Below are 56396 nucleotides of genomic sequence, written 5' to 3'. Positions count from 1 at the left end.
GTTGATCGCCGACAGCGTATCGCTGACCGTTCCGTCGATCTGGCGGTTCAGATCGAACTGCAGCGTGATCTGGGTGAAGCCGAGTGCGCTCGCCGACGTCATCTGGAGGAGACCCGGAATCTGCCCGAACTGGAGTTCGAGCGGTGTCGCTACCGACGCCGCCATGGTCTGCGGGTCCGCGCCCGGCAACTGCGCCGTCACCTGCAGCGTCGGGTAGTTGACATTCGGCAACGCCGCGACCGGCAGCAACGGGTAGGCAATGAGGCCGCCGACCAGAAGGCCGACCATGAGGAGCGCCGTTGCGATCGGCCGGTGGATGAAGGGCGCGGATATGTTCATGGGATCGTCGCCTGTTGCGCTTGCTGTGCCGCTGCTTCCTCGGCCGCTTCGCCGTGCAGCAGCGTGACATGTGTGCCCGGCTGCAGCCGGTATTGTCCGTCGACGACGACCTGTTCGCCGGCCTTCAAGCCGGAATCGATCAGCGCCTCGCCATCGGTGATCTGTGCGACCTTGACGGGGCGCATCGCGACCGTGCTGTCGGGCTTGATGACATAGGCATAGGCGCCGTTCGGACCCTGCTGTACGACCGAAGCAGGGACGGTCAGCCCGTTATGTCGGGTCGTGACAAGCAGCCGCGCATTCACCAGTTCACCCGGCCACAGCTCGCGAGACTTGTTGGGGAAGGTTGCCTTGAGCTGGATCGAGCCGGTCGTCTGCAGGATCTCGTTGTTGACCAGCGCGAGCTCGCCCCGGCCTAGCTGCAGGGTGTCATCCTGATTGTAGGCGAGGACTGGAAGCGGTGTCCTGGTCGCTTGCTGTTCTTTGAGGATCTGCGGCAGCACGCCTTCCGGCAGCGTGAAGATCAGCGAGATGGGATCGAGCTGCGTCACGACGACGAGCCCGTTGGCCGTGGTCGGGCTGATGATGTTGCCGACGTCGATCTGGCGAATGCCGACCACGCCGTCGATCGGCGAAGTCAGACGCGTGTAGCTGAGTTGCACCTTGGCCGCCTCGATCAGCGCCTGGTCGGTCTTGATCGCGGCCTCGAGCTGGCCGACCTGCGCCTTCTGGGTTTCGATCAGTTGCGGCGTGGCCCAGCCCTTGTCACCGAGTTGGTTGTAACGGGTGAGATTGGCGCGGGCATTGGTGAGCTGGGCCTGATCGCGCTCCAGGTTGCCCTCGAACTGGTCGATCTGAGCCTGATAGGGGCGCGGATCGATTTGCGCGAGCAAGTCGCCGGCATGGACGGTCTGCCCTTCGGTGAAATTGATGCTGATGAGCTGACCCTGGATCTGGGCTCGCACGACATCGGTGTTGTACGCGATCACGGTACCGACGCCGTTCTGGTAGATCGGCACGTCATGCTGCGCGACCACGCCGGCCACGACCGGAACCGGAGGTGGCGGCGCGGCCGCGACAGCGGCTTTGAACACGTCGGCGTGCGTGAAGTAGAGAAGGCCGCCGGCAGCGACGGCGCAGAACAGGACTGCGGGTATTGCGACTTTCTTTTTCATGGCTGCTTCTCGCGCGTGGGTTTCCGCTCAACGGAACATCGTGGCGGCGGTTGATAGGCCTGGTATTGTGCTCGGCGCCCCTGTGATGTTCGGTATCCCCGTGATGGCGTCGGTGGACGCGGCGACGGCCGTCGTGTTCGGTGCAGGCAGCGTGACGGCGGGCACCGTCGGGATTGTCGGCGCGATGGTGCTGATGGTGGGCGCGACGCCGATGGTCGGCACTGCCGCAGCGGAGCTGACGCCGAGATTGGCGATCTCCGTCGAACCCATTGGAATTCCGGTTCGCGCCACGCCGCCCGGCGCCACCGGAGACATCGGCGTCGATGACGCTGCAAGATTGCCCGAGCCTGCGCCGCACATGCTCGATGTCCCCGAGGTATCGATCAGCGCCGATGTCGGCGGAATGCCCGATGACGACATTCCCGATGAATTTGCCGCTCCCGCCATCGGCATCGCGGACATCGTGCTCTGCGGTGTGACCGTCCCGACCGCCACGCCGCCGCCGTCGAAGGTCGCAGCCGATCCAAACATCGTCGACGGTGCCGTGCCGATCGTCGAGCATACGGAGCTGCCGATTGTGCCGGTCTGGTCGGCCGGTGCCGGACTCACGCCGGGTGAGGCGATTTCCGTTGCGCCGAGCGGGATGCCAGTGCCGCCGACCGGCGCGCTTGGCACCATGCCCAGCGGCGAAGTCGCCGCCAGCAAAGGCGTCGGCATCACCTGAGCCTGCTGCGCAAAGGCCGGGCCGCACAGCAAGGCAGAGGCTGCCGTGATCATCAGGAAGCGTTTCATGTTGCTCTCCAGTACCGTTCGACCGGCACGACAACGCGTGGCGCGAGGTCCACGCGATATCCTCAGGGCTATTGGGGGATCGGTCCGGAGGACGTTTGAAGAAAGCAGGAAAACGTCCTCCGAACTCACAGCCTGCGCGCAGGTCCTGCGCGGCGGGTTCAGCTACAGCTCAAGGGCAAGGGGCTGTAGGGGTGCAGGTAGTACCAGTCATAGCAATCGGGATAACCGTAGTACCCGTAGCCGTATCCCGGCCCGTACCTGTCGAAACGATGCACGGCGTGCTGGTGGAGTCCGAAACCATGCGCGCCGATGTGGCCAACGCCGATGTGGCCACCGCCGAGACCTCCCAGATGTTCGCCGACGCCTATGCCGCCGATATGGGCGCCGCCACCAAAGCCTCCGATGTGGCCTCCGCCGCCAAAGCCTCCGATGTGGCCTCCGCCGCCAAAGCCGCCCATGTGGCCACCGCCACCGAAGCCACCGCCCATATGGCCGCCGCCACCGAAGCCGCCGCCAAAACCTCCGCCGTGGCCACCACCACCACCGCGGGCCTCGGCCGCGCCCGCCACCAGACTCGAAGCGAGAAGAGCCGTTGCCAGTATCGTGAACATTCGTTTCATCGTGACACTCCTTTCAGTCAGATTGCTCGGCGCCGTGGCGCCCGAGCTTCAACGGGTCGCGCGAACAAAACGTCGGATGAGTGACAGGTAGGTGCGATGCACAAGGCATCCATTAAATTCGGCGTTAGTCTTCGCCGCCTTGGCATTCACGAACAGGAGCAGCCGCAGCAGATATGCGTCAAAGGAGAACACGTTGGCGCGGGCAAAAGAAGACGGGCCGGCGGGATATCCGCCAGCCCGACATGTTCATTGTTGGGTCGTAACGAGAGCGGATCAGTAACCGGTGTTGGGTTCGCAAGGCGGGTTGGTCCACGGCGCCGTGGCATAGGCGCCGACGCGCGGAGCGCGGACGCAGCTACCGCTTTCGTCGCGATGCATCGTCGACATCACGCGGCCATTGGCATCGGTTACGACATGCCGCGTGTTGGCGGCCAGTACCGGAGTGGCGAAGGTGGCTGCGGTGAGCAACACAGCCGATAGAAGTTTGACTTTGCGCATGGGTGTTCTCCATAGGTGAGGGAAGCCAGGCCGGCTTCTTCCTGTGACGTGCGGCTGGCCCGCCGTCGTCCAAAGCGAATATCGCTTCACGCGCTCTCAACTCGGCGTGAAGGTCATGCGGGTCCCGATCTGTCCGACATCGCGCCGGCTGATCGGACAATGCAGGCCCGCCGATTCATTAAATTGCTATTTATTGGCGCAACGGGCCGCCGACGGCTAACTGTTTCGAGCGGGCCCTGCCGTGCTCGTCCCGAGGCGGCGGAATGGCCGCCTGGCGGATGGCGCCTGCGGGATCTGGTAGGGATCGCGGCGCTGTCTGGCTCCCCTGAACCGTGAGACTTGTGCGCGTCGCCATGGCATTATCGGTTGCCCAGCGTATCATTGCCGCCTGGCGTCGAGAGGGTATCTTGATAGCAATCGGATCGATCGGATGACGAAGGTTCTCCTCATAGAAGATGACGGCGAGACGGCAGGGGAAATCACGGCCGAACTGGCCGATCGTGGCTTCGAGGTAGCATGGTCGGCCGACGGCCTGGATGGTCTTGCCAAGGCGCGCGACCTGCGGCCGGACGCCATGATCGTCGACCGCCTGCTGCCGGGAATGGATGGCCTCACCGTCATCGAGTCCTTGCGGAAAGATCAGGTGCGCACGCCGGTGCTGGTGCTGAGCGCGCTTGGCGCGGTCGATGACCGCGTGCGCGGATTGCGGATGGGGGGCGACGACTACCTCACCAAGCCGTTTGCGATCGTCGAACTCGTTGCGCGCATCGAGGCGCTGCTGCGCCGCCCGCCGGAAACGCGGGAAACCAACCTGCGGGTAGGGCAACTCGAGCTCGACCTGATCGAGCGGACGGCAAAACGCGGCGAGCGCAGGATCGATCTCTTGCCGCGCGAGTTTCGCCTGCTCGAATACATGATGCGGCGGAGCGACCAGCTCTTGACGCGCGCGATGCTGCTCGAAGAGGTCTGGAATTACAAGTTCGTGCCCGCCACCAACCTGGTCGACGTTCATATGGGCCGCGTGCGGCACAAGGTCGACGGTCCGGGCGACGCCCCGATGATTCAAAATGTCCGCGGCGCAGGGTTCATTCTTCGTGCCGTGCCCTGACTGATTTTTAGCGATCGTACCGGGCGCTCGCGCCGTCGGGCAAGGCAACCGGACGGCAGGATTGGGAAGCTTCAGTTGCAGTTCATACGCTCGAAGACGTTCCACTGGACCACGGTGCTGGCGGGCCTGTTCGCGATCTTCGTCACGATTTTGTTCGGTTTCATCTACTTCAGAATCGACGATTACCTGATCGCGCGATCCGATAGCATGATCACGACGCAGATCGGCTTCTTTGCCGGATTGCCGCGCGAGCGTCTGATCGGTGCGCTCAATGATCATCTCGGGCAGGATTCCCGCGGCGTTCAGTTCTCCGGCGTGTTCGACGCGCAGGGGAATCGGCTGGCCGGCAACGTCGCAGCCCTGCCGGACGGGCTCGACATCGGGGCACCGGCGCGGAGCATGCCGCTGGTGCGCCTTGATGACAAGGAAGCCGGTGTGACAGACGTCAGAACCGTCGCGCGGCGCCTCGAGAACGGCGACATATTGGTGGTCGGACGGAACGTCGACGAAACGGCGGAAGTCTTCAGGGTCGTCGGCGCGGCGCTGGCGCTTGGCCTGTTGCCTGCGTTCTGTCTCTGGTTGCTGGCCGGCGCCTGGTTGAGCGCGCGCGCCCACAGGCGGGTCGAGGAGGTCAACCTGCGCGTCCAGCGCATCATCGCCGGAGATCTACGCGAGCGGCTGCCGCACAAGAACGTCGATGAACCGTTCTCGCGGCTCGCCGCCATCGTCAACCGCATGCTCGATGAGCTGGAGACCATGATCAACGCGCTGGCCGGCGTCGGCAACGACATCGCCCACGATCTGCGAACGCCGCTGACGCGCGCTCGTCTGACGCTCGAGCGCGGCCGTACCAACGCGACGACCCTGGAGCAACTCCAGGAAGTTGTCGACAAGGCTATCGCCGGCATCGACCAGTCGCTGTCGATCGTCACGGCGCTGTTGCGGCTTGCCGAGATCGAGAACAGCCGCCGCTCGTCCGCGTTTGGCGACGTTGCGCTCGGCGACATGCTGCGCGAGGTCTGCGACATGTACGAGCCGATAGCCGAAGACAAGCAGATCGCGCTGAGCGTGAACATAGCCGACAAGTTTTCCGTGCGCGGCGATCGCGACCTGCTGCTGGAGGCGGTGGCCAACCTCGTCGACAATGCCATCAAGTTCACGCCCTGGAGCGGCAGGGTCGAGCTCGCGCTGCTGCGCGGTGAGAGCGAGACCATCTTGCGCGTGACCGATACGGGTCCAGGGATCAGCGCGCACGAACATGACGCCGTCTTGCGCCGGTTCTATCGCTCGGACAAGATTCGCAACACGCCGGGCATCGGCCTCGGGCTCAACCTGGTCTCTGCAATCGTGAAGCTGCACGGCTTTCGCCTGATCATCCACGCCGGCCCGGGAGGCCGGGTGGAGATCGTTTGCCCCGATGAGCAAGGTGGCCGGACATAGGTCGCTATCCGCCAACGTCACCCGTGCCGGCGGTCATCATGCTCGGCGCGGGATGCGTGGTGGACACGCCGACGCTGCCAGACGCTGGGGCCGGCCATGCCGCTTTCCCTTTCGTTGTAGGCCTGCATCACCGAGGGCGGCAGCCCTTCCATCCTGTAAGCCGGCGTCGGCGCACCGCCATTCAGCACGTCCAGATTCGGATAGAAAAATGCAAAACTGCCTGGCTCCTGGATGGCTTCTTGCGCGAAGGCAGGCGCTGCCGCCATCATGGACAGCAATCCTGCGACAGCGATGGTCTTGATCGAGCTCATTGTCTTTCTCCATATCATCTACGCGGCAGTTCGCTGGACGCGCACGCGCAGTCACATGCCGCAACGGGCGCGTGTTCTTTTCGAATGCGAACTGCTCGCTTGAGGCTGCATCCAGGCAGCGGATGCATGACGGAGATGTAGGGCGGGCGCGACCGCGTCCCACTAAATTGCCTTTTACAAATCTCGACTGATCTTGAGCCGTCTTGCAAAGCGTTTGCAGAGGGAGCGGTCGTTTCGAATTCGCTTGAGCTGCAGAAGCTCGCGCTCGACGCTTCGCGATCTCGTTCTGGAAGGAAAGCGTGCGATTTTGAATCGAGATAAGAGCTGCACGAACGCTAACAGCGAATTTAGATTCCTCAATTCCAATTTAATGGCTGCATCGCGGCGTCTTTCCTAGGGTCGCTCTGCCGGACCCGATGGATTGGAGCCACCCATGAACGCCCACAGCACGACCATACTGTCAGACAGGCGCGAGCCGCTGACTGGAGACAGATCGCGAGATATCGTCGATGAATATGCCACGCTCATCAAGCGATACGCTCTGCTTGAACAGACGCGCGAGCAGCAGCTTGCCCGGCGCTGGCAGCAGCACCGAGACCGAAGCGCTACCGATGCGCTCGTCACCAGCCATCTCCGGCTCGCGGCCAAGGTGGCGCGCCGCTATCAGCGATACGACCTGCCGCTTGCCGATCTGATCGGGGAAGCCAATCTCGGCCTTGTCATCGCGGCCTCGCATTTCGAGCCGGGCCGTGGCGCCAGATTCTCCACCTACGCATTGTGGTGGATCAAGGCCGCGATCCACGATTACATTCTGCGGTCGCGCTCGCTGGTCAAGATCGGGACGACGGCCGCTCAGCGGAAGCTGTTCTTCGGGCTCAGGCGCGCCGTGCGCAAGTTCGGCGGCGACAGGACGGGCCTTACGCCGGAGGTGGCCGAGGCTGTCGCGCGGGAGCTCGCGGTCCCCGTTCGCGATGTGATCGAGATGAGCAGCCGTCTGACAGGCGACCTTTCCCTGAATGCATCCGTCGATGATGACGGGCCTACGGAATGGGAAGCGAGGCTGGTCGACCCTTCGCCGAACGCGGAGGCTATGATCGCCGAACAGGATGAAGGCGGGCAACGGGCGAGGGCGCTCCATTCGGCCCTTGATGTGCTGACGGCGCGGGAGCGCCGCGTGTTCGAGGCCCGGCGGCTTCGCGAGGATCCGCCGAGTCTGGAAGAGCTCGGGCGTGAACTGTCGATTTCCGGCGAGCGCGTGCGGCAGATCGAAGCTTTGGCCTTCGAAAAGGTGAGGCGTGCGGCGACAAGGCGCTTGAGACATGCCGCCCTGGCAGCTTGAGGCGTGGCCCGAAAACGGCGAGCGACACCTTTGGCGCCGCTCGCGATCTTTCCGATCGTCCGATCAGCGAACGGCGCGCTCGACGGCGATCGCGGTCGCTTCTCCGCCGCCGATGCAGAGCGCAGCGATACCGCGCTTTAAGTTCCGCGCTTCCAGCGCATGCAGTAGCGTCACGATCAGTCGCGCGCCAGTGGCGCCGATCGGGTGGCCGAGCGCGCAGGCGCCGCCATTGACGTTCAGTTTTTCTCCGGGAATGCCGAGATCCTTCTGCGCCGCCATCGCCACCACCGCGAACGCTTCGTTGATCTCGAACAGGTCGACGTCGGAAACAGCCCAGCCGACCTTGTCGAGCAGCTTGCGGATCGCCGGGATCGGCGCGGTGGTGAACCATTGCGGCTCCTGGCTGTGGGTGGCGTGGCCCTTGATCTCGGCGAGCACCGGCAGCCCGTCGCGATCGGCGAGCGAGCGCTTGGCCAGGATCAGTGCGGCGGCGCCGTCGGCATTCGCGGAAGAGGCGGCCGGCGTGATGGTGCCGCCCGCGCGGAACGCGGGCTTCAATCCGGGAATCTTGGCGGGGTCGACCTTGAGCGGATGCTCGTCATTGGCGATGACGCGCGAACCCGCTTTCTCGGCCAATGTAATCGCCGCGATCTCGGCCCTGAAAGTGCCGCCCTCGACCGCCTTGCGGGCGCGGGTCAAGGTCTCCATCGCGTAGGCGTCCTGGTCCTTGCGGGTGAACTGATAGGCCTCCGCGGTGGCCTCGCCGAAGTCGCCCATCGAGCGGCCGGTCTCGTAGGCGTCTTCCAGCCCGTCCATCATCATGTGATCGATGATCCGGCCATGCCCGGCGCGATAGCCGCCGCGCGCCTTGGCCAGGAGATAGGGCGCGTTCGACATGCTTTCCATGCCGCCGGATAGCACAATCGAGGCTGAACCGGCATTGATGATATCGTGCGCCAGCATCGTCGCCTTCATGCCGGAACCGCACACCTTGTTGACCGTGGTGGCGCCGGTGGCGTCAGGCAGTCCGGCGCCGCGCGCAGCCTGGCGTGCCGGCGCCTGGCCCTGTCCGGCCGGCAGCACGTTGCCCATGAACACCTCCTCAATCCGCTCCGGCGCGAGTTTCGCCCGTTCCAGCGCCGCTCCGATCACGTGAGCGCCGAGCCTGTGCGCGCTGAAGGGGGACAACTCACCCATGAACCGGCCAAGCGGCGTGCGGGCGGCGGAAAGGATGACGACGGGATCGGGGCTTGCGGCCATTGCGGGTTCTCCTGTTCGATCGCTGTTATATGACGATAGTCATATATTGCGGCATTGCAATAGAATACCGCCGCTTTCCGCAACCAGGCGCTAGATGCGTTTTCCAGCGAAAGCCTGCCCGGACTTGATCCGAGGTGGACCGGTTCGCGTCAAGAAAACGCGTCAAAACAAGATCTAGAGCCCGGTTTTGGTTCAATCAGGAAAAGGCTCTAGCTGACAGATCGCCGGAGGAATTGCCGCGAGTTCCGGCAGGAGCGATGACAGGGAAATGAGGGGTGACCTCCCCAGCGCCCTATCTTTCGTTTCCCTATATCGTAAGGATTATCACCAATGATCCGTTATCTACTCCAACGCGCTCGTTGTGACAGCGACCGGTTCCCTGTTTCATTTCCGCGGGGGACGATGCAATCCACTTCGAAAACGGAACTTGGATGACGCCCATGATGCGCCCATGGCTCCACATCCGAAGTCAGCCAGGCGCAGATTCTCTTCTACTGATGATTTCTTGTGTGCGGATCGCAGAAGCGCCGATCCAGGATGGCTCGATGGCAACCGGCGCAATGCCGAAAATCAACTGCTAGTGAGATAAGGATGACCTGATCGTCATGGGTGAATCCGGAGTAATGAGTTCGACGGGACTGTCGAAGGAGACGCGCGCCGCGGCGATCGCGACCTGGGTCCGGTTGCTCACGCCCAGCTTGCGCATGATTTCGCGGACATGGACTTTCACCGTCGTTTCGGTCATGCCGAGCTTGCGACCGATCACCTTGTTGGGATCGCCTTGGCAGAGGCAAGCCAGCACCGCGCACTGCCGCTCGGTAAACTCGGGCGCGTGCCGCGTGCCGTTTGGGCCATGGTCGCGCTGCACGCTTACCGCCTTGCCGTAGAAGAGGGACCCTGGCTGGTCGTAAGGACCGTCCTCCGGCCCGAGAGGGGGCGCCCGCGTCTGTTGTTCAGGCTCCGGAAGCGCTTGCTCCTGGGACAGGTCCGGTTGTCTGTATTCGAGAGGCGCCGGCGGGCTGAAGGTCTGGCTGGCCAGGATGGCGGTGGCCGGAAAGTAGGTGCCGCCATGGAGGACGAATGAAAGGGCGTGCAACGCAAGCTCGGGCGCCATGGAATTGCTGAAGTAGCCCCGGGCTCCGCAACGGATCGCGGCGAGAACGGTGGCGGGGTGTTCATCGTCGGAGATGATGGCAAGTGCCGCCTCCCGGCGAAGGGTATGCAGCACCTGTATCTCGGTGAAGACCTCGTGGGGAGAGGGGGCGCCGACGCTGTAAATCAGCATCTCGCAGGCGCTCCGCTCGATAAGCCTCGTGTGCGCCTCATCGGGATCGAGCGAAATCAGCTCGACCTGTTCGTTGCTGGCCCAGGGACTTAAGAAACTCTCCGCTCGAGCTCGTCGAAAGGCCATTGCGTCTACAATAAATACAGTCTTCTTGCGTGGGACTGACATAACGCGCCCCCGGATTTAATACCGATGATATCGATAGATTCCTTCAGAACCGCACAGAGTCGCTGTGAATTAGTTCACTCTGTATCTTAATTGTTCAAAAAAGACTTTACCCTCGTTAACGGGGGATGCCAAGAAGACCGAATGTCACCGGATGTCGTCAAAAACTGGTCATTAAAGCGTGTTTTCTCATTCCTCGACTGCAAGCGGGTACGATAGTATTGTTGTCGACCTCGCACGGCGCGGATGTTTGTCAGCAAGCTGCCCCCAAAACGGATTTCGATGCTGGCCGCCGCTGCTCCGGCTTCCGCAGATCGCCGCACATTCGTTCTCGCCCTGATGGGCAACCTGATCTGTAGCTGGTCGAATAACGAAGGTCTCTTCATCTACGTTCTGATGATCCTGTTGCGGACCGACGAAGCGTCAGCCGCCGTCGTGTTCGCCACGCTGAATACCACCCGCGCGAGACTCGATCTGATCCAGCAGTTGGTCAAGATCAGAGTGACCGACAAGGCTCTCGCTAGGAGTCTGACCGCACTTGTCGAGCGCTTTTCGGAATCCACCAAGGTTCGAAATGAATTGAAATCACTGCATGCTCATCTTCGACTCTTCGGGCGCCATCACCCATACCCAATCGATGCGATTGGCGGAAACAAAGTCCGGCCTCAGATTCGGAGAGATAAGGCGCTGGATGAAAGCCGGCTGCAGGAGATGCTGCGGACCACCAACGAGATGACGAAGATCAACCGCGATATCTGGGATTTCCTGCCGCGCCTCGAAGCGCATGTCTGCGGCGGTGCGCAGCCGCAAGGCCTTCCTACCAACGTCGCCTAGCTCGACCCGGTGACGGAGGTTCATGCCGTCGTCCCGGCCTCATCTGCATTTTCGAACCTCCAAAGCACAGCCTGCGTCGATGGTTGAATATCGCAAGATACCGCGACTGATCGCATGCGTGCATGTTGTTGGCGAACGTGTGGCGTCATTCTGACCAAGCCGCTTGGCCAAGGATGCGATTGCCCAAACAGCCACCCGATCACCGGACTTCGTTGCCTGAACGGACACGCGTCAGGATGAGCGCACTCGGAGTGGCGCGATGCCCAAAGTTCGCCGGCCGGGAAGGGGTGATCATCGGCTCCGGCCGCTATCGCAGCACCGTCCGCATCATGTTCGACGGTTACAAGTCGCCGATCTCGCTGCACAGCACCTACGTCGAACCGGTGGTTGAGGAAGAAAGTGCCTCCCGCCCGGGCCGGAACGCTACGCCCCCCGGATCTCGCCGATAGGAGCAACCGGCGCTAGCGTGCGTGTCCGGTGATTCAACCGCGCCGAAGGCGGATGGAAGGCCGCAGGTTCCGGCTGGCTGGAACTGTCGCGGCTGCAGATCGTTGGATTGGCATCGGGCGAACATTCGTTCGTGATCCCGAACGGGTTTTCTCATCTATTGCCGAGGTGCCGTCTGCTGCAAAGCTCATCCATCCTCATTCCTGGCGAAACCGTCTGGAGAAGGTGCAAGGCAGGGCGGTTGACAATCCTCAATGATGCCGCCGCATATTTCGCCGCTTTGCGGGAAGCGCTACTGCTCGCAACCCGGCAGGTGTACATCATCGGCTGGGACATCCATAGCCAGACCCGGTTTGTCGGGCCCTCCGGGTACGCCGACGACGGCTATCCGCAAGAGCTCGGTGCGTTTCTGAAAGCGCTGCTAAAGGCGAAGCCCGATCTGCGGATCAACATCCTGATCTGGAATTTCCCGCCCCTCTACGCCGCGGAGCGGGAATGGAATTCGGCCGCCAAGTTCACCGCGCACGCGTCGGACCGGCTGCGCTTTTGTTTCGACTCCAGCCTTCCCTGGGGCTCAGCGCAGCATCAGAAGATCGTTGTCATTGACGGTGCGCTTGGCTTCGTCGGCGGCCTCGACCTGACGATCCGGCGCTGGGACACCAGCGCGCACGAAGCCCATCATCCGCTTCGTACCGATCCCGACGGTAAACCCTATCCGCCGTTTCACGACGTGCAGTGCATGGTGGATGGCGAAGCTGCGGCCAGTCTGACGGAAGTGGCGGAGAACAGGTGGCGCGCCGCCGGCTGCACGGTCGAAAAAACCGCCGCGATCAAGGGCGAGCGCTGGCCGGCCTCGGTCCCGGTGCAGTGCCGGGGAATGACGGTGGGCATCGCCCGGACCGAGATAGCCACCGCAGGCAGTGGCGGCGTGAACGAAGTCGCGCGGCTGTTCGAAGCGTCCATCAATGCGGCCGACCGCTTCATCTATATCGAAAACCAGTTCACCAGCGCCACCGACATCGCGCGCCTCCTGGCGCAGCGGTTGCTGGACGTGCCGCAGCTCCGCGTCCTGATCGTCATGCCGAAGATGCATTCGTCCTGGTTCGAATCGCAGGCCATGCAGAGCGGGCGCGGCGGATTTATCGCCCGGTTCGTATCGGCAGGCGTCATGGACCGGGTCCGCTTTGTCTATCCATCGACGCGCGATGCCGAACAGACGGCCGCGGTCATGGTGCACAGCAAGGTGATGATCGTCGACGATCGCATCCTGCGCGTGGGATCGGCCAACCTCAACAATCGCTCGATGGGGGCGGACACCGAATGCGATCTGGCCTTCGAGGCGACCTCCGAGGCGCATTGTGAATATCTCGCCTGGCTTCGCCGTAGTCTGATCGGACATTTCTGCGGCGTCGATGAACGCGAAATCGAACGCCACGAAGCCGACCTGTTCGGATTTGTCGACCGCCTGGCGGAGGATGATGGCCCGAAATCGTTGCAGCCGATCGATCCGGCCGCGTCGGTCGGCGGCGTGGCGGTCATGGTGCAGCCCGTGGCCGATCCCAGGGAACCGCTTCACCTCGACCGCGCCGCCAATCGCATGTGGACGGCAAAAACCATTTTGGCGGTATCCGGCCTCGCTGCGGCGCTCGCCGGCCTGGCGCTGGCCTGGCAGTACACATCGCTGCGCGATTTCGCCGATGTCGGCTTCGTCTCCTCGATCATCTCGCAACCCGCGCGGTCGCAATTCGCGCCGCTGTTTGCGATTGCCGCCTTCGTCGTCGGCGGGCTGGTGGTTTTTCCGGTGCTGGTACTGATCGCCGCGACCTCTGCGGCGCTCGGGCCGTGGATGGGTTTCATGAGCGCGAGCGTCGGCGTGCTACTCAGTGCGCTCACGCTGTTCTCGATCGGCCGCGTGCTGGGCCAGGCGCGCTTGCAGCGGCTGCTCGGGCGACGGGCCGCCCGGGTTCAGAGCAGCATTGTCGGCAGGGGGATTGTGGCAGTCGCCATGATCCGGATGGTGCCGATCGCTCCGTTCTCGATCGTAAACGTGGTGGCGGGCGCCAGCAAATTGAGCCTGCGCGATTTTATGCTCGGCACCGTGCTCGGCATGGCGCCGGGAATCGCAGTCATGGCCGCGCTCGGCGCGCAGATCGCGGATCTGGCGCGAAACGCCTCTTGGATCAATGTGCTGCTGCTGGCGCTGGCGATCCTCGCCTGGATCGCACTGTGCCTTGGCGTGCAGTTCCTGGTGACCTGGCTGGCGGAGCGTAGAACGTGATGACTACGATTCGCATCATGACATGGAACGTTCACGGCATCTTCCACCTCAATCCCGGGTTTGATTTGGATGGCGTCTGTTCCGTCATTCGCCACTGGTCGCCTGACATCGTGGCGCTGCAGGAGGTCGACTCGCGCGGGAGAACCAACGATCCCTTTGCGCTTCTGGCGAAAGCCGTCGGCGACCACAGCGTCGATGCGCGATCGATCGTCACCGAGGACGGCGACTACGGGCAGGTGCTGCTGAGCCGCTGGCCGTTCGCCGAGCCCCCGAAAATCTCCGACGTCTCGTATCAGGAGCGGGAGCCCCGCAGAGCCATTGCCGCGCGCATTTTGTCTGATCATGGCGAGGTGAGGGTTATTGCCACGCATCTCGGCCTCAGCATCCATGAAAGGCACGCCCAGGCGCATGCCCTGGCCGAGCTGGTGCAGCCGACGCGGACGCTCGTGCTCGGCGATTTCAATGACTGGTTCTGGGTGAAATCGGTGCGGGGCGTGCTGGCGCGGATTTGCCCGGTCCGAACGCGGTTACGGACATTTCCGGCGCGCTTGCCGATGATGCGGCTCGACCGAATCTACGCGTCGCCCGATCTCGTGATCCGTTCGGCCTGGACCGATCGCAAGGCGCGCTCCTATTCGGACCATCTTCCCGTCATCGCGGATGTTGCGTTTCCGGAATAGAGGTTAGGCGTCAGGTGGGTTTGCTCAGTCGGGTTTGGCCGGGTGCTGCGTTCTCGGGTGGCGCTCATGCAGCAGCACGGCCAGATCGTGACGCAACTCGGAGCGGTTGCGCATCGCGGTTTCGAACAGCGCCTCCTGAATGTCCCGGGGCATGTCGCCCCAAACCGCAATCGCGGCCTTGCCGAGCAATGATGCAAAGGTCTGTTCGTCGGTCATGTCGATCCTCCCGATTTTCGACGTTTGACCGAAACGAAGGTTCCCCAAGGACTGGAATCAATCCGATTTCGTCGGTCGTCGATACCGAGATCACGAGCCAAGCGGCAGCCCGAGCCGGCCGACACCCGGCAGTTTCAGTGCGGGGCGGCGGATGTCGAAGCCGAGAACGCCTCCGAAAAAATTGAGTTCGATGCCTTCGATCCATCCGATCGTCAGCCCAAGATAACCTCCGAGCGAAGCAAACACGCCGGTCCGCGACGGCGTGAAGCCAGCCCAATTGCCATGGTAAGGATAATCCTTGCCGATCGCCGTCGGCGGCAACACCGCTTCAAGTTCCGGAACTGCATCCAGTATCGCCTGGATGAACGTGTTGGAGTTCGGACCCGGCCAGGCGCTGTAATCTCCATTGGCGCGAAACCTGTAAGTCTCGATGACCGAGCGGATTTTGGGAATCAGCGCTTCCGCTTTCGGACCATCGACGCGGACGACAGTTTCGGGAATCTCGCCAAACCAGCGCCCGTCGGCCTGGAATCCGTCGATCCGGATCGGTTCACCCCAGGCCGTGTAATCGTAGCGGCTGTAACGGCTGGCCCCGCGCTCCTTCACGACGATCCAGGTGTGGACTGCGAATATCCCGCGCCAGCGTACCGTCCTTGCCGCGAACACCCTGATCACGGCATCGGTGTGTTCGGAAGCTTTGGCAAGAAGTCCGGCGCTTGAACGGTCCGCCGTTTGCCAGTTCATGCGCCTGTCGCCGAGCAGGTATTTCACGGCGGAAACAGCCATGGGAACGAGCATGAGCAGAAGGAAAATGACGAGGTATTTCTTCACGGCGGGAAGTCAATGTGCGCGGGCCACTTGATGTAATGGCTTCAACTCTGATTTCCAGTTCAGCGCTGCGCAATTCCGCGATCAAAAACGGAGAACGCCGAGCGCAAAAAGCAGGCCGATGGTCACGGCCGCCGAAATCAACAGCGAGCCAAGACATCCCAGCCTGTTCGAGAAAAACAGGAACACTACGCTTCTGCGTCTATGATTTCGCTTCTCCGACCGTGTCGGCCATCTTCGCCCCACGCTGGCCCAACGGCTTGTTTCCGCCCTCCATGCTGTCGGCTGCAGTTTGATGCTCGATCTCCGCATTGAGTTCGGCACCGAGCAACACGACGATCGTGGATATCCACATCCACATCATCAAGCCGATCGCGGCACCGAGCGAGCCGTACGTCGCGTCGTAGTTTGCATAATTGGAAAGGTAGAACGACAGCAAGGCCGATCCCGCAAGCCACGTCAGCGTTGCAACCACGCTGCCGACGCTCAGCCAGCGCCATTGCGGCGAGCGGCGGCTTGGTCCGAACCGATAGAGCACCGCGAGGCCAAACAGCATCGTCAGGACCAGGATAGGCCAGCGTCCGAATCGAAACAGCGCATCGGTGACGGCCCCGAGCCCGAGTGTGGACAGAACGATCGGAAGTGCCACGACCGAGCCGATGGCGAGAAGCACGGCGACCAGCCCGCCAAAGGTGAGTGCGAGGGAAACCGCATTGAGCTTGAAGAAGCCGCGCTTTTCGTCCTCGTCATAAACCACATTGAGCGCATCGATGATGGCCTTGATGCCACCATTGGCGCTCCACAGGGCAAACAGGAAGGAGAACAGAAAAGCCAACCCCAGCTTGACGTCGCCCTTGGCGAGCACCCGGTCGACCTGGTCTCTGACGATGCCGAGCGCGCCCTCCGGCAGGATGCCCGCAAGCATTGTCATGTGATCGTTGATCGTACTTGCCTTGGCGAACAGCGCGTAGGACGAGACGAGGGCGGTGATCGCCGGGAAAAGGGCAAGCAGGCCATAGAAGACGACGCCTGCAGCGACAGCGAGCAGCCGGTCTTCGCCGACCTGCTGGTAGGTCCTGATCAGGATATCCTTCCATCCCCTCCAGGGAATTTGCCATGGAGATACCGCGCGGCGGCCGCGGCCCTGATCGCCTGGAGCTCCTGAAGTATCCGGCTCGCCCTCGGCTGGCTCTGGCTTCGTTTCGTGCAGGTAACTCACATGGCTCATGACGAACCGTCCCGCGTCTCTACGCTTTTAATGCGCAGAGAGCGGCGACGTTCCTGATTCAAGTCGCGAGGAGCAGGTGCCGAAGGCGGTGCTGGTCGATGGCGGCTATCGATTACCGCCCCCAGCGCAACACCACGGGATCGAGCTGGCGGGCGATTTCGATGAGACCGGCGCGCGCCGCCGGGTGAACCCTTTGCAGGGGATGACGAACCGCGTCCGAACCGATCACGCCGCCTTCCTTCATCAGTATCTTGGCGGCCTGCAAGCCGCACTGGCGGTTCTCGTAATTGATCAGCGGCAGCCAGCGCGCATAGGCTGCCATCGCTTCCTCGCGTCGGCCTGCGAGATAGGGATCGATGATCTGCCGGATGCCGTCAGGGTAGCCGCCCCCCGTCATGGCGCCGGTTGCGCCGGCGTCGAGATCGGCCATCAGCGTGATCGCTTCCTCGCCGTCCCAGGGACCTTCGATGTGGTCGCCGCCGGCCGCGATCAGATCGCGAAGCTTCGCCGCCGCCATCGGCACCTCGATCTTGAAATAGCGGATATTCGGAGTTTCCCGCGCCATGCGCGCCAGCAGGTCGACCGAAAGCGGCGTCCCGGCAACGGGCGCATCCTGGATCATGATGGGAATGTCGATGGCGTCGGAGACGGTGCGATAGAACTCGAAAATGGCCTTTTCTGGCACGCGGAACGTGGCGCCGTGGTACGGCGGCATGATCATTACCATCGCCGCGCCCGCGTCCTGGGCCTGGCGGCTGCGCTCGGCGCAGATGCGCGAACCGAAATGCGTCGTCGTCACGATCACCGGCACGCGGCCGGCGACGTGCTCCAGCACCGCGACCATCACCTTTTCGCGCTCGGCATCGGTGAGGACGAACTGCTCGGAGAAATTGGCCAGAATGCACAGGCCGTTCGAGCCGGCGTCGATCATGAAATCGATGCAGCGCCGCTGGCCTTCGAGATCGAGCTCTCCCTGATCGTCGAAGATGGTCGGAGCGACGGGGAAGACGCCGCGATAGGGCCGTTGTGCAGTCGGGGTCATTTAGGGATGTTCCGTTCGAAAGGGATCAGTGATTGTATGGCCGTCCCATTCATTCATCAACATGATAGAAGGCTCGACACAATCGGGCAGCCGGACAAGGAAAAAGACCGATGGGGGGAGTTCTGGAGGGCATTCGTGTCCTCGATTTCGGGCGTTATATCGCAGGACCGTATTGCGCGACATTGCTGGCGGAGTTCGGTGCGGAAGTCATCCGGGTGGAAAAGCGCGACGGCAGCGAGGACCGTTTCGTGGCGCCGGTCGGCGAAGGCGGCGAGGGCGCGCTGTTCCTGCAGGTCAACCGCAACAAGAAATGCATCACGCTCGATCCAATGAAGCCACAGGGTCAGGAGGTGATGCGCCGGCTGGTTGCCACCGCCGACGTCGTGGTCGCCAACTTGCCGCCGCAGACGCTGCGCGCGATGAAGCTCGACTATGACTCGCTGAAGGCGATCAAGCCGGACATCATCCTGACGACTGCGACCGCTTTCGGTGGGCCGGGGCCATGGTCGGACCGCGTCGGCTTCGACGGCGTTGGCCAGGTGATGTCGGGCGCGGTCTACATGACGGGCAAGGGCGATCCGCCGTACCGTGCCGCAGTGAACTGGGTCGATTTCGGCACCGCGCTGCATTGCGCCTTCGGCACGCTCGCCGCGCTGATCGAGCGGGCTAAGTCCGGGCGCGGGCAGATCGTCGAGGGCGCGCTGCTCGCGACCGCGCTGTCCTTCACCAACGCAACGCTGATCGAGCAGGCGGTGATATCAGCCAACCGCGTGCCCACGGGCAATCTCGGCCAGACCGCGGCGCCCGCCGACATCTACCGCACCAGGGACGGCTGGGTGCTGTGCCAGGTCACCGGCCATCCGCTGTTCATCCGCTGGGCCAGATTGATGCGAGAGGATCACTGGCTCAGCGATCCGCGTTTTGCCGACGACATCAAGCGCGGTGACCACGGCCCCATCATCAGTGAGCGAATGGCGCGCTGGTGTGCCGAGCGAACCACGCAGGAAGCCGTCGATACGCTTGGCCAAGCGATGATCCCGGCCGGTCCGGTCTTGAGCCCGCAACAGGCGCTGGAGCATCCGCACATCCGCGCCGCCGGTTTCATGCAGGATGTCGATTATCCCGGCTTGCCGAACCCCGCGCCAGTGGCGCGCGCCGCAGTGCGGCTGTCGGAGACATCAGGCGAAATCGTCACGCGCCCGCCGACGCTCGGCGAGCACACCGATCGCGTGCTGGCCGATATCGGTTACGACGCGGACGCGATCGCAGCGCTGCGAAGAGACGGGATCATTTAACATGTAGGGTGGGCAAAGGAGCGTAGCGACGTGCCCACCATCTATCGTAGAGCGGCGCCTGTCGATGGTGGGCACGCTTTCCGGCCCTATGTCCGGCCGGTCCGGGGCACACCACTTGACCAACTCTCGGCTCGTATCTACATTGTATCATCAATGTCGGAGCCCGAACATGAAGGTAGCATTTCAGAAGTGGGGCAACAGCCTGGCACTGCGGGTGCCAAAAGCATTCGCTGACGAAATCGGTGCCAGCGATGGCAAGGCCGCCGAAATGACCGTGAGCGAGGGTAAACTGGTGATCGAGATCGCCCGGTCGCCACGGCGCAAGCGTCGCTACACACTCGACAAGCTGGTTGCCGGTATAACGCCGGACAATCGTCATGAAGAGATTGATTGGGGGCCGCCCGTTGGCAACGAAGTCTGGTAATTACTGTCCGGAGGCCGGCGATTTCATCTGGATCGATCTTGATCCTACTGTCGGCCACGAACAAAGCGGCCGACGACCGGCCATCGTATTATCACCGCACAACTACAATGCGGCGGCCGGCCTTTGCGTGATCTGCCCAATCACCAGCCGTGTACGAGACTATCCTTTCGAGGCCAAGCTGCCTGAAGGCGCCAGCTTCCGTGGCGTTGTGCTGGCCGACCAACCCCGCAGCATCTCTTGGGAAAAACGACCGATCCAACATGCCGGACGAGCACCAGACATCGTGCTAACCGAAGTGCGCGAACGCTTGGCAGCGTTGCTCGGCATCGACTGAACTCCCCGTTCATCTGCGACGCGCCCTCTGAATGAGAGGGCGGGAAGTTGAGAGCAAACCTCGGGCGCCGAGAACGCTCACGCATACTCACTTGTCGTCACCCGCGAAGGCGAAGGCGGGTGAATTCCAGAGACAGCAGTGATCGAACGGATAAGCCGCGGCGTACTGGATCCCCGCCGGAGCCTGTCATCGGGCGCGCATTCGCGCGACCCGTTGGCGGGGATGACAGTCGTTGTGGCGTTCCGGTATTTCCCCGTTATTGCGAGGAGCGGAGCGACGAAGCAATCCATTCCCCTTCCTTGCAAAAGCTTGAAGTTTAAAATATATGCTGAACCCTGATCCTGGAGGCTTGACCGATGTCCCAATTGTCGCGTTCCTCCCATGCGCTCGTTACCGGCGGCGGGCGGGGTATCGGCCTTGCGATATCGGCGGCGTTGTCGAAAGCTGGTGCAACGGTAACTGTGCTCGGGCGCAATCGCGCGACATTGGATGAAGCGGTTGCGTCCGGCGCAGCGCAGTTTGCAGCCGTCGCCGATGTCGCCGACCAGGCTTCAGTCAAGTCGGCAGTTGCGGAAGCCGCCGCGCGGCAGCCGATCGACATCCTCGTCGCCAATGCCGGCGCGGCGGAGTCCGCGCCGTTTGGCCGCTCCGACGCGGCGCTGTTCCAGCGGATGATGGACGTCAATTTCATGGGCGTGGTTCATGCCACGCAAGCCGTGCTGCCCGGAATGCTGGAGCGCCGCCGCGGCCGGATCGTCGCCGTCGCGTCGACCGCCGGCCTCAAGGGCTACGCTTATGTCTCGGCCTACAGCGCGGCGAAACACGCGGTGATCGGCCTTGTCCGTTCGCTGGCGCTGGAAACGGCCAAGAGCGGCGTTACCGTGAATGCCGTGTGTCCCGGCTTCACCGAGACCGATCTGCTGGAAGGCTCGATCGACAACATCATCAAGAAGACCGGCCGCAGCCGCGAGCAGGCGATTGCGGAGCTGTCAAAGCACAATCCGCAGGGACGTCTCGTGGCGCCGTCGGAAGTAGCTGATACCGTGCTCTGGCTCTGCGGCGAGGGCGCAGGCGCCATCACCGGACAGGCCATCGCGGTTGCCGGTGGCGAGGTCTGAGCGGTCAACGACAATGCAATTCAGGGAGATCCCATGAGCAAGCCTGCCAACCCCGTCACGCTGCCGCTGGCCGACTATTCGCCCAAGCATTTTGTGCTGGCGGTCGTGGATCGCGTCGCCACGGTGACGCTCAATCGTCCTGAGCGAAAGAATCCGCTGACGTTCGAAAGCTATCGCGAACTCACGGATTTTTTCCGCGCCTGCGCGATGGACGATGAGGTCAAGACCATCGTCGTGACCGGTGCCGGCGGCAATTTCTCGTCCGGCGGCGACGTGTTCGAGATCATCGGCCCCTTGATCCAGATGGACACCAAGGGCCTCACCGGCTTTACCCGCATGACCGGCGACCTGGTGAAAGCGATGCGCGCGTGTCCGCAGCCGATCGTGGCCGCCGTCGAAGGCATCTGCGCCGGCGCGGGGGCTATCATCGCCATGGCGTCAGATCTGCGCCTGGCCGCCACCGGCGCCAAGGTCGCGTTCCTGTTCAACAAGGTCGGTCTCGCCGGCTGCGACATGGGCGCCTGCGCAATCCTGCCTCGCATCATCGGGCAGTCGCGGGCGTCGGAACTGCTCTACACCGGCCGCTTCATGACCGCAGAGGAGGGCGAGAAATGGGGCTTCTTCTCCAGGATCGTCACCCCGGAACAGGTGCTGCCGCAGGCGCAACTATTGGCCAAGCAGATTTCGGAAGGACCCACCTTCGCCAACACCATGACCAAGCGTATGCTGGCGATGGAATGGGCAATGTCGGTGGAAGAAGCGATCGAGGCCGAGGCGGTGGCGCAAGCGCTCTGCATGACCACGGAAGATTTCGCAAGGGCGTTCGAGGCGTTCTCGAACAAGCGAACCCCGGTGTTCCAGGGGAATTGAGGCCATTTATCCCCTCATGGTGAGGAGGCGCGTTAGCGCCGTCTCGAACCATGCAGGCCCGTGGCCCATCCTTCGAGACGCGGCCCAAAGGCCGCTCCTCAGGATGAGGGCGGAGAGGTGGCAACAGGGCTTGCCCCCAAATTATTTTAGGCTTAAAGTAATTTGGAACTAGCCCGACAGCCTGTTTCGGAGGCGGTAGATGAAGATCGCGATTATCGGCGGCGGACCGGCCGGTCTCTATGCCGCGATCCTCTTGAAGAAACAGCGGCCGCAGGCCGAGATCACCGTCTATGAGCGCAACCGCGCCGACGACACCTTCGGCTTCGGCGTCGTGTTCTCCGATGCCACGCTGGACAATTTCGAAAAATACGATCCGCCGAGCTACCGGCGCATCACCCAGGAATTCGCCTATTGGGACGACATCGCCGTGCATTTCCGCGGCACCGTCCACCGCGTCGGCGGCAACGGCTTTTGCGGATGCTCTCGTCGCACGTTGCTGTTGATCCTGCAGGAGCGCGCCCGCGAACTCGGGGTCACGTTGCTGTTCGAAATCGATATCGACGACGAAGCCCGTTTCGCCGACACCGATCTCATTGTGCTCGCCGACGGCATCAACAGCCGCTTCCGCGACAAGCACATCGAGCATTTCCAGCCGCAGATCGACCTGCGCTCCAACAAATTCGCCTGGATGGGCTCGACCCGGCCGCTCGACGCCTTCACCTTCATCTTCCAGGAGACCGAGTGGGGGCCGTTCATCGCGCATGCCTATCAATATGAGGCGGGGCGCTCGACGTGGATCTTCGAGACCGACGCCGAGACCTTCCACCGCGCCGGCCTCGAAGGCCTTAGCGAACGTGAGTCCGCCGATCGCATGGCCGAAATCTTCGGCTGGTTCCTCGATGGCCATCCGTTGCTGATCAACCGCTCGATGTGGCGCAATTTTCCGATGATCCGCAGCCAGCGCTGGATCAAGGACAACATGGTGCTGCTCGGCGACGCCAAGGCGACTGCGCATTTCTCAATCGGCTCGGGCACCAAGCTCGCGATGGAAGACGCGATTGCGCTCGCCGACGCCATGGCGCAGGCGCCGACCGTCGACGCCGCGTTGCAGACCTATGAGCAGGGGCGGCGCGAGGAGGTCGAGAAGATCCAGCACGCCGCCGACGTGTCGCTGGTCTGGTTCGAGCACGTCGACCGCTTCTGGGATTTCGATCCCGTGCAGTTTGCGTTCGGCGTTATGACCCGCGCCAAGGCGATCACTTACGATAATTTGACGCTGCGCGCGCCGGAGTTCGTCCGCGAGGTCGACAAGGCGTTTGCGAAGCAGGTTCGCGCCAAAGGATTCGATGTCGACCTCGACAAACCGGCGGCGCCGATGTTCCAGCCGCTCAGGTTGCGCGAGATGGAGGTGAAGAACCGCGCGGTGGTGTCGCCGATGTGCATGTATTCGGCGAAAGACGGTGTGCCCGGCGACTTCCACCTGGTGCATTACGGCTCGCGCGCGATCGGCGGTGCGGGGCTGATCTTCACCGAGATGACCTGCGTCGGCCGCGACGCCCGCATCACGCCCGGCTGCACCGGTCTATGGAACGACGAGCAGCAGGCCGCCTGGACGCGAATCGTCGATTTCGTCCACGCCAATTCGGCCGCCAAGATCTGCCTGCAGCTCGGTCATGCCGGCCGCAAGGGCGCAACCAAATTGATGTGGGAGGGCATGGACCGGCCGCTGGAAGAGGGCGGTTGGGACACGATCTCGGCGTCACCATTGCCTTACTTCCCGGACAGCCAGGTGCCGCGTGAAATGGATCGCGCCGCCATGGACCTCGTCAAGGAAGAGTTCGTGGCGGCCACGTTGCGCGGGGTGGCTTGCGGCTTCGACATGCTGGAACTGCACTGCGCCCATGGCTATCTGCTGGCGAGTTTTATCTCGCCGCTGACCAACCAACGTACCGACGAATATGGTGGCCTGCTCGCCAACCGGCTGCGCTATCCGCTGGAGGTGTTCGAGGCGATGCGCGCGGCGTGGCCGGCGCATAAGCCGATGTCGGTTCGCATCTCCGCCACCGACTGGGCGGCGGGCGGCATCACCGGCGACGATGCGGTCGCAATCGCGCGCGCGTTCGCCGAAGCCGGCGTCGATCTCGTCGATGTCTCCACGGGCCAGACTGTGCGCGACGCGCAGCCTATCTATGGCCGGATGTTCCAGACGCCGTTTTCCGATCAGGTCCGGAACGAGGCCCGCGTCGCGACCATGTGCGTCGGGAACATCACGACCGCGGACCAGGTCAACACGATTCTGGCCGCCGGTCGCGCCGATCTCGTCGCGCTCGCCCGGCCGCATCTGGTTGATCCGTCCTTCACGATGCGGGCGGCGGCCTGGTATGGCGCCGACATTGCCTGTCCGCCGCAATATCTGCCCGGCAAGGAACAAATTTTCCGCAACAGCGTACGCGACCGGCAGGATTTCGAGGACCTCAAGGTTAAGGCTAAACCGAAAACCCGCGCCGAGCTGAAGGCCGAGGCGACAAAGCCGCTTGCAGCCGAATAGGCCGGATGGCAGGCTCTATCGTTCCCTCGCCCCGCGCCAGCGGAGAGAGGTCGAAAGAGTGGAGTAGCGCATGAAGGCGATCATCGTCGGAGGCGGCATCGGAGGCCTTACCACCGCGCTGATGCTGCGCGCCCGCGGCATCGATTGCGAAGTGTTCGAGCAGTCCGACACCATCCGCGAACTCGGCGTCGGCATCAACACGCTGCCGCATGCGATCAGAGAATTGACGCGCCTTGGCCTGTTGGACCGGCTCGATGCTGCCGCTGTTCGTACCGATCAACTGTACTATCTCAGCCGCCACGGCCAGGAAGTCTGGCGCGAACCGCGCGGCCTCGATGCCGGGCACGACGTGCCGCAATTCTCGGTCCACCGCGGCCGCCTGCAAAGCGTGATTCATCGCGCTGTCGAGGAACGGCTCGGCCACGAGGCGATCCACACCGGTTGCCGTCTCGGCGCGTTTACGCAGCATGAGGGCGGCGTGGTCGCTCACTTCTTTGACCGCACCGGCGCCCATGTCAAAACCGCGCGCGGCGATGTCTTGATCGGCGCCGACGGCATTCATTCGCGCGTGCGCGAGATGCTGTTTCCGGACGAGGGACCGCCGTGCTGGAACGGACATATGCTGTGGCGCGGCGCGCGCGACTGGCCTGCCTTCCTGACCGGCCGCTCGATGATCGTGGCCGGCGGGCTGAATGCCAAGGTCGTGGTGTATCCGATTGCGGAAGGCTCGAGTCCATCGAGCCGGCTGACCAATTGGGCTGTCATGGTGAAGATCGGCGATGGCAATTCGCCGCCGCCGCGCCGCGAGGATTGGTCGCGGCCCGGCAAGCGCGAGGAGTTGATGCCCCATGTCGAGCGCTTCAAGGTGCCTTATGTCGACGTGCGCAGCCTGATCTCGGCGACACCGGAATTTTACGAATATCCGTGCTGCGACCGCGATCCTCTGCCGTACTGGACCTGGGGACGCGTCACGCTGCTCGGCGACGCCGCGCACCCGATGTATCCGGTCGGATCGAATGGCGCCTCGCAGGCGATCCTTGATGCGCGGGCGCTGGCCGATGAACTGGCGCGTGCCGAACATCCGCGCCAGGCGCTGGTCGCCTATGAGAAGAAGCGCCTGCCGATGACGGCGGAGATCGTGCGCGCGAACCGCCGCGGCGGCCCCGAAGGCGTGATCGACGCTGTCGAGCAACTGGCGCCGGACGGCTTTACCGATATCGAAAAGGTGCTGAGCCACGCCCAGCGCGAGGCGATCGTGCGCGGCTACGCGTCGAAGGCCGGCTTCGCCCCGCCGCAGGTCGGGCTCGCGGCGGTGCGGGCGTAATTAGTCTTGTAGCCCGGGTGAGCGCAGCGATACCCGGGAACAGTCGCGCAAAACCAGGCAGAGGTCCCCGGGTGTCGCTGACGCTCACCCGGGCTACGGGATAACCCTCACGCCCCCGGAGGCGGCGGCAGGAAGTGGATGTTGTGCTCGGCCGCCAGCGCCACCACCGCGTCCGGCGTCTGCTCCTTCATGTTGTGGATCGCCCAGAACAGGTCGTAGAGACGCTGCGTCGGCGAGACCCAGAACAGCGTCTTCGCGGTCCGTCCCGACTTGTTGAAGATGCCGTGCGGCTTGCCCATCGGCAGCCGCACCAGATCGCCGGGAGTCGCCTGCGTATCGGCGCCGTCGAGGAAGAAGTCGAGCTGCCCTTCCAGGATGTAGAGATACTCGTCCTGATCGGGATGGATGTGCGGCGGCACAAAAGTCTCGGGCGGCAACGTCGCATGCCAGGAGAAGGAATGCTCGGTGACGCTCTTCGGCACATAGGTCTGACCGAGAATGCTCCAGGAAATTCCCTGGATTCCCTCGTTGGCGCGGGTAATGCCGGCGATTTCAGTCTTCATGGTATCGCTCCCTCTCGATTGTTATTTCGCGGGCGTGCAGTCCTTGGCATAGCGATCGCCGTAGTTGGAAAAAACCTTCTCGACGATCTCGGTCTGGAATTTGCCGTCCGGGCGCTTGGCGACCTTGGTCAGATAGAAATTCTGGATCGGATAGCCGTTGACGTTGAACTTGAAGTCGCCGCGCAGCGAAGTGAACTCGGCCTTCCTAAGCGCGGTCGAGACCGCGTCCTTGTTCTTCAGATCGCCCTTCACCGCCTTCACCGCACTGTCGATCAGCATGGCCGTGTCGTAGCCCTGCATGGCGTAGGTGCCGGGCACGCTGTTATAGGCGGCCTCGTACGCAGCAACGAATTTTTTGCTGTGGGGATTGTCCATGTTCGGCGCCCAGTTGGCGCCGCCGAACATGCCGACGGCGGCATCCTGCTGCGCGGGCAGGGTCGATTCGTCGACCGTGAACGCCGACAGCACCGGGATCTTGTCGGCGAGGCCGGCCTGCCGGTACTGCTTCACAAGCCCGACGCCCATGCCGCCCGGCATGAAGGTGAACAGCGCATCGACCTTGGAGGAGGCGATCTTGGTCAGCTCGACCTGGAAATCCAGCGTGCCGAGTGGCGTATAGCTTTCCTCGACGATCTCGCCCTTGTAGTCGAGCTTGAATCCGGCCGCCGAATCCTTGCCAGCCTGATAGTTCGGCACCAGCACGTAGAGGCGCTTGTAGCCACGGTCCTGCGCGACCTTGCCGAGAACTTCGAAAACCTGGTCGTTCTGGTACGAGGTCACGTAAAAGAACGGGCTGCACTCCTTGCCGGCATAGCTCGAAGGCCCTGCGTTCGGGCTGATCAGGAAGGTCTTGTTCCCGGTGACCGGCCGGTGAATGGCTTGCAGGATGTTGGAAAAGATCGGTCCGACCACGAAATCGACCTTCTCGCGCTCGAGCAGGCCCTTGGCCTTGGTCACGGCGCCATCGGGCTTGAGTTCGTCGTCGACGACGATCACCTCGACGTCCTTGCCGGCTATCTTGCCGCCGAGATCCTTGACTGCGAGCTGGAAGCCGTCGCGGGATTGCTGGCCGAGTACGGCTGCCGGGCCGGACAGGGTGGTGATCACGCCGATCTTGATCTTCTCCTGCGCTGCGGCTGGAGCGGCGGCAAACCCCAGCAAAACGGCAAGCCCTGTCAGTTTCAACGACTGCTTCATGATTGTTCCTCCGTTCGGCGGCCCGGCAGCCAAAACCTACGCTACGTCAAATGCTCGGGGTGCAGCTTATTCTGACGGCGACGGCACCTGCAAGCACAACGCCTCCATGCAAGCCATGCGCCATTGCTTGAAACTTAAAGAAATCTGGATAATGATCCCGAGCTGCGCTCTGTTCGGGCTCGCCGAACGTTAAAACGCAGACAAGATAGGATCATGACTCTCGATTCAGAGACCAAGGCCGTCGAGCTCCCGGAGCATCATGGCGACGAACTCAGGCTGTGGCTTCGCCTCCTGACCTGCACGACCCTGATCGAGGGCGAGGTACGCAGCCGCTTGCGCGAGCGCTTCGACGTCACGCTGCCGCGGTTCGATCTGATGGCCCAGCTCGACAAGGTCCCGGAGGGCATGACGCTGTCCGATGTCTCGAAGCGGATGATGGTCTCGAACGGCAACGTCACTGGGCTGGTCGAGCGCCTGGTCGAATCCGGGCATCTCGACCGCCGCACCTCGGAGGTCGACCGCCGCGTGCAGGTGATCCGCCTGACCAAGGCCGGTCGTGCCGAATTCCGCAAAATGGCGGCGGAACACGAACTGTGGATCGCCGATATTTTTGGAGACCTGACGCCGAAGGATGTCCGGGAGCTGATGCGCCTCTTGGCCAAGACCAAAACTTCGGCGCAGAAGTCCGCGAGGGCGCGGGGCGACTGAGGCTGACACGGGAAGGGTGATCCGTTGAGCGCCGATGTGGACTACGAGGCCGAATACAACAATCGCGCAGGAGTCGCCGGGCGCTAGTTGATCCCGCGCATGGTCGCCGACGGCGTTTCGCCGAACTTGGCGCGATAGGCGCTTGCCATCCGGCTGAGGTGTGTAAAGCCGAGCTCGAATGCGATATCGGTGATGCTGTCGTTAGGGGAGGCGACGGCCAACCTGACGTTGAGGTGCGCGAGGCGGATGTCACGCAGCATCTCCGAGATCGACGTTCCGAAATGCCGCCGGAAGCCGAGCTGTAGCGCGCGGATGCCCGTGCCAGCGGCTGCAGCAAGCTGCGCGAGATCGAGCGGCTCGTCCGCGTGCGCGTATAAGAACTCGCGCGCCCGTCGCAACGATTGCGGCAGCGTTTCGGCCCGGCCGCCAAACCGGTCGATCGCGTCGCTGGCGCTGTGATGCTGGCCGTGGAGCAAAGCACCCAACAACGTCTCGCGTATATTGGCTGCTGTTATCGGCGAAAGTGGCCTTCGCGGTCCGAGGTGCTCGGCAAGATCGACGAACTCCAAAATCTGCGACTGAAGCGCGCGGCTGGCTGCGGAGGAGAGGTCGACCGCGGGCTCGAACTCGACCGCGCCCGCCGGTCGCCCCGATAACGCTGCGGCCCGTTGCTCTATCAGGCGGCGGTCGACCAGCAGAATGATCTGAGCGCAATTGCTCTGCCAAGTCATTCGCGTCGGGATCGTCGGCGACAACAGCGAGGCGCTGGCGCCGGGAGCGGTTGCGATGTCGCGCGAGGCGGTTCGGATCCGCGCTGAACCGTGCGCGGGGATTTGCAACAGAAAGAAGCGCTCGAGGCAGCCGGGGTCGATCGACACCGATCCGCCATAGGCGACGTAGTTGATGGAAAATCCGCGGGAGATCGCACAGTTATGCAGCGCGAAAAATTCGGATGAGGCGCGGGCGGGCTTTAGCTCATGCGGGCAGAATATGCGTCCAATCGCGTCGGCGGCAGCATCGACGCTGTCGGTCGAAACGCGGTTGAACGCCGCCAGCCGGACGGTCGGGTCATGCCTGACAATGCTGGTGCCCGTCTCCACGGCCCGGCCCTCCGCATTACTTTAAGCCTATAATATCTGTGGGGGCCGTGCTTGGAAAGGCGATTTCCTTGGCCGTGATGCCGATCTGCAGGCAGCCGCGGCAGTCACGCTCGCTCCGTTATTCCGGGGCGAGGCGAAGCATCGAGCCCGGAATCCATTTCACGGCGCGTGGGAGGGATCGCGGTGCGACACCCGGACAGCCGACCGTATCGCGTCGCAGCAATGCGAAAATCTCGCGCGAAGCTGGCCGGATTCGTTTTCCGGCTAGACGGCCGTTTCGACTCGATCCAGCCTGCACGGACTATTTTCGGACATCGCAACCACACCAACCGCGACAGAGGAGGGCGACATGGCCGCACTCGAAAAAGGTATCACCAAGAATGGCACCGGTTACGGCGGCAAGACCTGGAATATTCTCGGTCAGGTCTACTTCCCCAAGGCCGTGACCGATTCAACCTTTGCCTTCGAGACTAACAGCGAGCCCGGGCAATTCGTGCCGGTGCACGTTCATCCCACACAGGATGAATTCATCCTGGTGCAGGAGGGCGTTCTCGATCTCAAGCTCGACGGCGTCTGGGTGCAGGCCAAGGCCGGCGACCTGGTTCGGATGCCACGCGGCATCCCGCATGGCTACTTCAACAAATCGGACAAGCCGGCCCGCGCACTGTTCTGGGTGTCGCCGATGCAGAAGCTCGAAGCGCTGTTCGACCAGCTCCACAATCTGACCGACCCCGAAGAGGTGGTCCGGATCTCGGCGCAGCATGAGGTGAACTTTTTGCCGCCCGAGGCCAACGAATAGCTCCCTGAACTCATCCTTGTTGGAGACGTCGTCATGGTCAGCCGAAAGAAAGTCTGCGTCATTGGCGCAGGCGTATCCGGACTTGCAGCCGCAAAGGCCTTCGCCGCGCGCGGTCATCAGATCACGATCGTCGAGCGCAGTGGCGATCTTGGCGGCGTCTGGGAACCGGCGCGGTCCTATCCCGAGGTGCAAACGCAGAGCCCGAAGGATTTGTACCGCTACACCGACAAGGCGATGCCGGATTCCTATCCGGAATGGCCGAAAGGTCCGCAGGTCCACGCCTATCTGACTGAGTACGCAAAGGACAACGATCTCCTCGGCGCGATCCGCTTCAACACGACCGTGGTGCAAATGGATCGTCGGCCCGACTCTGCGCCGGGCTGGCGGCTCGATCTGCGTGGGCCGGATGGCGGCGTCAGTCATGAGGACTTCGATTTCGTCGCGGTATGCACCGGGCAGTTCAACGAGCCGCAGACGCTCAGCCTGCCCGGCGAAGACGCCTTCAAGGCGCAGGGCGGGCACATCCTGCACTCCTCGCAATACAACGACCCGGCGATTGCCAAAGGCCGCAGGATCGTCGTGCTCGGCGGCTCGAAGTCGGCGACCGATATCGCCGTCAACGCGGTCAATTCCGGGGCGGCGGAAGTGACGCTGGTGTACCGCGAGCCGGTGTGGCGGATTCCCTATTTCATCGGCGGCCTGGTCAATTTCAAACGCATTCTCTACATCCGCGCGCAGGAGGAGATGTTCCGGAGCTGGAGCATCGGCGCGATGTCGCGGTTCGCGCATGTGGTGGCAAAGCCGCTCATCTGGGCCAACTGGCGCGGGCTGGAGAGCCTTCTGAAAATTCAACTCAAGCTCGGCAAATGCGACATGGTGCCGAAGGAAAGGATCGAGGATGGCGTCAACTGCTCGGTGCCGATCGCGACGCCGGGATTCTTTCCGATGGTCGCGGACAAGCGCATCAAGGCCATCAGAGGCAGTTTTGAGCGCTATGATGGCAATACGATCGTGATGACCGGCGGGCAGCGCGTCCAGGCCAACGTGGCTGTGCTCGCGATCGGCTACAAACTGGGCGTGCCGTTCCTGCCGCAGGCTTACCGAGACAGACTGGTCGATCCCGACGGGCAGTATCGGCTCTATCGGCTGATCGCCAACCCGGACCTGCCCGAAATGGGATTCGTCGGCTTCAACTCCAGCTTCTGCACGGTGCTATGCGCAGATCTCGCCGCGAACTGGCTGGTGCGCTATGCCGATGGCCAGCTCGTCCGTCAGCCGACGCCCAAGGAGATGCGGGACAACATCGAGATGATGCTGCATTTCAAGCGCGTCGAGCGCCCGGCGGCCGGCATCTATGGCGGGCTGTGCGTCGCGCCCTATCACTTCAAGCATTTTGACGAATTGCTGGCCGACATCGGCGTGCCCGGACGCCGGCGCAATCCGCTGGTGGAGAAATTCACCCCGCCCGATGCCGCCGCTTACGGCCGCTTCCTCGCCGCGGCGCGGGAATACCGGGCCGCCTGAGGGGGCGAGTTCCCGGCCGGGGCGCGGCCGTTAATCTCTGAAGGAGGGAATACGCGATTCCACCCTTGCGAAAAATTGTTTTAAGCCTAAAATGATTTGCAAGACGGCGTTGCCGGGCGTCCTCGATATTGATCTCGAGCCTTTGATGGATGGAAGCGAGGGGAGATTGAAAATGTCAGGTAGCACTCCCAGCCGGACCCTTGGCCGGTCTCTCGGCCCGTCGGCCCACGTCGACGATTTTGCGCGGCGAAATCTGCCGCCGTCAGAGCAATGGCCGGATCTGCTGCTCGATCGGCCGGAATTTCAGTATCCCGAATATCTCAACGCCGCAGTCGAACTGACCGATCGGATCGTCGAAGAGGGCTGGGGCGATCGGATCGCACTGATCGGCAACGGCCGCCAGCGCACCTACAAGGAGCTGGCTGACTGGTCCAACCGCCTCGCGCATGCGCTGGTGGAGAACTACGGCGTCAAGCCCGGCAACCGCATCCTGATCCGCTCCGGCAACAACCCGGCGCTGGTCGCGGCGTGGCTCGCGGCCACAAAAGCAGGTGCTGTCGTCGTCAACACCATGCCGATGCTGCGCGCCGGTGAGCTGAGCAAGATCGTCGACAAGGCGGAGATTGCGCTGGCGCTGACCGATAGCCGCATCGCCGATGAACTGGTCGCGTGCGCGAAGACCAGCCGCTTCCTGAAGCAGGTGGTGAATTTCGACGGCACGTCCAACCATGATGCCGAGCTCGACAGGGTGGCGCTGAACAAGCCGGTCCGGTTCGACGCGGTGAAGACAGGGCGCGACGACGTCGCCCTGCTGGGATTTACCTCGGGCACGACGGGCGAGCCGAAGGCGACGATGCATTTCCATCGCGATCTCATGATCATTGCGGACGGCTATGCCAGGGAAGTGCTCAACGTTACAGAGAACGATGTTTTCGTCGGCTCGCCGCCGCTGGCCTTCACCTTCGGGCTCGGAGGGCTCGCAATCTTCCCCCTGCGCTTCGGCGCAACGGCGACGCTATTGGAAAACGCGTCGCCGCCCGAAATGGTCAAGATCATCGAGGCCTACAAGGCGACGATCTGCTTTACCTCGCCGACCGCGTATCGCGCGATGATGGCGGCGATGGATAATGGCGCCGACCTGTCGTCGCTGCGGCTGGCGGTTTCCGCCGGCGAGACATTGCCGGCGCCGGTGTTCGAAGGCTGGACCCGCAAGACCGGCAAGACCATTCTCGACGGCATCGGCTCCACGGAACTGTTGCACATTTTCATTACCAACCGGATCGGCGATGCGGTGGCAGGGACGACGGGACATCCCGTGACGGGCTACGAGGCAAGAATCGTCGACGACGACATGAACGAATTGCCGCCTGGCACCATCGGCAAGCTCGCGGTGCGCGGGCCGACCGGCTGCCGCTATCTCGCCGATGCGAGGCAGTCGAACTATGTGCGCGACGGCTGGAATCTGACGGGCGATACCTTTGTCCGCGACGCGAATGGCCGACTGTCCTTTGTCGCCCGCTCGGACGACATGATCGTCTCCTCCGGCTACAACATCGCAGGCCCCGAGGTCGAAGCGGCGCTGCTGTCGCATCCGGCCGTCGCCGAATGCGGCGTGGTCGGCGCGCCGGACGAGGCGCGGGGCATGATCGTCAAGGCTTACGTGGTTCTGGCCGGCGGCGCCGCTGCCGACGCTGCGCTGACGCAGGCGTTGCAGGATCACGTCAAGCAGACGATTGCACCCTACAAATATCCGCGTGCGATCGAATATGTCGCGCAACTGCCGAAGACCGAAACCGGCAAGCTGAGGCGCTTTGCGCTGAGGCAGATGGCTGCGGCCGGCCCGTCATCGCCAAGCGTTGCCGCGGAATAATTTCTAACCTGATGGAGAAAAGCCGGTGACCGCCCCCAAAGGCCCCACACTGAGCGTGGTGCCTCATCCTAAGACCGACACCTCGCCGCCAGGCCCGCAAGTGCTGCAGCCGAGCGGCTGGCCGATGCCGAAAGGCTACGCCAACGGCATGGCAGCCGACGGCCGGCTTGTGGTGACCGGCGGCGTGATCGGCTGGGACACGCAGGGCCGCCTGGAGCCCGATTTCGTCGCGCAAGTGCGCCAGACGCTATCCAACATCGCCGAGATTCTTGCCGAGGGCGGCGCCAGAGCTGAGCATCTGGTGCGCCTGACCTGGTATGTCGTCGACATCGAGGAATATCTCGCGAGCCTGAAGGAGCTCGGCCGCGTCTACCGCGAGATTTTCGGGGCGCATTATCCGGCAATGGCGCTGGTGCAGGTGGTGCGCCTGGTCGAGAAGGAAGCCCGCGTCGAGATCGAAGCGACGGCGGTGGTGCCGCGCTGAAACCCGCTTATCGGGTGTCGTAACTCTTTGATTTGAGCATGATCTCCGCGCAAACGCGTTCGCGTTTGTCGCGAGGGAAAACCGGTATCCACTTTTCCGGATCATGCTCTAAAGCTCTGTTCTCAGCTTCCAGAGTTCCGGAAAAAGTTCGACCTCGAGCATCTTGCGCAGGTAGGAGACGCCCGACGTGCCGCCGGTTCCGCGCTTCAGGCCGATGATGCGCTCGACCGTCGTGACGTGGTTGAAGCGCCAGCGGCGGAAATAGTCTTCGAAATCGACCAGCTTTTCCGCAAGCTCGTAGAGCATCCAGTGTTTCGCTGGCGACGCATAGATGGTCTTCCAGGCCTTCAAAACCTCGTCGTTTGGCGTGCGCGTGACGCGCCAGTCGGTTCGGCGCGCGTCTTCGCCGATGTCGAAACCATTGCGCGCCAGCAGCAACAGCGCCTCGTCATAGAGGCCCGGCTCAGCGAGAATTTCCTCGAGCTTTGCCATGATGTCGGCGCGGTGGGCATGCGGGCCAAGCAGCGCCAAATTGCGATTGCCGGCGAGAAACTCGATCGCGCGGTACTGGTACGATTGGAAACCCGAGGATTGCCCGAGCTGATCGCGAAACTCTGAGTATTCGCTGGGTGTCATCGTCCGCAACACGTCCCAGGCGGTATTGAGCTGCTCGAAGATCCGGGCGATGCGCGACAGCATCTTGAAGGCGGGATGCAACTGGTCGTGGCGGATCGCCTTGATGGCGGAACGGATTTCGTGGATAGCCAGCTTCATCCAGAGTTCGGAAGTCTGATGCTGGATGATGAACAGCAGTTCGTCATGTGCGTCCGAGAGCGGCTCTTGCGCGTTCAGAACGCGTTCCAGATGCAGATAATCGCTGTAGGACATGCGCCCGTCGAACGACATCTGGGCTGCCTCACGCGCGGAGTCGTCGGGCTTGCCAGTCATGTTACGAGCCCCTTTTTGCGGTAATCCGCAGTATCCCAGCGGCGATTGGTCAAGACGTCGGCGAGGACGTCGACTGCCGCGCGAACCTCGGCTTCTCCGATGTAGAGCGGCGTAAAGCCGAAGCGCATCATATCAGGCGCGCGGAAGTCGCCTATCACGTCGCGCGCGATCAGCGCCTGCATGATCGCGTAGCCATCCGGGTGACGAAATGAAGCCTGGCTGCCGCGCCGCTTTGCGTCCCGCGGCGAAGCCAGCGTCAGCTCGGGACAACGTCGTTCGACTTCGCGGATGAACAGGTCGGCGAGCGCGATCGATGCATGACGCACATCGGTCATGCTGACGCCGTCCCAGACGTCGAGGGCGGCGTCGAGCGCGGCCATCGCAATGATCGGAGGCGTACCCACCCGCATTCGCTCAATGCCCGGCCCGGCCCGATAGTCGAGGTCAAAGGCAAAGGGCGCATGATGACCCATCCAACCGGAAAGCGCCGGCCGCGCCGTATCGGCGTGCTTCGGCGCTACATAGATGAAGGCTGGCGCGCCAGGACCGGCATTGAGATATTTGTAGGTGCAGCCGACGGCGAAATCGGCTTCGGCTCCTTTCAAGTCGACCGGGATCGCGCCCGCGGAATGCGCCAGATCCCAGACCGTCAAGGCGCCGGCGGCGTGCGCCCTGCGGGTCAGCGTACTCATGTCGTGCAGCCGGCCGGTGCGATAGTCGACCTCGGTGAGCATCAGCACCGCGATTGTCTCGTCGATAGCGTCTTCGACGTCTTCGGGGTCCACGACCTTCAATTCGTAACCACGGCCGAGCGTTTCAAGCAGACCGCTGGCGATGTAGAGATCGGAAGGAAAATTGCCGCTATCCGACAAGATGACGCGCCGCGACGGATTGAGCTCGAGCGCCGAGGCCAGTGCCTGGTAGACTTTGATGGACAGCGTATCGCCCACCACCACCGTTCCGTCGGCAGCGCCGATCAACCGGCCGATTCGGTCGCCGACACGCCGCGGCTGCGTCATCCACCCGGCGACGTTCCAGCCCTTGATGAGGTGCTTGCCCCATTCCTCCGATATCATGCGGCCGACGCGATCGGCGGCTGCAGCGGGCAGGGGACCGAGCGAATTGCCGTCCAGATAGATCACGCCATCCGGGATGGCGAACAGGGATTTTGTTCGCGTGAAATCGGTCATGTCATTCCCTGGTCCACGCCCCCTGGCGGAATTATTCGCGCTGATATCAATTATTTCAAGCTTGAAATGTATGGGCGGAAGCTGCGCTTCCCGGTATAGACTGGTTGCCTGCGGCATCGATCGGACATCCGCCCAGCCCACAAGATCAAATGGAAACCGAACCCAAGTGATTTTTCATCAGATTTCCGACTGGAACGACGCCTATGCGAATGCTCCGAACATTCCGGGCGGCGAACGCTGGCCGGCGGCGTGGGTGCAGCCCGCTCAGGCCTATCGCGACGCACTTCAAGGCAGCGGCCGTGCGACGCTCGACATCGGCTATGGCGAGCGCCCACGAAACCGCTTTGATCTCTTTAAACGAGAGGGCCGGCCAAAGGGCCTGGTCGTCTTCGTCCATGGCGGATTCTGGAAGGCGCTCGACAAGAGCTTCTGGTCGCATCTGGCCCGTGGATCGGTTGAAAGCGGCTATGCTGTGGCGATGCCCTCTTACACGCTATGCCCGACTGTGCGCATCTCCGAGATCACGCGCGAAATTGCCGCGGCCGTCGAGCGCGCCGCGGCGATGGTCGAAGGTCCGCTTTTTCTGGCGGGCCATTCCGCCGGCGGGCATCTGGTGACGCGTATGATTTCGGCGACGTCGCCGCTCCCGCACGATGTCCGGGCGCGCATCAGCCACACCGTCTCCATTTCCGGCCTTCATGACCTTCGTCCGCTGATGAAGGCCGCCATGAACACGGACCTTCGGATCGATGAGGCCGAAGCGCTCGTGGAAAGCCCCGCATTGCTGGAGCCGATGCCGAATGCATGCGTGACCTGCTGGGTGGGCAGCGCCGAGCGCCCGGAATTCGTCCGCCAGAACGCGCTTCTCGCCAACATCTGGACCGGGCTCGGTGCGAAAACCTGCGTGATCGAAGAACCCGGGCGGCATCATTTCGATGTCATCGATGGGCTCGCCGATCCCGATCACCAACTCACCAGGACCTTGTTGTCGCCGTAGCCTGCTGAATTTCCGAGATGAACGGCGGTTGCGGTGTGGCCTTGCCACCCGGTGGTTCTGACCTGCCAATCATGCCGCTTGAAATGTCTGTACGGCCTGACGTGCACCGAGTGCGTAAAGTTTGGTGAGCGCCTCGATGACGGCGCCGCGCATGCGAGGATCATTACCGAGCGAGCCGAAGATGGAGCTGACCTCCAGCAGCGCGGGAGCAAGCCGCTCTGCGACCGGACCGGAACGCTCGGCGATATCAGCCAACTCTCGCGCAAGGGGATCGCGCACGTCGATGGCGCGGCCTCGCTCATCGGTGCCGGTGACGTAACGCATCCAGCCGGCCACCGCGAGCGCGTGCGTATCGATCGGAAGCCCCAGCCGCAGCCGGTCCTGCATGGTCGCGAGCAGCCGTTGCGGCAGCTTCTGCGATCCGTCCATCGCAATCTGCCAGGTGCGATGGTGCAGGGCCGAATTGGAGAAGCGCTGCAGCAGTGATGCGCTATAGGCCGCCAGATCAGTGCCTTCAGGCATCGCCAGCGTCGGCGCGGCGTCTTGCATCACCTGTCGGGCAAACGCCACAAAGCGATGGTCGGTCATGGTTGCGGCGATGGTCTCAAAGCCTGCGAGATATCCGAGATAGGCGAGCGCCGAGTGGCTGGCGTTGAGCAGCCGCAGCTTCATATGTTCGAACGGCGTTACATCCGAAACCAGTTGCACGCCCGCAGCCGCAAAGTCCGGCCGTCCGGCCGGAAAGCGGTCTTCAACGATCCATTGCGTGAACGGTTCTGTGATAATGGGCCATGCGTCGATCATGCCGAGCGCTGAAGAAATCTCCGCCCGGTCGAGGTCCGTGGTCTCCGGCACGATCCGGTCCACCATGGTCGAAGGGAAGGCCACCTCGGCTTCAATCCATTTGGCGAGATTGCGCGATCGCAAGGCGGCGAACTGCGTCACGATCCGTTCGACTGTTTGGCCATTGGCGGAGAGATTGTCACAGGAAAGAACAGTGAAGGGGGCATCGCCCGCGATGCGCCTGCGTGCGAGCGCGGCCACCAGGTATCCGATGGCCGAACGCGGCGTGCCCGGATTCTGCAGGTCGTGAACGATATCGGGATGACGCTCGTCCAGATCGCCGGTCTGCGGCGTATGGCAATAGCCCTTCTCGGTGATCGTCAGCGAGACGATACGCGTGGCCGGGTTGGCCAGGCGCGTGATCAACTGGTCGGGTTTCTCGGCGGCGACGTCGACAGCGAGAACCGAGCCGATAATGCGGTGATCGGTACCCGCGCCGGAACGAACGGCCAGCGTGTAAAGGCTGTCCTGCGAGGCGAGGGCATCGCGTGTCGCCGGGCTGCGCAAGCTGGCCCCGATGATTCCCCAATCCGTAGCGCCGCCTGTCAGGAGGTCGTCGATCACCACCGCCTGGTGGGCCCGGTGGAACGCGCCAATTCCGAGATGAACGATGCCTGGCGAGATCAGCGAGCGGTCATATGCCGGTTGCCGGATCTGGCCGGGAAGCCGAGGAAGGTTGGCGTTCGAAAGGCGGAAATTGCCGTCTTTCGGGCTGAAACCCGGGATTTTCGCCGTGTCGCTTGACATGGAAGGCTCGATCTATCAACCTTTGGTCAATTGGTAAGGCCAATGGCCAATGTCCGATTTATTGGCCTTGTCCTGACCAAGCAAGAAAAATTCGATTCACTTCGGGGGATCGTCAGGGAGAGCCGAGCGTGCCGCTCGAAGCCGTGGAAGCACGACGTCTTTATCGCCAGGTTGCCGATCAGCTTCGCGCCTTGATCGACAGCGGCGAGTACCGTGTGGGCAGCCGGCTTCCGACCGAACGCGATCTTGCCGAACAGTTGAAAGTGTCGCGGCCGACGGTGCGCGAAGCGCTGATTGCTCTGGAAGTCGAGGGCAGGGTTCGGATTCGCGTCGGCTCCGGAATATATGTCAGTGAGCCGGCGGCGCTCGCACCGCCTTTGCCCTTGGCGGCCGAGATCGAAGGTCCATTCGAACTCTTGCGCGCCCGCGAATTCCTCGAAGGCGCCATCGCCGAACAGGCGGCGCGGGTGGCGACAGCCGAAGATATCGCGCGCATCGACGCTTCGCTGGAGGCGATGGCCACCGTGCAGCATCCCGGCGAAGCCTCGATGATCCATGACCGCGCGTTTCATGTCGCGGTCGCCGGATGCCTCGACAACGCCGTCCTTGTCCGCGTGGTCGGCGAGCTGTTCGACCAGCGGCTCAATCCGTATTTCGCCAAGCTCGCGCATTATTTCGAAAATCCGGAATCCTGGAATGCTGCGCTGGCCGAGCACCGCGCGATCCGCGATGCCATCGCCGCGCACGATTCCGATGCCGCCCGCGTGGCGATGCGCGAGCACTTAGCGCGTTCGCAGGCCCGCTTTGCGCAAAATTTCGGAGCGGAAGCTTCGTCCGCCTCACGCATCCGCGCAAGCAGCGGCTGAACGACGAGAATTCGAACGGTTCGGCGAGGATGTCGGTCCGGTTGGGTACCAAAAGCAAATTGTAACGACGGAGGAAATTCACGTGTTGAAGAAATTGACGATTGCATTCGCGGCGTCTGCTGCGGCGCTGCTGGCCGCGACCACATCGGGCCTGGCACAGACCAAACTGAAATGGGCCCATGTTTACGAAACGTCTGAGCCGTTCCACACCGCGTCCGTCTGGGCCGCGGGCGAGATCAACAAGCGGACCAACGGGCGCTACCAGATCGACGTCTATCCGGCTTCGCAGCTCGGCAAGGAGACCGACATCAACCAGGGGCTTGCGCTAGGCTCCGTCGACATGATCATTTCCGGCTCGAGCTTCGCCGCGAGGAGCTTCGCGCCAATCGGCGTGACCTATTATCCCTACACCTTCCGCGATGCCGATCATCTCCTGGCCTATACCAAGAGCGACGTCTTCAAGGAGCTCGCGAAGGGCTACGAGGACAAGACCGGTCATCGCATCGTGGCCGTGACCTATTACGGCGTGCGCCAAACTTCCTCGAACAAGCCGATCAAGACCTGCGCAGACATGAAGGGCCTCAAGATTCGCGTGCCTGACGTTCCGGCCTATCTCGCGATGCCGCGCGCCTGCGGCGCCAACACCGCGCCGATTGCCTTTGCGGAAGTCTATCTCGCGCTGCAGAACGGCACCGTGGAGGCCCAGGAAAATCCGCTTACCACCATCGAAGCCAAGAAGTTCTACGAGGTGCAGAAGCACATCGTGCTGACCGGTCACATCGTCGACCATCTCAACACCGTCGTCGCTGGCGCGCTCTGGAAGAAGCTGTCGGAAGAAGACCGCAAGATCTTCACCGAGGTCGCCCAGGAAGCTGCGGCGAAGGCTACCGGCGAGATCAAGGCCAACGAAGCCAAGCTTGTCGACTTCTTCAAGCAGAAGGGGCTGACGGTCACTGAGGTCAACAAGGATGAGTTCCGCGACACCGTGATGAAGAATGTGAGCTTCGAAAGCTTCAACTATCGCAAGGCCGATTGGGAACGCATCCAGGCGGTGAAGTGACGACGCAGTCGTCATTCCGGGCGATGCGCGCCAGCATCGACCCGGAATCTCGAGATTCTCAGGTGCGCAATTGCGCACCATAGTTCGGCTCTCCGAGCCGCCCCGGAATGACGTGAGCCAATCACGCGACGCCAGTTGAGGAATAAGCGAATGTCGGCGGCTGAAGTTCACAAGCAGATCACGGCGGACGAGATCGCCCATACCTTCGAGGACGAAGTCCCCAAGGGGGCCGATCTCAGCGGATACGCGCCGGAGGACTGGCTCGCGCTGGTGATCTTCTGGATCATGGCGCTGTCGGTCTTCCTGCAGTTCTTCACCCGCTATGTCCTCAACGACAGCTACGCCTGGACCGAGGAGATCGCGACTTATTGCCTGATCGGCGTGGTCTTTATCGGCTCGGCGATGTGCGTGCGGCTGTCGCGGCACATCCAGGTCGATCTGCTGTTTCGCTATCTGCCGCATCTGCCGGCGCGCGTTCTCTCGACGGTCATCGACCTGATCCGGATCGCGTTCTTCGGCTATGCGATCAAGCTGGTCTGGCAGTTCATCCAGATCATCGACGATGAGCGGATGACCACGATCGAGTTTCAGAAGGGTTTTGTCTATTACGCCGTGCTGCTCGGCTTCGTGCTGATGTTCGCGCGCTCGATCCAGATCGCGGTCGAGAACTGGCGGCGCGGTTACTCCATCCTGGAGCGCCCCGGCGCATTCGACGGAACGGAAGGCTGACGACATGCTGCTGCTGCTCGGGGGATTTCTGCTGCTGATGCTGGTCGGCCTGCCGGTCGCGCTTTCGATGGCGGTGTCGTCGCTGGTCTATATTCTCGTCACCGGCATCACGCCGGATGTCACGCTGGCGCAGCGCATGATTGCCGGTGTCGAAAGCTTTCCGCTGCTCGCCGTGCCGTTCTTCATTCTGGCCGGCAATCTCATGAACATCGCGGGCGTGACGGGGCGCATCTACAAATTCGCGGTCGCGCTGGTGGGTTGGATGCGTGGCGGCCTCGGCCACGTCAATATCGTCGGCTCCGTGATCTTTTCCGGCATGTCCGGCACCGCGATTGCGGACGCCGCGGGGCTCGGCACCATCGAGATCAAGGCAATGAAGGACCACGGCTACTCGACCGAGTTCGCCGTCGGCGTCACCGCGGCGTCCGCCACGCTCGGCCCGATCATTCCGCCGTCGCTGCCGTTCGTGATCTACGGCATGATGGCGAACGTTTCGATCGGCGCGCTGTTTCTGGGCGGTGTGATTCCGGGCGTGTTCATGACGCTGGCCATGATGGCAACCGTGGCCTATTTCGCCCACAAGAACGGCTGGGGCAGCGATACGCCGTTCTCCTGGCCGCAACTCGGCTCGGCCGCGATCGAAATCCTGATCGTGCTGGCGTTCCCGGTGGTCGTTTGGTTGCTGGTCGTCGCCGGGCTCTCGGTGAACATGGCGGTCGGAATCGGTCTCGTGGCGCTGCTGGCGCTCGACTGGTATTTCGATTTCTCCGCCGTGATGGCGCTGATGGCGCCGGTGATCCTGATCGGCGGCATGACGCTCGGCTGGTTCACGCCGACCGAAGCCGCGGTTGCCGCCGTGATCTGGTCGCTGTTCCTCGGACTCGTGCGTTACCGCTCGATGACGCTGCAGACCGTTGCCAAGGCGACGTTCGACACCATCGAGACCACGGCATCAGTGCTGTTCATCGTCACCGCGGCCTCGATCTTTGCCTGGCTGCTCACGGTGTCGCAGGCGGCGCAGACGCTGACGGATGCGATGCTCGGCATCACCCAGAACAAATGGGTGTTCCTGCTGTTGGCGAACATCCTGATCCTGTTCGTCGGCTGCTTCATCGACACCATCGCCGCCATCACCATTCTGGTGCCGATCCTTTTGCCGATCGTGCTCAAGCTTGGCATCGACCCCATTCATTTCGGCCTGATCATGACGCTGAACCTGATGATCGGTCTGTTGCACCCGCCGCTCGGCATGGTGCTGTTCGTGCTGGCCCGCGTGGCGAAACTATCCGTCGAGCGCACCACCATGGCGATCCTGCCTTGGCTGGTGCCGCTCCTGTTGGCGCTCGTCGCCATCACCTACATCCCGGAGCTGACGCTCTGGCTGCCTAAATACATGGGACTCTCAAAATGACATCGATGGCTTTGGCTGCAACGCTGTTCGGCCCGGAAGATCTCCGCATGATCGAGCGGCCGCTCGATCCGCTTCCCTCTGGCATGGTGCGCATTCGTTTCGGCGCCGGCGGCATTTGCGGCTCGGACATGCATTATTACCGTCATGCCCGCACCGGCGATTTTGTCGTGACCTCGCCGCTAGTGCTCGGCCATGAGATTGCGGGTGAGGTGGTCGAGATCGCAGGTTCTGCGCCGGACGTAAAAGTCGGCGATCGCGTTGCCGTCAACCCGTCGCGCTGGTGCGGCCATTGCAAGCCGTGCCGCGAAGGCCGGCCCAATCTCTGCGAAAACATCTTCTTCATGGGATCGGCCTCGAAGACCCCGCATATGCAGGGCGGCTTTGCGTCCTACTTCGACGCCATCCCAGCGCAATGCGTGAAGATTCCGGACCACGTGACCTATCAGGCGGCGGCGCTCGCCGAGCCGCTCGCGGTCTGCCTGCATGCGGTCGCCCGCGCCGGAGACGTGACCGGCAAGCGCGCCGTGCTGTTCGGCGCCGGCCCGATCGGTCTGTTAACCATGCTGGCGGCGCAGCGCGCAGGGATTGCGGAGACAACGGTTGTTGACATTGCGGCGGCGCCGCTGGCGTTCGCGACGAGATTAGGCGCCAACCATGTCGTCGATATCTCCGGCGGCGAAGAGGCGCTGAAGGCGCAGGCTGCAGCGCAGCCGTTCGATGTAGCGTTCGAAGTCTCGGGCACCGCGGCGGGCTTGGCCAGCGCGATCGGTGCGGTCAGGCGCGGCGGCGTCGTGGTTCAGGTCGGCAACCTGCCGGGCGGGCAGATTTCGGTGCCGGCGAACGCGGTGATGGCCAAGGAGATCGACCTTCGCGGCTCGTTCCGCTTCGGGACGGAATTCTTCACAGCGGTCGAACTGATCGCCGACGGCAGCGTCGACGTGCTTTCGCTGGTGACGGCGCAACGCCCGCTCGTGGTCGCGCCCGATGCGGTGCGGCTCGCGCTCGACCGTTCGCAAAGCGTCAAGGTCGTGCTGACCGCTTGATGGCCGTTCTCATTTCAGGAGCTTCCGCATGATGCTGCAGGGATGGCGGTGGTACGGACCCAACGATCCCGTATCGCTCGACGATATCCGCCAGGCCGGCGCGACCGACGTGGTAACGGCGCTGCATCAGGTTCCGATCGGCGAGGCCTGGACGCGCTCGGCCGTCGAGGAGCGGAAGAACCTGATCGAGAACTCGCAACCGGGCCGCTCGCCGCTGGCCTGGTCGGTAGTGGAATCGATCCCGGTGCCGGACGATGTCAAGCGATTGGGGGGCGGCGCGACGCGCTCGATCGAGACGTGGATCGCGAGCATGGAGGCGGTCGCCGCCGCCGGTATCAAGATCATCTGCTACAATTTCATGCCCGTCGTGGACTGGTGCCGCACCGATCTCGAATGGGAACTGCCGAACGGTGCCAAGGCGATGCGCTTCGACCAGGACCGGTTCGCAGCGTTCGACCTGCACATCCTGCAGCGGCCGGAAGCGCCTGCGGAATATTCCGAGGCTGCGCAGCGCCGCGCCAGGCAGGTCTATGAAGCGATGACGCAGGCCGATATCGACGTCCTCATCACCAACATTGCCAGCGCACTGCCGGGATCCACCACCGATCCCCTGACCATTCCGCAATTCCGCGACCGCCTGCAGCAATACCGCGGCATTGATTCCAAAGTGCTGCGTCAGCACTTAAGCGAATTTCTCGCGCGCGTCGCGCCGGTGGCGGAGCAGCTCGGCGTCACGCTGACGCTGCATCCGGACGATCCGCCGCGCCCGCTGTTTGGCCTGCCGCGCATCGCCTCATCGGCGGAGGATTATCAGGCGCTGTTCGACGCGGTGCCATCAAAAGCCAACGGCATCTGCTTCTGCACCGGCTCGCTCGGCGTGCGTGCGGAGAACGATCTGCCAGCGATGGCCAAGCGCTTCGCCCCGCGGATCGGCTTTGCCCATCTACGGGCGACCAAGCGGGAAGCGGACGGCCTGTCGTTCTTCGAATCCGATCATCTCGATGGCGACGTCGATATGATCGCGGTGTTGAAGGCTTTGTTGGCGGAGAACCGAACGCGCTCGTCGAACAATCAAATCGTGTTCCGGCCCGATCACGGCCACCGCATGCTCGACGATCTCGCCGCGACCAAGCGCACCAATCCTGGCTACACCGCCATCGGCCGGCTGCGCGGCCTAGCCGAGTTGCGCGGTGCTATCCGCGCCGTTGAACACGCCGGCTAGGGTGGGATGATCTTTGGTTTAGCCGCAGACGTGCCTTCCCTCTCCCGCAAGCGGGAGAGGGAGCGCACCTTCTTCGTGGTCGCAATCAAATCTATTTTCATCATACTTTAGGGCGGGAAGTGCTGCGAGTAGGGCCCCATTCTACTTTGCATAGGGTTGTTTTCGCAATTTTGTGTCTGGGCCCTTACACCGCTCTGGCTCAGGCCGATGTCCGTGCCGTCTTCGCCGCCTCGAAGGCCGCCAACCGCGCGGCGAATTTGCCGTTCGCAAGGCCGGCGCGCGCGAGGATGGTCGGGGCGGGCAGCGTCTCGAAAAAATGACAGGCCACGCGATGGCCGGGTGCCGCCTCGCGCAGCTCCGGCTCCTCGGCCGAACAGCGCGCCTGCGCATGCGGGCAGCGGGTGTGGAAGCGGCAGCCGGTCGGCGGCTTGAACGGGCTTGGCACGTCGCCCTGCAGCATTACGCGCTTGGTGCGCAAGGCAGGATCAGGTTTCGGGATCGCCGCGAGCAGCGCCTGGGTATACGGGTGCAACGGCCGGTCGTAGAGCGACTTCTTGTCTGATATCTCGACCAGCTTGCCCAAATACATCACGGCGACGCGGTCGCTGATGTGCTTCACCACGGCAAGATCATGGGCGATGAACAGATAGGAGAGGCCAAAACGCTGCTGCAGATTCTGCAGGAGGTTGACGATCTGCGCCTGGATCGAGACGTCCAACGCCGATACCGGCTCATCGCAGACGATCAAATCGGGATTGGCGGCGAGTGCGCGGGCGATACCGATGCGCTGGCGTTGCCCGCCCGAGAACTGGTGCGGATAGCGGCTGGCATGTTCGGGCAGCAGGCCGACGATGTCCAGCAGCTCACGGCCGCGTGCCTCGCGCGATGCGTCATCGCCGATTTCGTGAACGCGCAGCGGCTCGGCCAGGATTTCGCCGACGGTCATGCGCGGATTGAGCGAGGCATAGGGATCCTGGAAAATGATCTGCATATGCCGCCGCATCCGGCGCAGCGCATTCTTGTCGAGATCGGCGATTTCCTTGCCCTTGAAGCGTACCGAGCCGGCGGTCGGGTCCATCAAACGCAGGATCAGCCGTCCGGTGGTCGACTTGCCGCAGCCGGATTCGCCGACCAGCGCGAGCGTCTCGCCGCGGGCGATCTCGAAGCTGACATCTTCGACGGCGCGCACGAGCCCAATGGTCTTGCGGCGGATCAGCCCGCGGGTGACCGCAAAATGCTTGACCAGACCGTCGACCTGCAAAACGGGGGCGTCGCTCATGATGTCACCTCGACCGGGGCTTTCCAGCACGCGACCTGGTGACCGGGCGCGATGTCGCGCAGCGGTGGCGGATCAAGCCGGCAGCGCCGGTCCGCAAACGGACAGCGCGGCGCAAAGCGACAGCCCGCCGGCTGGTTGTTGGGGCTGGGCACCGTGCCCTCGATGGTGGCGAGCCGCTTGCGGTCGATATCGATGCGCGGGATGGAGCCGAGCAGGCCGATGGTGTAAGGATGCTGCGGGTCGGCGAACAGGTCATTCACATCGGCGCTCTCGACGATTCGCCCGGCATACATCACCAGCACCTGGTCGGCGACCTCAGCGATGACGCCGAGATCGTGGGTGATGATCAGGATCGCCATGCCAAGCCGCCGCTGCAGGTCGCTCAACAGGTCAAGAATCTGCGCCTGGATGGTGACGTCGAGCGCCGTGGTCGGCTCGTCGGCGATCAATAGCGCCGGCTCGCAGGAGAGCGCCATCGCGATCATGACGCGCTGCCGCATGCCGCCCGACATGTTGTGCGGAAAGTCGTCGATGCGTTGCGCCGCTGACGGAATCCGCACCAGCTCGAGCATCTCGATCGCGCGTGCGCGCGCCGCGCGCGGCGACATCGCGGTGTGGGCGAGGATCGCCTCGACGATCTGCTGGCCCACGGTGTGGACCGGATTGAGCGAGGTCATCGGCTCCTGAAAGATCATCGACATCTTGCCGCCGCGCAGCCTGCGCCGCTCGTCGGCCGTGAGCTTCAGCACGTCGCGATTGCCGAACAGCACCGCCTCGGCCTCGACCTTGCCCGGCGGACTCGGCACCAGGCCCATCACCGAAAGCGAGGTCACGCTCTTGCCGCAGCCGGACTCGCCGACAAGGCCGATGGTGCGTCCGCGCGGAACGCTGAAGCTGATGCCGTCGACGGCGCGGAACAGCCCGCGGTCCGTCGCGAAGTGGGTTTTCAGGCCGCGAACCTCGAGGAGCGTATCCATCAGAAGGAGTAATCCAGTCCCTTATAAAAAGTGTTCTGGTAGAGCATGTGCGGCCTGACGCCCTTCATCTTCTTCGAGCTGGTGGTGTACATCGCAATGTTCATCACCGGCATCCATAGATGCTCGCCCATCACCTTCTCCTGCACACGGGCGTAGTTGAGCGCACGCTCGGTTTCGGTCAACGCGGCGCGGCCGGCGCGCAGCCACTCGTCGGTCTCGGCGTCCTTCCAGTTCATGCGATTGGGAGTGGGGACGTTCTTCGAGTTGAAATAGATGTTCATCAACTCGCCGGCCGACAGGTAAGGCACCGTCACGGTCCACAGTTCATAATCCTGCTTGCCCATCTCGGCGGGCGCGATCGTGGAGTCGAAGCCGACGATCTTCCAATCGACGCCGATCTTGCGCATGTAGCCTTGAATGGCTTCGGAGACGCGCGGGAAATAGGCGACCTGCGTGAACAGCACCCGGGGCGCCAGCTTCATGCCGTCCTTCTCGCGGATGCCGTCGGCGCCGACCTTCCAGCCGGCCTCGTCGAGCAGCTTCTTTGCCCGCTCCACATCTTCCTTGATAACGCCCTTGGTTTTCTCGGCGAAGTCCAGCGCCTTGGGGTCGACGAAGGTGAATGCCGGTTCGGCATTGCCCAGCATGACGCCCTTGACGATGTCGGCGCGGTTGATGGCGATGTTCATCGCCTCGCGCACGCGCTTGTCTGATACCATCGGCCGCGTGATCTTGTAGCCGTAATACATGAGCTGGAAGTTGGGCTGGACTTCCTGGACGGTCAGGTTGGGTGCGGCCTTGACTTGGTGAATGAACGCCACCGGAAGCTGGTGCGTGACGTCGAACTGCCCGCCCAGCATGGCGGCAACACGGCTGGAATCCTCTGGCACGATCTTGATGCTGAGTTTCTCGAACTTCACCGGGCCCTTGTTCTGGTACATCGACGGGCCCCATTTGTAGGCGTCGTGGCGCTTCAGCACGATTTCCGTGCGCGGCTGCCAGCTCTCGAAGCACCAGGGACCGGTGCCGTCGATTCCCTTGATGCCGTAATCCTTGCCGAGCGTCTCTACGCTCTCCTGATTGTGGATTGCATTGGTGTACATGGTGAGCTGCAGCAACAGCTCGGAGTAGGGCTCGTTGAGCTCATATTCGACAGTATAGGGATCGGGCGCGCGCACTTCCTTGATGTCGCCGGCGCGCCAGGCGTAGGGCGCTTTGGTTTCCGGATCCTTCAATCGCTTGAACGTGTAGACAACGTCTGCGGCGGTGAACTTCTTGCCGCTGCAGAACGTCACGTCGTCGCGCAGCTTGAAGACGTAGGTTCTGCCGTCCTCGCTGATCGTCCACGATTTCGCGAGGTAGGGGATCGTCGTCTTGCCGTCCCAGTCGAGCGCAACCAGCGTATCCTGGATCATGTTGACGATGTCAGATGTGGGAGACCACGTCGTGCGCTGGCCGTCATAATGCGGCGCGTCCAGCGATTTCATCATTCGCAAGGTCTGCGCCTCGGCACTCCCGCATATTCCGGCTGCCCCGAGCAGCGCGGCAACGCCCGTCAAAATGCTGCGCATCGTGTTCTCTCCCTCGTTACTTCTGGCGCGACACGTCCAAGCCTTTGTAGAAAGTGTTCTGGTAGATCATGTGCGGCCTCGCGTCTGATATCTTCTTGCTGGCCACCTGGTTCATGTTTATGTTGAGCACGGGCATCCAGAGGTGCTCCCGCATCACCTTCTGCTGGACCTTCGCGTAATATTTGGCGCGGTCGGCTTCCGTCAGCGCCGAGCGTCCCTGCTTCAGCCATTCATCGGTTTCGGCGTCCTTCCAGTTCATCCGGTTGGGCGTCGGAATGTTCCTGGAATCGAAGTAGATGTTCATGAGGTCGCCGGCCGACAGATACGGCACCGTCACCGACCAGATTTCGTAGTCCTGCTCGGCCATCTTGGCGGAGGCGATCGTGGAGTCCCAGGGCTGAAGTTGCCACTGCACGCCGATGCGGCGCAGATAGCCCTGGATCGCCTCGGCTACCCGCGGCGTGTTGCCGGCCTGGGTGTAGTAGACCTTGGGCTGCAGCTTGATGCCGTCCTTTTCGCGAACGCCGTCGCTGCCGATCTTCCAGCCGGCTTCATCGAGCAGGGCTTTTGCACGCTCGATATCCTCCTTCACGATCCCCTTGGTGGCGGGGTCGTGATCGAGCGCGTCGGAATCGACGATGGTGAAGGCTGGATCGGCGTTGCCAAGCAAGACGCCTTTGGCGATCTCGCCGCGGTTGATGGCGATGCTCATGGCTTCGCGCACGCGCTTGTCTGATACCATCGGCCGCGTCGTCTTGAAGCCGAAATAGAGCAACTGGAAGTTCGGCTTGGCCTCGGCGACGGTCAGCATCGGCGCCGCCTTGGCCTGCGCGATGAACTGCGGCGGGAACTGATGAGTCATGTCGAACTGCCCGGCCATCATCGCCGCCACGCGGCTGGATTCCTCGGGCATGATCTTGACGCTGAGCTTCTCGAACTTCACCGGCCCCTTGTTCTTGTACATCGACGGGCCCCATCGGTAGGCATCGTGGCGCTTTAGCACGATCTCGGTGCGCGGCTGCCAGCTCTCGAAACACCATGGACCGGTGCCGTCGGCACCCTTGATGCCATAATCCTTGCCCAGCGCCTCCACGCTCTCCTTGTTGTGGATGACGTTGGTGAACATGGTGAGCTGCAGCAGCAGTTCGGAGTAGGGCTCCTCGAGCTCGTATTCGACCGTGTAAGGATCTGGCGCACGCAACTCCTTGATGTTGCCGGCGCGCCAGGCATAGGGCGCCTTGATCGCAGGATCCTTTAGCCGCTTGAAGCTGTAGACGACGTCGTCGGCGATGAATTTCTTGCCACTGCAGAACGATACGTCGTCGCGCAGCTTGAACGTATAGGTCCTGCCGTCCTCGCTGATCGTCCATGACTTGGCGAGATAGGGAATCGGCGTGCGGCCATCCCAGTCGAGCGCGACCAGCGTGTCCTGGAACATGTTGACGATATCAGACGTCGGCCCCCAGGTTGTGCGCTGCGCATCGTAATGCGGCGCGTCGATCCCTTTCATGAGTTGGAGAGTCTGGGCCGCCGCCGGGCCCGTGACGCATAGTGCCAAGGACATTCCCAGTGCGAACCTGATCATGTCTGCAGCCTCGGATCGAGGACGTCGCGGAATGCGTCGCCCAGAAGGTTGGCGGCCAGCACGATCACGAAGATGGCACAGCTCGGGATCGTCGCGATATGCGGCGCCATGAACAGGAAGTCGCGGCCCTGCGCTGCCATCATGCCGAGCTCGGCGGTCGGCGGCTGCGCGCCCATGCCGAGGAAGCCGAGCGCGGCGCCGATCAGGATGATCTGGCCGAAGCGCAGCGTCAGGAACACGAAGATCGTCGAAATGCAGTTCAGCGTCAGATAGCGCCAGATCAATTCACCGTCGGAGACGCCGACGGCGCGGCCGGCCTCCATGAATTCCTGGCCCATCACGCCGATCGCCGCGCCGCGTGCAACGCGGGCGACATCGGGTACCGTGGCAACCACGAGCGCGATCACCACGGCGGTCAGCCCGGCGCCGAAGATCGCCGCCACCGCAAGCCCGATCAGGATCGCAGGAAAGGCAAGCATCACGTCGACCAGCCGCATGATCCAGCCGTCCAGCCGCCGGTAGTAGGCGGCGAGGATGCCGAGAACGCCGCCGATGAAGCCGCCGACGATCACGCCGACCAGCCCGAGCATCAGCGTGTTGCGCGTGCCGTAAAGGACTCGGCTGAAAATGTCGCGCCCGGTATTGTCGGTGCCGAACCAGTGCGCGGCGTCGGGAGGCAGCATCACCTTAGTGAGATCGGTGAAGTAGGGATCGTAGGGCGCGATCCAGGGCGCAAACAGCGCCGCCAGCACGATAGCCGCGAGCGCCAGCCCGGCGAGTGCAGCGACCCGGTCGCGCGCCAGCCGGCGCAACACCCCGGCGCGGGCGAATGCGCCGGCTTCGCGCTCCTGGACAAAGCCTTGTTCGAGAGCCTCGACGCTCATCTGCGTTGCACCCTGGGATCGAGATAGACGTAGAGCACATCGACCAAGAGGTTGATCGTCAGGAAGGCGATGGCGAGGATCATGATCGCGCCCTGCGCCGTCGGAAAATCGCTGGAGACGATGGCGCCGACGGCAAGCCGGCCGACGCCGGGCCATGAGAACATGGTTTCCGTGACGACGGCGCCGCCGAGCAGGAACGCCGCTTGCAGCCCGATCAGGGTGACGACGGGGATCATGGCGTTGCGCAGCGCGTGATGAATGATCACCACCCGCTCACGCAATCCCTTGGCGCGCGCCGTGCGGACGAAATCGGCGCCGAGCACTTCGAGCACGGCGGTGCGCGTCAGCCGCGCGATCGGGCCGATCAGCACCGCGCCGAGCGTCAGAGCGGGCAGGATCAGGCTCGGCAATCCGCCGTCCCATACCGGGCCGGTGCGGCCGGTGAAGGGCAACAGCCCCCATTTGAACCCAACGAACTGGATCAGGATCAGGCCGATGAAGAACACCGGCATCGACACGCCGGCGACCGAGCAGGCCATGATGATGCGATCGGTGAGGCGGCCGCGATGGACTGCCGCCAGCGTCCCGAGCCCGAGGCCGGCCGGCACTGCGATCAGCATCGCACCGAGCATCAGCTCGATCGTCGGCCCGATCGTCATCGCCAGTTCTTCGCTCACCATTCGGTTGGAAATGATGGAGCGGCCGAGATCGCCGCGCAGCACACGCAGGATGTATTCGAAGAACTGAATGGGGATCGATCTGTCGAGACCGAGTTCCTGACGGATCGCGGCGATGGTCTCAGCCTTCGCATCGGGCCCGGCAATGATCATCGCGGGATCTGCCGGAACGACCTGCAGCAGGCAAAAGCAGAGGAAGAGAACCCCGAGCAGAGCGGGGAACGAAATCAGCAGGCGATGGACAATCTGTTGTCCCATGCGACGCCAACGGACGGTTGGGCCAAAAGGAACTCACGCGCCCACGCCGACGCTATTGTCTCTCCCTTGGCAGCCGCACTTCGTCCGACGTGCGCGGCATTTGATTATCGGGGAATAGTGACATGCGTCCGACGTAGCGTCACGCTCAATCTGACAATTCGTTTCGGGCTGCGTCCTTTTGCGTCGGCGCGACGACTTCTTGCGATGCGAAAAATCCGTGTCACGGGATTTTCGCTGACTCGCCGGCCGTGCTTGGCACCGCGCCCATCTCGATGATGAGCGAAATCAGTGTGAATGCGTCCAGTGGTGAATAAACGGCGGTCACACGCGCAGGGATTCACAACGCGATCTACTGCACGACGTTCCCGGCGTGCTTGCTGGACGCACGGGTCGATGAACTTTCGAACTCATGAGAGCCGTCCATCAGGTGCATGACCTCGATGCAATCGGCGTTCAGGCGGTCGTTGTCGACCAGCCGCCCCGCAAGCACTTTCGCCTGAGAGGGATCGTCGGACTGTACGTCGACCCAGCGCTGGAGGCACTTGAAGCTGTGACCGTCGGAATTCAAGAGATCTTTGTAGAAGGAGACGCGGTAATTGCTCATCTTGGCACTCCCCGTCGATCCGGCATCTGGCGCTAGCTTATACTCTCAGGCGCGCATGTCGGCCAGCCGCTTGCTCGGCCGCGAAGTCGATTTAATCTAGCGCGCTCTTCGGCATGTTGGTCCTGCAGCCTGTAGGTGTGCGAAGCGCCAAGAAGCTACCGGAAGGATCGAGGGCGACGGCGCTTGCGCCGAGTACCATTGAATCCGTATCCCACGGCCGGCAGCCAGCCGGGGCTACGCACTGGACCGGCGTCATGCTCGGTCTCATCCAGCGAAAATGGCTTGGGGCCCCGTATCGAGCCGGTGGCCGCCCGGTGTGTGTTCCATTATACATAATTTCGAATCTACACTGGCTCCGCCCATAAATGCCCGACGGTACCGCCACCGCCCATCATTACCGACCCAAGCTCATCACCGTTCTGTCGGAGGGCTACGGTGTTGCCAGCTTTCGGAAGGACATGCTGGCGGCGCTCACGGTCGCGATTGTCGCTCTCCCGCTCTCGATGGCGATTGCCGTCGCCTCGGGCGTATCGCCCGAGCGGGGGTTATACGCCGCCGTCATCGGCGGCTTTTTAGTATCGGCGCTCGGCGGCAGCCGCTATCAGATCGGCGGTCCCGCCGGCGCGTTCATCGTCCTGGTATCGGCCACGGTGACGCGGTTCGGTCTGGAAGGGCTGCTGCTGACGGTTTTCATCTCCGGCTTCATGCTGACGCTGATCGGCCTTTTGCGGCTAGGCGCGCTGATCCGTTATATCCCCCATGCGGTGACCGTCGGCTTCACCGGCGGCATCGCGGTCACGATCTTTGCTAGCCAGCTACGGGATCTCGGCGGCCTGAAGCTTCCGGCTGCCGAACCCGGGCCGCTGCTGCCCAAACTTGCAATGCTCGGCCAGTCCTTGCCGACCATCTCGCCGGCCGCGGTCATGATCGGCATCGGCTCGGCGGCCCTGATCTTCATAGTGCGGCGGCTTTCGCCGAATGCGCCAGGAATGCTGATCGCGGTCGTGCTGGCCGCGGTCGCTGCGTGGTTGTTCCATCTGCCGGTCGAGACGATCGGCAGCCGTTTCGGCCAGCTTCCGGACGGATTACCGGGACCGCGTCTGCCGGCGATTTCTTATGCGACCGTGCTCGAGGTATTGCCGGCGGCGCTGTCCTTCACGCTGCTCGGGGCGGTCGAAAGCCTGCTGTCCGCAAAGGTCGCCGACGGCATGACCGGGCGCAAGCACCGCTACAACATGGAGGTCGTGGCGCAAGGCATCGCCAACGTCGCGTCTGCTCTGTTCGGCGGCATCAGCGTCACCGGCACGATCGCCCGCACCGCGACCAATATCCGTGCCGGGGCGTGCAGCCCGGTCTCCGGCATGACCCATGCGCTCTTCGTACTGGTGTTCATGGTGGCCGCAGCACCGCTCGCAAGCTTTGTCCCATTGTCGGCGCTGGCGGGCGTGCTGGTCGTCGTCTGCTGGAATATGGCCGAGAAGGAGGAGTTCCTGCGCCTGCTTCGCAACTGGCGCAGCGCGGCGGTGCTGATCGCAACCTTCGGCCTGACGCTGATCGAAGACCTGACGGTTGGCATCATCGCCGGCTGCGCCTTGGCCGCGGCGTTTGCGATCTACGATCGCGTCCGCGCCTAATCCTGCGCCGCCGGCTTGGTCGCGAACTGCGGAAACATCGCCGCGACGACGGGGCCGTCGGTGCGCCAGGAATGGCAGCCGCCGATGAAGAAGGGACGCTGGCCGGAGTTCTGCTGGTTCTCCAGCGTATCGCGGCCTCCCGGATTTCTGCCATAGGACATGGTCTGGTACAGCGTGGTCACGGCGGGGCCGAGCAATTCGGCGAGATGCGTGCAGGTCTCGATCCGGCCGATCTTGCGTCGCACCGTCTCGCGCCAGCCGGGGCCTATGCGCTCGCCGACCAAGCGCTGCAAGATCGGCTCGACCTCGATGCAGGTCGGGTAGGGCGTGGCGCGCATCATCGCCTCCGCCTCGCGGATGGTCATGCCGTCGTCGATCGCCAGCCGCAGGCCGATATCGTGGACGGGATCGCCCGGCTTCAGTTCGCTGCGGAAACGATCGGCACGCTGGGTGAAAGGCTTTGTATCCCGCAGCCACGCTTCGACTTCCCAGAGCCCGTCATCCCGCAGAAAGCCTTCGCATTCGACCGACCGCGTGTGCATCAGGCGACGCGATGGCTTGCCGTTTTCCAGAGACATCGGTTCGTATCCTGCTTCGATGCGTCGCTTCAGCCGAACTTCACAATCATCTTGCCGAGCGCCGATCGCGACTGCATGGTCTTGAACGCCTCGCGGAAATTCTCGAACGGCACGATCTTGCCGACCACGGGCTGCAATTTTCCCGATGCCAGCCAGTCGAACAATTGCGCCATCAGGCGGGTGTGCGTCTCCGGCTCGCGCTTCTGGATCTGGGCGAGGTCGACGCCGAGCAGCGCGCCGCCCTTGAGCAGCGGCAGGTTGAACGCCAGCGCTGGAATGGTGCCGGAGGCGAATCCGACGACGAGGTGCCGCCCGCGCCAGGCGATCGAGCGGAACGCCTGCAGCGATACTTCGCCACCGACGGGATCGAAAATGACATCCGGGCCATGCCCGCCGGTCAGTTCCTTCAGCGTCTCCCGCCAATCCGCCTGGGTGTAGTCGATGGTCTGATCGGCGCCGTGACGGACCGCGAAGTCGCGCTTTTCCGGCGTTGAGGCCGCGGCGATCACCCGCGCGCCCATCAGTCTGCCGATCTGGACGGCGGCGATGCCGACGCCGCCGGCCGCGCCCAGCACCAGCAATATCTCGCCTTCGCGCAGCGACGCGCGGGCATCCAGCGCGTAAAGCCCGGTCAGATAGTTGGCTTGAAACGACGCGCCCGCCTCGAACGGAACTTGTGGCGGCAGGTGCTGGAGCGCCGCAGACGGCACCGAGATATATTCGGCCAGCGCGCCGGAACGGGCCATGCCGATCACCGGCATGCCCGGCTTGAACGCGCCGATATTATCGGCAACGGCATCGACCGTTCCGGCAAACTCCGTTCCCGGCACGAACGGCAGCGGGTCCTTCGTCTGATAAAGGCCCTGCACCTTCAAGCCATCGACGAAGCCGACTGCCGCGGCGCCGATCCTGACGCGGACTTCGCCCGCGGCGAGGCCGGGCGTATCGATCTCCTTGATCGAGATACCGTCGATCGAATTGTAGTTCTCGACAACGACCGCCTTCATGCAAATTCTTTCATGCGTTTTCTCTTCATGTCCCAAGACCTTGCGCCGGTGTCTTGAGGTGCCTGCGGATACTTGAGGTGAACTCTATTCGGCGGCTTCGACCTGCCGGTCGATCGCCAGCGCGCCTTGCTTGATGAGTGGAATCAAGTCGCGGCCGATCGCCATCGTGTCGTGCGGATTCTCGAAGCCGCGCAGCAGGAAGGAATGAATGCCGAGCCGGTAATATTCCAGCACTGCTGCCGC

General features: G+C 63.0%; 54 protein-coding genes and 1 pseudogene (2 of these 55 cut by a window edge). 28 read left to right on the top strand and 27 right to left on the bottom strand.

The genetic code is table 11. From position 1 onward, the window contains the following. A protein-coding gene (locus YUO_RS0112110; RefSeq protein WP_028347493.1) for an efflux RND transporter permease subunit crosses the window boundary here: on the bottom strand, positions 1 to 339 show its 5' portion. The gene continues 2772 nt to the left of window position 1, outside the view; only the first 339 of its 3111 coding nucleotides appear in the window; its start codon is at positions 337 to 339; its stop codon lies off the left edge, out of view. After that, positions 336 to 1514, bottom strand: coding sequence for an efflux RND transporter periplasmic adaptor subunit (locus YUO_RS0112105; RefSeq protein WP_028347492.1), 1179 nt, complete (start codon positions 1512 to 1514; stop codon positions 336 to 338). Before YUO_RS0112105 ends, YUO_RS0112110 begins: the two co-directional genes overlap by 4 nt. Before the next feature lie 85 nt (positions 1515 to 1599). Here YUO_RS0112105 and YUO_RS0112100 point away from each other — a divergent pair, with 85 nt between their 5' ends. Then, a complete protein-coding gene (locus YUO_RS0112100; protein WP_028347491.1) occupies positions 1600 to 2238 on the top strand; it encodes a hypothetical protein in 639 nt (212 codons plus the stop codon). Between the two features lie 226 nt (positions 2239 to 2464). On the opposite strand, the gene YUO_RS44715 is transcribed toward YUO_RS0112100, so the two are convergent. Further along, positions 2465 to 2926 (bottom strand): hypothetical protein, encoded by a 462-nt coding sequence (locus YUO_RS44715; protein ID WP_083754562.1) that lies wholly within the window; start codon positions 2924 to 2926, stop codon positions 2465 to 2467. 273 nt (positions 2927 to 3199) lie between these two features. Further along, positions 3200 to 3424, bottom strand: coding sequence for a hypothetical protein (locus YUO_RS0112090; RefSeq protein ID WP_028347489.1), 225 nt, complete (start codon positions 3422 to 3424; stop codon positions 3200 to 3202). A 430-nt stretch (positions 3425 to 3854) separates the two neighbouring features. Between YUO_RS0112090 and YUO_RS0112085 the strand changes: the two genes are divergently transcribed. Next, on the top strand, positions 3855 to 4532 hold the full coding sequence (locus YUO_RS0112085; protein WP_028347488.1) for a response regulator transcription factor: 678 nt from the start codon (positions 3855 to 3857) through the stop codon (positions 4530 to 4532). Positions 4533 to 4607: 75 nt separating this feature from the next. Then, a complete protein-coding gene (locus tag YUO_RS40540; RefSeq protein WP_235782691.1) occupies positions 4608 to 5972 on the top strand; it encodes a sensor histidine kinase in 1365 nt (454 codons plus the stop codon). A gap of 17 nt (positions 5973 to 5989) precedes the next feature. Here the strand turns inward: YUO_RS40540 and YUO_RS40535 are convergent, their stop codons facing one another. After that, entirely contained in the window at positions 5990 to 6283 is a 294-nt protein-coding gene (locus tag YUO_RS40535) for a hypothetical protein (protein WP_035726603.1), read from the bottom strand. 433 nt (positions 6284 to 6716) lie between these two features. On the opposite strand from YUO_RS40535, the gene YUO_RS0112070 reads away from it, so the two are divergent. After that, entirely contained in the window at positions 6717 to 7622 is a 906-nt protein-coding gene (locus YUO_RS0112070) for an RNA polymerase factor sigma-32 (protein WP_083754561.1), read from the top strand. A 63-nt stretch (positions 7623 to 7685) separates the two neighbouring features. On the opposite strand, the gene YUO_RS0112065 is transcribed toward YUO_RS0112070, so the two are convergent. Continuing rightward, on the bottom strand, positions 7686 to 8882 hold the full coding sequence (locus YUO_RS0112065; RefSeq protein ID WP_028347486.1) for an acetyl-CoA C-acyltransferase: 1197 nt from the start codon (positions 8880 to 8882) through the stop codon (positions 7686 to 7688). Positions 8883 to 9459: 577 nt separating this feature from the next. After that, positions 9460 to 10293: a response regulator transcription factor gene (locus YUO_RS0112055; protein ID WP_028347485.1), complete on the bottom strand. Its 834-nt coding sequence runs from the start codon at positions 10291 to 10293 to the stop codon at positions 9460 to 9462. Positions 10294 to 10614: 321 nt separating this feature from the next. Here YUO_RS0112055 and YUO_RS40530 point away from each other — a divergent pair, with 321 nt between their 5' ends. From YUO_RS40530 to YUO_RS0112035, 4 genes are all read left to right on the top strand, one after another. Continuing rightward, a complete protein-coding gene (locus YUO_RS40530; protein ID WP_347335927.1) occupies positions 10615 to 11166 on the top strand; it encodes a hypothetical protein in 552 nt (183 codons plus the stop codon). Between the two features lie 236 nt (positions 11167 to 11402). After that, positions 11403 to 11615, top strand: a complete 213-nt coding sequence (locus tag YUO_RS0112045; protein WP_028347484.1) for a hypothetical protein — start codon at positions 11403 to 11405, stop codon at positions 11613 to 11615. Positions 11616 to 11854: 239 nt separating this feature from the next. Further along, on the top strand, positions 11855 to 13891 hold the full coding sequence (locus tag YUO_RS0112040; RefSeq protein WP_028347483.1) for a VTT domain-containing protein: 2037 nt from the start codon (positions 11855 to 11857) through the stop codon (positions 13889 to 13891). After that, entirely contained in the window at positions 13891 to 14571 is a 681-nt protein-coding gene (locus YUO_RS0112035) for an endonuclease/exonuclease/phosphatase family protein (protein WP_028347482.1), read from the top strand. Before YUO_RS0112040 ends, YUO_RS0112035 begins: the two co-directional genes overlap by 1 nt. 24 nt (positions 14572 to 14595) lie before the next feature. Here YUO_RS0112035 and YUO_RS0112030 read toward each other — a convergent pair whose 3' ends face one another. From YUO_RS0112030 to YUO_RS0112010, 4 genes are all read right to left on the bottom strand, one after another. After that, positions 14596 to 14787 (bottom strand): hypothetical protein, encoded by a 192-nt coding sequence (locus YUO_RS0112030; protein WP_028347481.1) that lies wholly within the window; start codon positions 14785 to 14787, stop codon positions 14596 to 14598. Positions 14788 to 14877: 90 nt separating this feature from the next. After that, the gene (locus YUO_RS0112025) at positions 14878 to 15573 is read right to left on the bottom strand and encodes a DUF3750 domain-containing protein (RefSeq protein WP_235782690.1); all 696 of its coding nucleotides are present in this window, start codon (positions 15571 to 15573) and stop codon (positions 14878 to 14880) included. Between the two features lie 244 nt (positions 15574 to 15817). Continuing rightward, a complete protein-coding gene (locus tag YUO_RS40525) occupies positions 15818 to 16843 on the bottom strand; it encodes a YihY/virulence factor BrkB family protein (protein WP_051379389.1) in 1026 nt (341 codons plus the stop codon). Between the two features lie 112 nt (positions 16844 to 16955). Further along, positions 16956 to 17885: a dihydrodipicolinate synthase family protein gene (locus YUO_RS0112010; RefSeq protein ID WP_028347479.1), complete on the bottom strand. Its 930-nt coding sequence runs from the start codon at positions 17883 to 17885 to the stop codon at positions 16956 to 16958. 110 nt (positions 17886 to 17995) lie between these two features. Between YUO_RS0112010 and YUO_RS0112005 the strand changes: the two genes are divergently transcribed. The 7 genes from YUO_RS0112005 (at position 17996) to YUO_RS0111975 (ending at position 25798) form a co-directional block, all read left to right on the top strand. Continuing rightward, the gene (locus YUO_RS0112005; RefSeq protein WP_028347478.1) at positions 17996 to 19180 is read left to right on the top strand and encodes a CaiB/BaiF CoA transferase family protein; all 1185 of its coding nucleotides are present in this window, start codon (positions 17996 to 17998) and stop codon (positions 19178 to 19180) included. Between the two features lie 169 nt (positions 19181 to 19349). Next, positions 19350 to 19604 (top strand): AbrB/MazE/SpoVT family DNA-binding domain-containing protein, encoded by a 255-nt coding sequence (locus YUO_RS0112000; protein WP_028347477.1) that lies wholly within the window; start codon positions 19350 to 19352, stop codon positions 19602 to 19604. After that, on the top strand, positions 19558 to 19938 hold the full coding sequence (locus YUO_RS0111995) for a type II toxin-antitoxin system PemK/MazF family toxin (protein WP_051379388.1): 381 nt from the start codon (positions 19558 to 19560) through the stop codon (positions 19936 to 19938). The genes YUO_RS0112000 and YUO_RS0111995 overlap by 47 nt, the downstream gene beginning before the upstream one ends. A 356-nt stretch (positions 19939 to 20294) precedes the next feature. Further along, the gene (locus YUO_RS0111990) at positions 20295 to 21056 is read left to right on the top strand and encodes an SDR family NAD(P)-dependent oxidoreductase (protein ID WP_028347475.1); all 762 of its coding nucleotides are present in this window, start codon (positions 20295 to 20297) and stop codon (positions 21054 to 21056) included. Between the two features lie 33 nt (positions 21057 to 21089). Next, a complete protein-coding gene (locus YUO_RS0111985) occupies positions 21090 to 21926 on the top strand; it encodes an enoyl-CoA hydratase family protein (RefSeq protein WP_028347474.1) in 837 nt (278 codons plus the stop codon). A gap of 199 nt (positions 21927 to 22125) precedes the next feature. Continuing rightward, positions 22126 to 24474: a bifunctional salicylyl-CoA 5-hydroxylase/oxidoreductase gene (locus YUO_RS0111980; RefSeq protein ID WP_028347473.1), complete on the top strand. Its 2349-nt coding sequence runs from the start codon at positions 22126 to 22128 to the stop codon at positions 24472 to 24474. 70 nt (positions 24475 to 24544) lie between these two features. Beyond that, the gene (locus YUO_RS0111975; RefSeq protein ID WP_028347472.1) at positions 24545 to 25798 is read left to right on the top strand and encodes a flavin-dependent oxidoreductase; all 1254 of its coding nucleotides are present in this window, start codon (positions 24545 to 24547) and stop codon (positions 25796 to 25798) included. Between the two features lie 107 nt (positions 25799 to 25905). On the opposite strand, the gene YUO_RS0111970 is transcribed toward YUO_RS0111975, so the two are convergent. Next, complete coding sequence (locus tag YUO_RS0111970; RefSeq protein ID WP_028347471.1) at positions 25906 to 26361, bottom strand: cupin domain-containing protein; 456 nt, start codon at positions 26359 to 26361, stop codon at positions 25906 to 25908. A gap of 21 nt (positions 26362 to 26382) precedes the next feature. Further along, positions 26383 to 27558: an ABC transporter substrate-binding protein gene (locus YUO_RS0111965; RefSeq protein ID WP_028347470.1), complete on the bottom strand. Its 1176-nt coding sequence runs from the start codon at positions 27556 to 27558 to the stop codon at positions 26383 to 26385. Positions 27559 to 27771: 213 nt separating this feature from the next. Between YUO_RS0111965 and YUO_RS0111960 the strand changes: the two genes are divergently transcribed. Next, complete coding sequence (locus YUO_RS0111960; RefSeq protein WP_028347469.1) at positions 27772 to 28266, top strand: MarR family winged helix-turn-helix transcriptional regulator; 495 nt, start codon at positions 27772 to 27774, stop codon at positions 28264 to 28266. Between the two features lie 83 nt (positions 28267 to 28349). Here YUO_RS0111960 and YUO_RS0111955 read toward each other — a convergent pair whose 3' ends face one another. Continuing rightward, positions 28350 to 29366, bottom strand: coding sequence for an AraC family transcriptional regulator (locus tag YUO_RS0111955; RefSeq protein ID WP_051379387.1), 1017 nt, complete (start codon positions 29364 to 29366; stop codon positions 28350 to 28352). A gap of 349 nt (positions 29367 to 29715) precedes the next feature. On the opposite strand from YUO_RS0111955, the gene YUO_RS0111950 reads away from it, so the two are divergent. The 4 genes from YUO_RS0111950 (at position 29716) to YUO_RS0111935 (ending at position 34043) form a co-directional block, all read left to right on the top strand. Beyond that, positions 29716 to 30165, top strand: coding sequence for a cupin domain-containing protein (locus tag YUO_RS0111950; protein WP_028347467.1), 450 nt, complete (start codon positions 29716 to 29718; stop codon positions 30163 to 30165). A gap of 33 nt (positions 30166 to 30198) precedes the next feature. Beyond that, a complete protein-coding gene (locus YUO_RS0111945) occupies positions 30199 to 31689 on the top strand; it encodes a flavin-containing monooxygenase (protein ID WP_028347466.1) in 1491 nt (496 codons plus the stop codon). A 172-nt stretch (positions 31690 to 31861) separates the two neighbouring features. Beyond that, positions 31862 to 33559 carry a benzoate-CoA ligase family protein gene (locus YUO_RS40520; protein ID WP_051379407.1) on the top strand — a complete coding sequence of 566 codons (1698 nt, stop codon included), beginning with the start codon at positions 31862 to 31864 and terminating at the stop codon, positions 33557 to 33559. A 25-nt stretch (positions 33560 to 33584) separates the two neighbouring features. Further along, positions 33585 to 34043 (top strand): RidA family protein, encoded by a 459-nt coding sequence (locus YUO_RS0111935; RefSeq protein ID WP_028347465.1) that lies wholly within the window; start codon positions 33585 to 33587, stop codon positions 34041 to 34043. 108 nt (positions 34044 to 34151) lie between these two features. Here YUO_RS0111935 and kynA read toward each other — a convergent pair whose 3' ends face one another. Continuing rightward, complete coding sequence (gene kynA, locus YUO_RS0111930) at positions 34152 to 34991, bottom strand: tryptophan 2,3-dioxygenase (protein WP_028347464.1); 840 nt, start codon at positions 34989 to 34991, stop codon at positions 34152 to 34154. Continuing rightward, positions 34988 to 36181 (bottom strand): kynureninase, encoded by a 1194-nt coding sequence (kynU, locus tag YUO_RS0111925; protein ID WP_028347463.1) that lies wholly within the window; start codon positions 36179 to 36181, stop codon positions 34988 to 34990. The genes kynA and kynU overlap by 4 nt, the downstream gene beginning before the upstream one ends. A 166-nt stretch (positions 36182 to 36347) precedes the next feature. On the opposite strand from kynU, the gene YUO_RS0111920 reads away from it, so the two are divergent. Next, positions 36348 to 37178 (top strand): alpha/beta hydrolase, encoded by an 831-nt coding sequence (locus YUO_RS0111920; RefSeq protein WP_028347462.1) that lies wholly within the window; start codon positions 36348 to 36350, stop codon positions 37176 to 37178. 69 nt (positions 37179 to 37247) lie between these two features. Here the strand turns inward: YUO_RS0111920 and YUO_RS0111915 are convergent, their stop codons facing one another. Beyond that, complete coding sequence (locus YUO_RS0111915; RefSeq protein ID WP_051379386.1) at positions 37248 to 38768, bottom strand: mannitol dehydrogenase family protein; 1521 nt, start codon at positions 38766 to 38768, stop codon at positions 37248 to 37250. A 128-nt stretch (positions 38769 to 38896) separates the two neighbouring features. Between YUO_RS0111915 and YUO_RS40515 the strand changes: the two genes are divergently transcribed. From YUO_RS40515 to uxuA, 6 genes are all read left to right on the top strand, one after another. Beyond that, positions 38897 to 39634, top strand: a complete 738-nt coding sequence (locus YUO_RS40515) for a FadR/GntR family transcriptional regulator (RefSeq protein ID WP_035726598.1) — start codon at positions 38897 to 38899, stop codon at positions 39632 to 39634. An 82-nt stretch (positions 39635 to 39716) separates the two neighbouring features. Continuing rightward, on the top strand, positions 39717 to 40694 hold the full coding sequence (locus YUO_RS0111905) for a sialic acid TRAP transporter substrate-binding protein SiaP (protein WP_028347460.1): 978 nt from the start codon (positions 39717 to 39719) through the stop codon (positions 40692 to 40694). A 150-nt stretch (positions 40695 to 40844) separates the two neighbouring features. After that, the gene (locus tag YUO_RS0111900) at positions 40845 to 41423 is read left to right on the top strand and encodes a TRAP transporter small permease (RefSeq protein WP_028347459.1); all 579 of its coding nucleotides are present in this window, start codon (positions 40845 to 40847) and stop codon (positions 41421 to 41423) included. A 4-nt stretch (positions 41424 to 41427) separates the two neighbouring features. After that, positions 41428 to 42834, top strand: coding sequence for a TRAP transporter large permease (locus tag YUO_RS0111895; protein ID WP_028347458.1), 1407 nt, complete (start codon positions 41428 to 41430; stop codon positions 42832 to 42834). Further along, positions 42831 to 43877: an L-idonate 5-dehydrogenase gene (locus YUO_RS0111890; protein WP_028347457.1), complete on the top strand. Its 1047-nt coding sequence runs from the start codon at positions 42831 to 42833 to the stop codon at positions 43875 to 43877. Before YUO_RS0111895 ends, YUO_RS0111890 begins: the two co-directional genes overlap by 4 nt. Positions 43878 to 43905: 28 nt before the next feature. Beyond that, positions 43906 to 45099: a mannonate dehydratase gene (gene uxuA / locus YUO_RS0111885; RefSeq protein WP_083754560.1), complete on the top strand. Its 1194-nt coding sequence runs from the start codon at positions 43906 to 43908 to the stop codon at positions 45097 to 45099. Between the two features lie 199 nt (positions 45100 to 45298). Here uxuA and YUO_RS0111875 read toward each other — a convergent pair whose 3' ends face one another. The 7 genes from YUO_RS0111875 to YUO_RS0111840 all read right to left on the bottom strand — a co-directional run bounded on the left by YUO_RS0111875 (position 45299) and on the right by YUO_RS0111840 (position 52934). After that, positions 45299 to 46378 (bottom strand): ABC transporter ATP-binding protein, encoded by a 1080-nt coding sequence (locus YUO_RS0111875; RefSeq protein ID WP_035726596.1) that lies wholly within the window; start codon positions 46376 to 46378, stop codon positions 45299 to 45301. After that, entirely contained in the window at positions 46375 to 47355 is a 981-nt protein-coding gene (locus YUO_RS0111870) for an ABC transporter ATP-binding protein (RefSeq protein ID WP_198028026.1), read from the bottom strand. Before YUO_RS0111870 ends, YUO_RS0111875 begins: the two co-directional genes overlap by 4 nt. Continuing rightward, on the bottom strand, positions 47355 to 48926 hold the full coding sequence (locus YUO_RS0111865) for an ABC transporter substrate-binding protein (protein WP_028347454.1): 1572 nt from the start codon (positions 48924 to 48926) through the stop codon (positions 47355 to 47357). Before YUO_RS0111865 ends, YUO_RS0111870 begins: the two co-directional genes overlap by 1 nt. A 16-nt stretch (positions 48927 to 48942) precedes the next feature. Continuing rightward, complete coding sequence (locus YUO_RS0111860; RefSeq protein ID WP_198028025.1) at positions 48943 to 50436, bottom strand: ABC transporter substrate-binding protein; 1494 nt, start codon at positions 50434 to 50436, stop codon at positions 48943 to 48945. Between the two features lie 71 nt (positions 50437 to 50507). Next, positions 50508 to 51395 (bottom strand): ABC transporter permease, encoded by an 888-nt coding sequence (locus YUO_RS0111855; RefSeq protein WP_028347452.1) that lies wholly within the window; start codon positions 51393 to 51395, stop codon positions 50508 to 50510. Continuing rightward, on the bottom strand, positions 51392 to 52330 hold the full coding sequence (locus tag YUO_RS0111850) for an ABC transporter permease (protein ID WP_028347451.1): 939 nt from the start codon (positions 52328 to 52330) through the stop codon (positions 51392 to 51394). The genes YUO_RS0111855 and YUO_RS0111850 overlap by 4 nt, the downstream gene beginning before the upstream one ends. Positions 52331 to 52679: 349 nt before the next feature. Continuing rightward, complete coding sequence (locus YUO_RS0111840) at positions 52680 to 52934, bottom strand: hypothetical protein (protein WP_028347450.1); 255 nt, start codon at positions 52932 to 52934, stop codon at positions 52680 to 52682. Between the two features lie 365 nt (positions 52935 to 53299). Here YUO_RS0111840 and YUO_RS0111835 point away from each other — a divergent pair. After that, positions 53300 to 54547: pseudogene (locus YUO_RS0111835) on the top strand (SulP family inorganic anion transporter); the annotation flags it as partial. Positions 54548 to 54564: 17 nt separating this feature from the next. Here YUO_RS0111835 and YUO_RS0111830 read toward each other — a convergent pair. The 3 genes from YUO_RS0111830 to YUO_RS40510 form a co-directional block, all read right to left on the bottom strand. Next, positions 54565 to 55146: a DUF2889 domain-containing protein gene (locus tag YUO_RS0111830; protein WP_028347448.1), complete on the bottom strand. Its 582-nt coding sequence runs from the start codon at positions 55144 to 55146 to the stop codon at positions 54565 to 54567. 29 nt (positions 55147 to 55175) lie between these two features. Continuing rightward, the gene (locus YUO_RS0111825) at positions 55176 to 56153 is read right to left on the bottom strand and encodes an NADPH:quinone oxidoreductase family protein (protein WP_028347447.1); all 978 of its coding nucleotides are present in this window, start codon (positions 56151 to 56153) and stop codon (positions 55176 to 55178) included. A gap of 84 nt (positions 56154 to 56237) precedes the next feature. Next, positions 56238 to 56396, bottom strand: partial view of an LLM class flavin-dependent oxidoreductase gene (locus YUO_RS40510; RefSeq protein ID WP_035726593.1) — the final stretch only. Its footprint extends 915 nt past the window's final position; 159 of the gene's 1074 nt are visible here — the last part of the coding sequence; its start codon lies beyond the right edge, outside the window; its stop codon occupies positions 56238 to 56240.

It is taken from the genome of Bradyrhizobium murdochi (assembly GCF_000472965.1).
Taxonomy (GTDB): Bacteria; Pseudomonadota; Alphaproteobacteria; order Rhizobiales; family Xanthobacteraceae; genus Bradyrhizobium; species Bradyrhizobium murdochi.
This window is presented reverse-complemented; position numbering and strand designations above follow the sequence as displayed.

What these genes read in the sequence shown, in the direction of transcription:
- YUO_RS0112035 (WP_028347482.1), top strand. Translation starts at nt 13,891, where the DNA reads ATGACTACGATTCGCATCATGACATGGAACGTTCACGGCATCTTCCAC.
- YUO_RS0112055 (WP_028347485.1), bottom strand. Translation starts at nt 10,293, where the DNA reads ATGGCCTTTCGACGAGCTCGAGCGGAGAGTTTCTTAAGTCCCTGGGCC.
- YUO_RS0111985 (WP_028347474.1), top strand. Translation starts at nt 21,090, where the DNA reads ATGAGCAAGCCTGCCAACCCCGTCACGCTGCCGCTGGCCGACTATTCG.
- YUO_RS44715 (WP_083754562.1), bottom strand. Translation starts at nt 2,926, where the DNA reads ATGAAACGAATGTTCACGATACTGGCAACGGCTCTTCTCGCTTCGAGT.
- YUO_RS0112030 (WP_028347481.1), bottom strand. Translation starts at nt 14,787, where the DNA reads ATGACCGACGAACAGACCTTTGCATCATTGCTCGGCAAGGCCGCGATT.
- YUO_RS40530 (WP_347335927.1), top strand. Translation starts at nt 10,615, where the DNA reads ATGCTGGCCGCCGCTGCTCCGGCTTCCGCAGATCGCCGCACATTCGTT.
- YUO_RS40535 (WP_035726603.1), bottom strand. Translation starts at nt 6,283, where the DNA reads ATGAGCTCGATCAAGACCATCGCTGTCGCAGGATTGCTGTCCATGATG.
- YUO_RS0112005 (WP_028347478.1), top strand. Translation starts at nt 17,996, where the DNA reads ATGGGGGGAGTTCTGGAGGGCATTCGTGTCCTCGATTTCGGGCGTTAT.
- YUO_RS0111965 (WP_028347470.1), bottom strand. Translation starts at nt 27,558, where the DNA reads ATGAAGCAGTCGTTGAAACTGACAGGGCTTGCCGTTTTGCTGGGGTTT.
- YUO_RS0111915 (WP_051379386.1), bottom strand. Translation starts at nt 38,768, where the DNA reads ATGTCAAGCGACACGGCGAAAATCCCGGGTTTCAGCCCGAAAGACGGC.
- YUO_RS0111870 (WP_198028026.1), bottom strand. Translation starts at nt 47,355, where the DNA reads ATGGATACGCTCCTCGAGGTTCGCGGCCTGAAAACCCACTTCGCGACG.
- YUO_RS40520 (WP_051379407.1), top strand. Translation starts at nt 31,862, where the DNA reads ATGTCAGGTAGCACTCCCAGCCGGACCCTTGGCCGGTCTCTCGGCCCG.
- YUO_RS0111890 (WP_028347457.1), top strand. Translation starts at nt 42,831, where the DNA reads ATGACATCGATGGCTTTGGCTGCAACGCTGTTCGGCCCGGAAGATCTC.
- YUO_RS0111980 (WP_028347473.1), top strand. Translation starts at nt 22,126, where the DNA reads ATGAAGATCGCGATTATCGGCGGCGGACCGGCCGGTCTCTATGCCGCG.
- YUO_RS0111875 (WP_035726596.1), bottom strand. Translation starts at nt 46,378, where the DNA reads ATGAGCGACGCCCCCGTTTTGCAGGTCGACGGTCTGGTCAAGCATTTT.
- YUO_RS0112085 (WP_028347488.1), top strand. Translation starts at nt 3,855, where the DNA reads ATGACGAAGGTTCTCCTCATAGAAGATGACGGCGAGACGGCAGGGGAA.
- YUO_RS0111975 (WP_028347472.1), top strand. Translation starts at nt 24,545, where the DNA reads ATGAAGGCGATCATCGTCGGAGGCGGCATCGGAGGCCTTACCACCGCG.
- YUO_RS0111830 (WP_028347448.1), bottom strand. Translation starts at nt 55,146, where the DNA reads ATGTCTCTGGAAAACGGCAAGCCATCGCGTCGCCTGATGCACACGCGG.
- YUO_RS0112070 (WP_083754561.1), top strand. Translation starts at nt 6,717, where the DNA reads ATGAACGCCCACAGCACGACCATACTGTCAGACAGGCGCGAGCCGCTG.
- YUO_RS0112025 (WP_235782690.1), bottom strand. Translation starts at nt 15,573, where the DNA reads ATGGCTGTTTCCGCCGTGAAATACCTGCTCGGCGACAGGCGCATGAAC.
- YUO_RS0111970 (WP_028347471.1), bottom strand. Translation starts at nt 26,361, where the DNA reads ATGAAGACTGAAATCGCCGGCATTACCCGCGCCAACGAGGGAATCCAG.
- YUO_RS0111945 (WP_028347466.1), top strand. Translation starts at nt 30,199, where the DNA reads ATGGTCAGCCGAAAGAAAGTCTGCGTCATTGGCGCAGGCGTATCCGGA.
- YUO_RS40525 (WP_051379389.1), bottom strand. Translation starts at nt 16,843, where the DNA reads ATGAGCCATGTGAGTTACCTGCACGAAACGAAGCCAGAGCCAGCCGAG.
- YUO_RS0111895 (WP_028347458.1), top strand. Translation starts at nt 41,428, where the DNA reads ATGCTGCTGCTGCTCGGGGGATTTCTGCTGCTGATGCTGGTCGGCCTG.
- YUO_RS0111990 (WP_028347475.1), top strand. Translation starts at nt 20,295, where the DNA reads ATGTCCCAATTGTCGCGTTCCTCCCATGCGCTCGTTACCGGCGGCGGG.
- YUO_RS0111995 (WP_051379388.1), top strand. Translation starts at nt 19,558, where the DNA reads ATGAAGAGATTGATTGGGGGCCGCCCGTTGGCAACGAAGTCTGGTAAT.
- YUO_RS0112100 (WP_028347491.1), top strand. Translation starts at nt 1,600, where the DNA reads ATGTTCGGTATCCCCGTGATGGCGTCGGTGGACGCGGCGACGGCCGTC.
- YUO_RS0112000 (WP_028347477.1), top strand. Translation starts at nt 19,350, where the DNA reads ATGAAGGTAGCATTTCAGAAGTGGGGCAACAGCCTGGCACTGCGGGTG.
- YUO_RS0111950 (WP_028347467.1), top strand. Translation starts at nt 29,716, where the DNA reads ATGGCCGCACTCGAAAAAGGTATCACCAAGAATGGCACCGGTTACGGC.
- YUO_RS0111860 (WP_198028025.1), bottom strand. Translation starts at nt 50,436, where the DNA reads ATGAAAGGGATCGACGCGCCGCATTACGATGCGCAGCGCACAACCTGG.
- YUO_RS0112090 (WP_028347489.1), bottom strand. Translation starts at nt 3,424, where the DNA reads ATGCGCAAAGTCAAACTTCTATCGGCTGTGTTGCTCACCGCAGCCACC.
- kynA (WP_028347464.1), bottom strand. Translation starts at nt 34,991, where the DNA reads ATGACTGGCAAGCCCGACGACTCCGCGCGTGAGGCAGCCCAGATGTCG.
- YUO_RS0112010 (WP_028347479.1), bottom strand. Translation starts at nt 17,885, where the DNA reads ATGACCCCGACTGCACAACGGCCCTATCGCGGCGTCTTCCCCGTCGCT.
- YUO_RS0111865 (WP_028347454.1), bottom strand. Translation starts at nt 48,926, where the DNA reads ATGCGCAGCATTTTGACGGGCGTTGCCGCGCTGCTCGGGGCAGCCGGA.
- YUO_RS0111840 (WP_028347450.1), bottom strand. Translation starts at nt 52,934, where the DNA reads ATGAGCAATTACCGCGTCTCCTTCTACAAAGATCTCTTGAATTCCGAC.
- kynU (WP_028347463.1), bottom strand. Translation starts at nt 36,181, where the DNA reads ATGACCGATTTCACGCGAACAAAATCCCTGTTCGCCATCCCGGATGGC.
- YUO_RS0111960 (WP_028347469.1), top strand. Translation starts at nt 27,772, where the DNA reads ATGACTCTCGATTCAGAGACCAAGGCCGTCGAGCTCCCGGAGCATCAT.
- YUO_RS0112105 (WP_028347492.1), bottom strand. Translation starts at nt 1,514, where the DNA reads ATGAAAAAGAAAGTCGCAATACCCGCAGTCCTGTTCTGCGCCGTCGCT.
- YUO_RS0111825 (WP_028347447.1), bottom strand. Translation starts at nt 56,153, where the DNA reads ATGAAGGCGGTCGTTGTCGAGAACTACAATTCGATCGACGGTATCTCG.
- YUO_RS0111855 (WP_028347452.1), bottom strand. Translation starts at nt 51,395, where the DNA reads ATGAGCGTCGAGGCTCTCGAACAAGGCTTTGTCCAGGAGCGCGAAGCC.
- YUO_RS0112045 (WP_028347484.1), top strand. Translation starts at nt 11,403, where the DNA reads ATGAGCGCACTCGGAGTGGCGCGATGCCCAAAGTTCGCCGGCCGGGAA.
- YUO_RS0112065 (WP_028347486.1), bottom strand. Translation starts at nt 8,882, where the DNA reads ATGGCCGCAAGCCCCGATCCCGTCGTCATCCTTTCCGCCGCCCGCACG.
- YUO_RS0111900 (WP_028347459.1), top strand. Translation starts at nt 40,845, where the DNA reads ATGTCGGCGGCTGAAGTTCACAAGCAGATCACGGCGGACGAGATCGCC.
- YUO_RS0111850 (WP_028347451.1), bottom strand. Translation starts at nt 52,330, where the DNA reads ATGGGACAACAGATTGTCCATCGCCTGCTGATTTCGTTCCCCGCTCTG.
- uxuA (WP_083754560.1), top strand. Translation starts at nt 43,906, where the DNA reads ATGATGCTGCAGGGATGGCGGTGGTACGGACCCAACGATCCCGTATCG.